This is a genomic window from Sulfurivirga caldicuralii (assembly GCF_900141795.1).
Classification (GTDB): domain Bacteria; phylum Pseudomonadota; class Gammaproteobacteria; order Thiomicrospirales; family Thiomicrospiraceae; genus Sulfurivirga; species Sulfurivirga caldicuralii.
Genome location: NZ_FSRE01000002.1, coordinates 225415 through 282148, shown reverse-complemented (window position 1 = coordinate 282148; position 56734 = coordinate 225415). Strand labels below are relative to the sequence as shown.

General features: G+C 59.7%; 53 protein-coding genes (2 of these 53 running past the window's edge). 21 read left to right on the top strand and 32 right to left on the bottom strand.

Annotated features, from left to right (window positions below; genetic code table 11):
• The 3 genes in view from BUQ81_RS04565 to BUQ81_RS04555 are tightly spaced (each overlapping or abutting the next) and all read left to right on the top strand, a layout consistent with a single transcriptional unit that may run on beyond the window.
• Positions 1-156 carry the final stretch of a peptidylprolyl isomerase gene (locus BUQ81_RS04565; RefSeq protein WP_074201202.1) on the top strand. Its footprint begins 366 nt before the window's first position, so only the last 156 of its 522 coding nucleotides appear in the window; the start codon falls outside the window, past its left edge; its stop codon occupies positions 154-156.
• Positions 153-983 carry a UDP-2,3-diacylglucosamine diphosphatase gene (locus BUQ81_RS04560; protein WP_084188234.1) on the top strand — a complete coding sequence of 277 codons (831 nt, stop codon included), beginning with the start codon at positions 153-155 and terminating at the stop codon, positions 981-983. Before BUQ81_RS04565 ends, BUQ81_RS04560 begins: the two co-directional genes overlap by 4 nt.
• Positions 967-1899, top strand: coding sequence for a histone deacetylase family protein (locus tag BUQ81_RS04555; RefSeq protein ID WP_074201201.1), 933 nt, complete (start codon positions 967-969; stop codon positions 1897-1899). The genes BUQ81_RS04560 and BUQ81_RS04555 overlap by 17 nt, the downstream gene beginning before the upstream one ends.
• Before the next feature lie 93 nt (positions 1900-1992).
• Here BUQ81_RS04555 and BUQ81_RS04550 read toward each other — a convergent pair whose 3' ends face one another.
• On the bottom strand, positions 1993-3432 hold the full coding sequence (locus BUQ81_RS04550; protein ID WP_084188233.1) for a DegQ family serine endoprotease: 1440 nt from the start codon (positions 3430-3432) through the stop codon (positions 1993-1995).
• Entirely contained in the window at positions 3429-3872 is a 444-nt protein-coding gene (locus tag BUQ81_RS04545; RefSeq protein WP_159432262.1) for a SoxR reducing system RseC family protein, read from the bottom strand. Before BUQ81_RS04545 ends, BUQ81_RS04550 begins: the two co-directional genes overlap by 4 nt.
• A gap of 66 nt (positions 3873-3938) precedes the next feature.
• Here BUQ81_RS04545 and nadB point away from each other — a divergent pair, with 66 nt between their 5' ends.
• Positions 3939-5522 (top strand): L-aspartate oxidase, encoded by a 1584-nt coding sequence (nadB, locus tag BUQ81_RS04540; RefSeq protein WP_074201199.1) that lies wholly within the window; start codon positions 3939-3941, stop codon positions 5520-5522.
• 64 nt (positions 5523-5586) lie between these two features.
• Here the strand turns inward: nadB and acs are convergent, their stop codons facing one another.
• Positions 5587-7542, bottom strand: coding sequence for an acetate--CoA ligase (gene acs / locus BUQ81_RS04535; RefSeq protein ID WP_074201198.1), 1956 nt, complete (start codon positions 7540-7542; stop codon positions 5587-5589).
• Between the two features lie 54 nt (positions 7543-7596).
• A complete protein-coding gene (gene dnaE / locus BUQ81_RS04530) occupies positions 7597-11085 on the bottom strand; it encodes a DNA polymerase III subunit alpha (RefSeq protein ID WP_074201426.1) in 3489 nt (1162 codons plus the stop codon).
• A 56-nt stretch (positions 11086-11141) separates the two neighbouring features.
• Between dnaE and aat the strand changes: the two genes are divergently transcribed.
• Positions 11142-11855 carry a leucyl/phenylalanyl-tRNA--protein transferase gene (aat, locus tag BUQ81_RS04525; protein WP_074201197.1) on the top strand — a complete coding sequence of 238 codons (714 nt, stop codon included), beginning with the start codon at positions 11142-11144 and terminating at the stop codon, positions 11853-11855.
• An 86-nt stretch (positions 11856-11941) separates the two neighbouring features.
• Positions 11942-12160, top strand: coding sequence for a translation initiation factor IF-1 (gene infA / locus BUQ81_RS04520; RefSeq protein WP_074201196.1), 219 nt, complete (start codon positions 11942-11944; stop codon positions 12158-12160).
• An 86-nt stretch (positions 12161-12246) separates the two neighbouring features.
• Here the strand turns inward: infA and clpA are convergent, their stop codons facing one another.
• Together clpA and clpS are read right to left on the bottom strand one after the other, a co-directional pair.
• Positions 12247-14538 (bottom strand): ATP-dependent Clp protease ATP-binding subunit ClpA, encoded by a 2292-nt coding sequence (clpA, locus tag BUQ81_RS04515; RefSeq protein ID WP_074201195.1) that lies wholly within the window; start codon positions 14536-14538, stop codon positions 12247-12249.
• Between the two features lie 6 nt (positions 14539-14544).
• A complete protein-coding gene (gene clpS, locus BUQ81_RS04510) occupies positions 14545-14862 on the bottom strand; it encodes an ATP-dependent Clp protease adapter ClpS (RefSeq protein WP_074201194.1) in 318 nt (105 codons plus the stop codon).
• 36 nt (positions 14863-14898) lie between these two features.
• Between clpS and BUQ81_RS04505 the strand changes: the two genes are divergently transcribed.
• Positions 14899-16785 (top strand): TIGR00341 family protein, encoded by a 1887-nt coding sequence (locus BUQ81_RS04505; protein ID WP_074201193.1) that lies wholly within the window; start codon positions 14899-14901, stop codon positions 16783-16785.
• A gap of 127 nt (positions 16786-16912) precedes the next feature.
• Here the strand turns inward: BUQ81_RS04505 and icd are convergent, their stop codons facing one another.
• Positions 16913-18175 carry an NADP-dependent isocitrate dehydrogenase gene (gene icd, locus BUQ81_RS04500; protein WP_074201192.1) on the bottom strand — a complete coding sequence of 421 codons (1263 nt, stop codon included), beginning with the start codon at positions 18173-18175 and terminating at the stop codon, positions 16913-16915.
• Between the two features lie 60 nt (positions 18176-18235).
• Here icd and BUQ81_RS04495 point away from each other — a divergent pair, with 60 nt between their 5' ends.
• The 5 genes from BUQ81_RS04495 to hflD are packed head-to-tail and all read left to right on the top strand — an operon-like array spanning position 18236 to position 21064.
• A complete protein-coding gene (locus tag BUQ81_RS04495; protein WP_074201191.1) occupies positions 18236-18775 on the top strand; it encodes a pseudouridine synthase in 540 nt (179 codons plus the stop codon).
• A 1-nt stretch (position 18776) separates the two neighbouring features.
• Positions 18777-18977, top strand: coding sequence for a hypothetical protein (locus BUQ81_RS04490; protein WP_074201190.1), 201 nt, complete (start codon positions 18777-18779; stop codon positions 18975-18977).
• The gene (locus BUQ81_RS08980; protein WP_407702704.1) at positions 18952-19311 is read left to right on the top strand and encodes a type II toxin-antitoxin system PemK/MazF family toxin; all 360 of its coding nucleotides are present in this window, start codon (positions 18952-18954) and stop codon (positions 19309-19311) included. The genes BUQ81_RS04490 and BUQ81_RS08980 overlap by 26 nt, the downstream gene beginning before the upstream one ends.
• The gene (gene mnmA, locus BUQ81_RS04480) at positions 19308-20414 is read left to right on the top strand and encodes a tRNA 2-thiouridine(34) synthase MnmA (protein WP_074201188.1); all 1107 of its coding nucleotides are present in this window, start codon (positions 19308-19310) and stop codon (positions 20412-20414) included. Before BUQ81_RS08980 ends, mnmA begins: the two co-directional genes overlap by 4 nt.
• Positions 20411-21064, top strand: a complete 654-nt coding sequence (hflD, locus tag BUQ81_RS04475) for a high frequency lysogenization protein HflD (protein ID WP_074201187.1) — start codon at positions 20411-20413, stop codon at positions 21062-21064. Before mnmA ends, hflD begins: the two co-directional genes overlap by 4 nt.
• A 147-nt stretch (positions 21065-21211) precedes the next feature.
• On the opposite strand, the gene hflX is transcribed toward hflD, so the two are convergent.
• From hflX to tsaE, 7 genes are all read right to left on the bottom strand, one after another.
• Complete coding sequence (hflX, locus tag BUQ81_RS04470) at positions 21212-22519, bottom strand: ribosome rescue GTPase HflX (protein ID WP_143598457.1); 1308 nt, start codon at positions 22517-22519, stop codon at positions 21212-21214.
• 9 nt (positions 22520-22528) lie between these two features.
• Positions 22529-22801, bottom strand: a complete 273-nt coding sequence (gene hfq, locus BUQ81_RS04465) for an RNA chaperone Hfq (RefSeq protein ID WP_074201186.1) — start codon at positions 22799-22801, stop codon at positions 22529-22531.
• Positions 22802-22934: 133 nt separating this feature from the next.
• Positions 22935-24569: a phosphoethanolamine transferase family protein gene (locus BUQ81_RS04460; RefSeq protein ID WP_074201185.1), complete on the bottom strand. Its 1635-nt coding sequence runs from the start codon at positions 24567-24569 to the stop codon at positions 22935-22937.
• Positions 24559-25509, bottom strand: coding sequence for a tRNA (adenosine(37)-N6)-dimethylallyltransferase MiaA (miaA, locus tag BUQ81_RS04455; protein ID WP_234947342.1), 951 nt, complete (start codon positions 25507-25509; stop codon positions 24559-24561). Before miaA ends, BUQ81_RS04460 begins: the two co-directional genes overlap by 11 nt.
• Positions 25510-27321, bottom strand: coding sequence for a DNA mismatch repair endonuclease MutL (mutL, locus tag BUQ81_RS04450; RefSeq protein ID WP_074201184.1), 1812 nt, complete (start codon positions 27319-27321; stop codon positions 25510-25512). It lies immediately after the preceding gene.
• Positions 27322-27353: 32 nt separating this feature from the next.
• Positions 27354-28925, bottom strand: coding sequence for an N-acetylmuramoyl-L-alanine amidase (locus tag BUQ81_RS04445; RefSeq protein WP_074201183.1), 1572 nt, complete (start codon positions 28923-28925; stop codon positions 27354-27356).
• Positions 28926-28985: 60 nt separating this feature from the next.
• A complete protein-coding gene (gene tsaE, locus BUQ81_RS04440; protein WP_074201182.1) occupies positions 28986-29456 on the bottom strand; it encodes a tRNA (adenosine(37)-N6)-threonylcarbamoyltransferase complex ATPase subunit type 1 TsaE in 471 nt (156 codons plus the stop codon).
• Here tsaE and queG point away from each other — a divergent pair.
• The gene (gene queG, locus BUQ81_RS04435; protein ID WP_074201181.1) at positions 29455-30609 is read left to right on the top strand and encodes a tRNA epoxyqueuosine(34) reductase QueG; all 1155 of its coding nucleotides are present in this window, start codon (positions 29455-29457) and stop codon (positions 30607-30609) included. The genes tsaE and queG overlap by 2 nt on opposite strands.
• A gap of 20 nt (positions 30610-30629) precedes the next feature.
• Here the strand turns inward: queG and BUQ81_RS04430 are convergent, their stop codons facing one another.
• Positions 30630-31979, bottom strand: a complete 1350-nt coding sequence (locus BUQ81_RS04430) for an anti-phage deoxyguanosine triphosphatase (RefSeq protein WP_074201180.1) — start codon at positions 31977-31979, stop codon at positions 30630-30632.
• Positions 31980-32030: 51 nt separating this feature from the next.
• On the opposite strand from BUQ81_RS04430, the gene BUQ81_RS04425 reads away from it, so the two are divergent.
• Positions 32031-33749 (top strand): proline--tRNA ligase, encoded by a 1719-nt coding sequence (locus BUQ81_RS04425; RefSeq protein ID WP_074201179.1) that lies wholly within the window; start codon positions 32031-32033, stop codon positions 33747-33749.
• Positions 33750-33803: 54 nt separating this feature from the next.
• Here the strand turns inward: BUQ81_RS04425 and BUQ81_RS04420 are convergent, their stop codons facing one another.
• The 8 genes from BUQ81_RS04420 to BUQ81_RS04385 are packed head-to-tail and all read right to left on the bottom strand — an operon-like array spanning position 33804 to position 39346.
• Complete coding sequence (locus BUQ81_RS04420; protein WP_084188231.1) at positions 33804-34514, bottom strand: ankyrin repeat domain-containing protein; 711 nt, start codon at positions 34512-34514, stop codon at positions 33804-33806.
• Complete coding sequence (locus BUQ81_RS04415) at positions 34511-34774, bottom strand: hypothetical protein (RefSeq protein ID WP_074201177.1); 264 nt, start codon at positions 34772-34774, stop codon at positions 34511-34513. The genes BUQ81_RS04420 and BUQ81_RS04415 overlap by 4 nt, the downstream gene beginning before the upstream one ends.
• Positions 34771-35271 (bottom strand): efflux RND transporter periplasmic adaptor subunit, encoded by a 501-nt coding sequence (locus BUQ81_RS04410; protein WP_074201176.1) that lies wholly within the window; start codon positions 35269-35271, stop codon positions 34771-34773. The genes BUQ81_RS04415 and BUQ81_RS04410 overlap by 4 nt, the downstream gene beginning before the upstream one ends.
• A complete protein-coding gene (locus BUQ81_RS04405; protein WP_074201175.1) occupies positions 35268-36542 on the bottom strand; it encodes a TolC family protein in 1275 nt (424 codons plus the stop codon). Before BUQ81_RS04405 ends, BUQ81_RS04410 begins: the two co-directional genes overlap by 4 nt.
• A complete protein-coding gene (locus BUQ81_RS04400; RefSeq protein WP_074201174.1) occupies positions 36539-37063 on the bottom strand; it encodes a thioredoxin family protein in 525 nt (174 codons plus the stop codon). Before BUQ81_RS04400 ends, BUQ81_RS04405 begins: the two co-directional genes overlap by 4 nt.
• A complete protein-coding gene (locus tag BUQ81_RS04395; protein WP_074201173.1) occupies positions 37060-37569 on the bottom strand; it encodes a TlpA family protein disulfide reductase in 510 nt (169 codons plus the stop codon). The genes BUQ81_RS04400 and BUQ81_RS04395 overlap by 4 nt, the downstream gene beginning before the upstream one ends.
• The gene (locus BUQ81_RS04390) at positions 37566-38291 is read right to left on the bottom strand and encodes an HdaA/DnaA family protein (RefSeq protein ID WP_074201172.1); all 726 of its coding nucleotides are present in this window, start codon (positions 38289-38291) and stop codon (positions 37566-37568) included. Before BUQ81_RS04390 ends, BUQ81_RS04395 begins: the two co-directional genes overlap by 4 nt.
• A complete protein-coding gene (locus tag BUQ81_RS04385; protein ID WP_234947340.1) occupies positions 38288-39346 on the bottom strand; it encodes a DUF2066 domain-containing protein in 1059 nt (352 codons plus the stop codon). The genes BUQ81_RS04390 and BUQ81_RS04385 overlap by 4 nt, the downstream gene beginning before the upstream one ends.
• Before the next feature lie 105 nt (positions 39347-39451).
• Here BUQ81_RS04385 and purM point away from each other — a divergent pair, with 105 nt between their 5' ends.
• From purM to BUQ81_RS04355, 6 genes are all read left to right on the top strand, one after another.
• Positions 39452-40498, top strand: a complete 1047-nt coding sequence (gene purM, locus BUQ81_RS04380; protein ID WP_074201170.1) for a phosphoribosylformylglycinamidine cyclo-ligase — start codon at positions 39452-39454, stop codon at positions 40496-40498.
• Positions 40495-41166 (top strand): phosphoribosylglycinamide formyltransferase, encoded by a 672-nt coding sequence (purN, locus tag BUQ81_RS04375; protein WP_074201169.1) that lies wholly within the window; start codon positions 40495-40497, stop codon positions 41164-41166. The genes purM and purN overlap by 4 nt, the downstream gene beginning before the upstream one ends.
• Positions 41141-41848 carry a DUF3108 domain-containing protein gene (locus BUQ81_RS04370; RefSeq protein WP_074201168.1) on the top strand — a complete coding sequence of 236 codons (708 nt, stop codon included), beginning with the start codon at positions 41141-41143 and terminating at the stop codon, positions 41846-41848. The genes purN and BUQ81_RS04370 overlap by 26 nt, the downstream gene beginning before the upstream one ends.
• Positions 41845-42456, top strand: a complete 612-nt coding sequence (gene dcd, locus BUQ81_RS04365; RefSeq protein ID WP_074201167.1) for a dCTP deaminase — start codon at positions 41845-41847, stop codon at positions 42454-42456. Before BUQ81_RS04370 ends, dcd begins: the two co-directional genes overlap by 4 nt.
• Before the next feature lie 251 nt (positions 42457-42707).
• Positions 42708-43292: a LexA family protein gene (locus tag BUQ81_RS04360; RefSeq protein ID WP_074201166.1), complete on the top strand. Its 585-nt coding sequence runs from the start codon at positions 42708-42710 to the stop codon at positions 43290-43292.
• A complete protein-coding gene (locus BUQ81_RS04355) occupies positions 43289-44551 on the top strand; it encodes a Y-family DNA polymerase (RefSeq protein ID WP_074201165.1) in 1263 nt (420 codons plus the stop codon). The genes BUQ81_RS04360 and BUQ81_RS04355 overlap by 4 nt, the downstream gene beginning before the upstream one ends.
• Before the next feature lie 3 nt (positions 44552-44554).
• Here the strand turns inward: BUQ81_RS04355 and BUQ81_RS04350 are convergent, their stop codons facing one another.
• From BUQ81_RS04350 to BUQ81_RS04320, 7 genes are all read right to left on the bottom strand, one after another.
• Positions 44555-46465 carry a SurA N-terminal domain-containing protein gene (locus BUQ81_RS04350; protein WP_074201164.1) on the bottom strand — a complete coding sequence of 637 codons (1911 nt, stop codon included), beginning with the start codon at positions 46463-46465 and terminating at the stop codon, positions 44555-44557.
• 15 nt (positions 46466-46480) lie between these two features.
• Positions 46481-47824: an adenylosuccinate synthase gene (locus BUQ81_RS04345; RefSeq protein WP_074201163.1), complete on the bottom strand. Its 1344-nt coding sequence runs from the start codon at positions 47822-47824 to the stop codon at positions 46481-46483.
• The gene (locus tag BUQ81_RS04340) at positions 47811-49001 is read right to left on the bottom strand and encodes an ATP phosphoribosyltransferase regulatory subunit (RefSeq protein WP_074201162.1); all 1191 of its coding nucleotides are present in this window, start codon (positions 48999-49001) and stop codon (positions 47811-47813) included. The genes BUQ81_RS04345 and BUQ81_RS04340 overlap by 14 nt, the downstream gene beginning before the upstream one ends.
• 4 nt (positions 49002-49005) lie before the next feature.
• Positions 49006-49203 carry a DUF2065 domain-containing protein gene (locus tag BUQ81_RS04335; RefSeq protein ID WP_074201161.1) on the bottom strand — a complete coding sequence of 66 codons (198 nt, stop codon included), beginning with the start codon at positions 49201-49203 and terminating at the stop codon, positions 49006-49008.
• The gene (gene hflC / locus BUQ81_RS04330; RefSeq protein ID WP_074201160.1) at positions 49203-50075 is read right to left on the bottom strand and encodes a protease modulator HflC; all 873 of its coding nucleotides are present in this window, start codon (positions 50073-50075) and stop codon (positions 49203-49205) included. Before hflC ends, BUQ81_RS04335 begins: the two co-directional genes overlap by 1 nt.
• Positions 50076-51272, bottom strand: coding sequence for an FtsH protease activity modulator HflK (gene hflK, locus BUQ81_RS04325; RefSeq protein WP_074201159.1), 1197 nt, complete (start codon positions 51270-51272; stop codon positions 50076-50078). It lies immediately after the preceding gene.
• Between the two features lie 85 nt (positions 51273-51357).
• A complete protein-coding gene (locus BUQ81_RS04320) occupies positions 51358-52821 on the bottom strand; it encodes a sodium-dependent transporter (RefSeq protein ID WP_074201423.1) in 1464 nt (487 codons plus the stop codon).
• Positions 52822-52872: 51 nt separating this feature from the next.
• On the opposite strand from BUQ81_RS04320, the gene murB reads away from it, so the two are divergent.
• Positions 52873-53901, top strand: a complete 1029-nt coding sequence (murB, locus tag BUQ81_RS04315; RefSeq protein ID WP_074201158.1) for a UDP-N-acetylmuramate dehydrogenase — start codon at positions 52873-52875, stop codon at positions 53899-53901.
• A gap of 77 nt (positions 53902-53978) precedes the next feature.
• Here murB and BUQ81_RS04310 read toward each other — a convergent pair whose 3' ends face one another.
• Both BUQ81_RS04310 and BUQ81_RS04305 read right to left on the bottom strand, forming a co-directional pair.
• Positions 53979-56186, bottom strand: a complete 2208-nt coding sequence (locus tag BUQ81_RS04310; protein WP_074201157.1) for a methyl-accepting chemotaxis protein — start codon at positions 56184-56186, stop codon at positions 53979-53981.
• A 53-nt stretch (positions 56187-56239) separates the two neighbouring features.
• Positions 56240-56734 carry the final stretch of a mechanosensitive ion channel family protein gene (locus BUQ81_RS04305; protein ID WP_074201156.1) on the bottom strand. Its footprint extends 654 nt past the window's final position, so the window shows 495 of its 1149 coding nt (coding positions 655-1149); the start codon falls outside the window, past its right edge — the gene reads right to left on this strand; it ends in the stop codon at positions 56240-56242.

Here is a 56734-nt window from a genome sequence, read left to right as displayed (position 1 = left end):
GGCTATGCAGTATTCGGCAAGGTCGTGGACGGCACCGACACGGTTGATGCCATCGCCAGGGTGCCCACGGGCAACTACGCCGGTCATCAGGACGTGCCGATGGAACCCATCATCATCGAATCCACCGACGTGATCGAAGGCGACATGGCGGAATGAGCGACAACGCCTGCCCCCCGCTCGTCGGGGGGGGTCCCCGACTTTTTACACGCACCGATTTTTCCCCTGCCGAAAAACCGGGCGAAAACGCGCCCTTTTCCTACGTTATCGCCGATATTCACCTGGAAACGGACGTTTCCCATCCCATCAACCGTCACTTTCTGCATTTTCTCGCCCACGAGGCGCCCGAGGCCGACACGCTCTACATTCTTGGCGACCTGTTTGAACGCTGGCTCGGAGACGATATCGGGCTGGAGGATTACGCACCTATCATCAATGCACTGCGCGCGCTGACCGACAGCGGCACCGCCGTCAAGCTGCTGTATGGCAATCGCGACTTTCTCATGCGCGAGGCGTTCTGGGATGCCACCGGCGTGCAGCCCATGCCGGAGGTGGTGCTCACGGACATTCATGGCCATTGCGTCATCCTCTGCCATGGCGATGAACTGTGCACGCTGGATACGGAATACCAGGCCGTGCGCCGCCGCCTGCGCAGCGCCTGGCTGCAGTGGCTGTTTCTGCACATGTCCAGGGCCCGCCGCCGTGCCGTGGGCGAACGCATGCGCCTGCGCTCACAGCAGGAAAGTGCGCACAAGCCGGATGCATGGATGGATGTGGATGAGGATACCGTGCGCAGCTGGTTTGACGCCTATGCGGACTATCCGCACCTTATTCACGGCCATACCCACCGCCCAGGCCACCATCTGTATCCCAATGGCCGACATCGCTGGGTATTGGGCGACTGGCGGCCGCAAGCGTGGGTGCTTAGAATTGATCCTTCCACCATTGCCTTTCACTGCCTGACGCCCGATGAACAGCCAGCCTGAACTGAGCATCTGGCATCATCCCGCCTGCCTGCTGCACGATCCCGGTCCACTGCACCCGGAGAACCGTCACCGCCTGGAAGCGTTTCTGGCGCGGCTTGATACGCCCGCGGCACCGCCCCATGTGCGCTTTGAACCCCCGGTTGCTGAAACAGAATGGCTGACACGCGTGCATCCCAAGGCTTATTTAAAAGCGTTGTGGGCGCACATTCCCGAGCAGGGTCATGCCCCACTCGACCCGGATACGGTGCTCAGCTCACACAGTCGTGAAGCCATCTTGCATGCTGCCGGCGCCGCCTGTGCGGCCGTGGAGTGGTCGCTGGCTCGACCGCAGCGGCGCGCCTTCTGCGCCATTCGCCCACCCGGGCACCATGCCAACCGTAGCCGTCCTGCCGGCTTCTGCTTTGTCAACAATGTGGCCGTGGCCGCCTACCATGCCCTGGCACAGCCCGGTATCGAGCGGGTGGCCATCGTGGATTTCGACGTGCATCATGGCGACGGCACCGAAGCCATCGTGGCCGGCGATGAGCGCATTCTTTTCTGCTCCAGCTTCCGCCATCCCTTCTATCCCGGCACAGGCATTCCGCCGCTGGCCGACAACTGCCATCCCATCCCGTTACCGGCAGGCTGCAATGGGCACCATTTCCGCGAGGCCGTGCAAGCGAGCGACTGGGCCGAATCGTTGCGGGCGTTTGCGCCGCAACTGCTGCTGCTCAGTGCCGGTTTCGATGCTCACGCGCGCGATCCGCTGGGCGGGCTGGCGCTGGAAGCGGAGGATTTCGCTTGGATTACACGCTGGGCACTTGCACTGACAACAGATTCGACCCAGGGTCGTGTTGTGAGCTGTCTGGAAGGCGGCTATGACCCTGAAGGCGTGGCCGACAGCGCCCTGGCGCACTGCCAGGCCCTGCTGGGCTAATTCCCCTTTTTACTGCCACCCCGTGCCCTCTGTATACAAAAAAGCCCGCACGAAGCGGGCCTGATACCTGATAGTTATTTGTAAGCAATCGTTTTATTCAAGCACCAGCGGCAGGAAGATGCTGCCTCCGCGGCGCAACACGCGCATGGGATACTTGCGTCCCTTGTGCAGCTTGCGCAACACCTTCTTCAGCTCGGCCACATTATGCACCGGATGGAAGTTGATACTGACGATAATGTCACCCGGGCGTAGACCGGACTTGGCAGCAGCGCCGTCGAAGACCTCCTCCACCAGTACACCACCGGGGATGCCAGGGGCTTCCTTGCGAAGTTCGGCCAGCTCTTCCGGCGTCAGATCACGCACTGCGGCGCCAAAGTGGCCGGCATTGGCTTTCGCCTTGCCCGTCGAAGCAGTCGCCTTGCCCTCATTTTTGGCTGTCACGGTTGCACTAACCGTCATGCGCTTGCCGTTGCGCAGCAGCACGATCTTCACACGCTCGCCCGGCGTGGTAATGCCCACCAGCGGCGGCAGGTCGGACGACTTGTTGATGGGCTGGCCGTTGTATTCGATGATAATGTCACCGGGACGGATACCTGCTTTTTCAGCCGGGGTGCCCTTGCCCACTTCGGCCACCAGCGCGCCGTACGGACGACTCATGCCGAAAGATTCGGCCAGGTCGGAAGACACTTCCTGAATGGTCACGCCCAGGAAACCGCGCTCCACTTTGCCCTTGGTCATCAGCTGGTTGGCCACATTCATGGCGATCTCGATGGGAATGGCGAATGACAGGCCCATGTAACCGCCGGTTTTGCTGAAAATCTGCGAGTTGATGCCCACCACTTCGCCGTTCATGTTGATCAGCGGACCGCCGGAGTTGCCCGGGTTAATGGGCACGTCGGTCTGAATGAAGGGCACATAGGACTCATTCGGCAGACTGCGCCCCTTGGCGCTGACAATACCGTGGGTCACGGTGTAGTCCAGACCAAACGGCTCGCCAATGGCAATCACCCACTGCCCCACCTTCAGCTTGCGGCTGGAGCCGATTTTCGCTGCAGGCAGGTTTTCGGCGTCGATCTTGAGCAATGCCACATCGGTGGCCTTGTCCCGACCTAGGACCTCGGCCTTGAACTCGCGGCGGTCGGACATGCGCACGATAATGTCATCAGCACCTTCCACCACATGGTTATTTGTAAGGATATAGCCGTTGGAGCGGATAATGAAGCCGGAGCCCAACGAGTGAATCTCTTCCTTTTGCGACGGCCGGTCTAACTGGCGCGGATCGATGCCAAAAAAGAACTTGAGAATTTCAGGCGGTACGCCCTGAAACTGCGGCGGAATCGCCTTGATGTATTTGGTGGTGGAGATATTGACCACCCACTTGCCCGTTTGCTCGGCCAGCTGGCTGAAATCGGGCAAGGCCACCTGCACCGGCTGCTGCACCGACTTCGACTTGTCCACGCCCCAGAATGCACCGGCACTCGCGCTACTGAGAATCAGCGCTGCGGCCAGTAGCCCGCTCGTCCATCGTTTCATAGTCTGACTCCTTTATAGACTTTCATGATATGTGGTTTCTGTATGGCTGCGAAGCGACGCGTCAGACCAAAACCGCCAGCCAACCCCAACATACTGCCGACAATGGCTCCCAATTCCGCATCCAATGCCTGCCCTGCCATGGCACCGACGATGAAACCGAGCAGCGGCACGCCATACGCCCACAGGCTCTGACGCAACAGGGCGCTTTCCGGCAGAGCAAGCTCGACCATATCACCTGTCTGAGCATTGTGCGTATTGGGAAGACGGATGGGCACGTGACGATTGGAAAACAGGGTTTCAAGCACGCTTGAGCCGCACACGCCTTTTGCGGCGCAACTGCTGCAACCGCTCTCCCGTTGGGTTTCCACCCATACCCACTGCGCATCTGCGCGCACCACGCGCCCGATACTGGTTTGCATGGCAGCGTCTATCGCGTCCATCTTCGCTTGTCTCTGTGGTGATGTAATACGTAGTAATATAACGCCTCTTTTCAAGCAGAACATGAAATGATTCAGACAGAACGCACCCGTACCGACGTGCTCGTCATTGGCAGCGGCATTGCCGGGCTCACTACAGCCCTGCATCTGGCCGACCACTGCCATGTCACCGTCATCGCCAAAAAGAACCTGGAAGAGGGCTCCACCTACTGGGCACAGGGCGGCATTGCCGCCGTGCTGGACCCCAGCGACTCGGTAGAGGCGCATGTGCGCGACACCCTCAACGCCGGGGCCGGTCTGTGCGATGAAAAGGTGGTGCGTTTTGTCTCCGAGAACAGCCGCGAAATGATCGACTGGCTGATCGAGCTGGGCGTGCCCTTTACGCCGGCGGAACCCGGTGCCCCCTTCCCGTTCCACCTCACCAAGGAGGGCGGCCACAGCCACCGTCGCGTCATTCATGCTGCCGACCATACCGGTCGCAGCGTAGAGACCATTCTGCTAGATCACGCCAAGGCGCACGAAAACATCTGCCTGCTTTCCCGCCACGAGGCCATCGACCTGATCCGCGACGGTGAGCGCGTCATTGGCGCCTATGTGCTGCACGAGCGCACCCATACCGTCAAGACCATTCAGGCGCAGGCGGTTGTGCTGGCCACGGGCGGTGCCTCCAAGGCATACCTTTACACCAGCAATCCGGATACCTCCACCGGCGATGGCATTGCCATGGCGTGGCGGGCAGGCTGCCCGGTGGCCAACATGGAATTCAACCAGTTTCACCCCACGTGTCTCTACCACCCCCGAGATCGCGCCTTCCTCATATCCGAGGCGGTGCGCGGCGAGGGCGGCATTCTGCGACTGCCGACCGGCGAGCGTTTCATGCATCAGTATGACCAACGGGGTGAATTGGCACCACGGGACATCGTGGCCCGCGCCATCGACAGCGAGCTCAAGAAGCACGGTTTCGATTACGTCCTGCTGGATATCACCCACCGCGGCAGCACCTTTATCAAGCAGCACTTCCCCACCATCTATCAGCGCCTGCTCAAGGTGGGCATTGACATGACGCGGGAGCCCATCCCCGTGGTGCCGGCAGCGCACTACACCTGCGGCGGCGTGGTTACCGATCTGCACGGCCGTACCACGCGCCCTGGGCTTTATGCCGTTGGGGAAGTGGCCTATACCGGCCTGCACGGCGCCAACCGCCTCGCCAGCAATTCGCTGCTGGAGGGTCTGGTCTTTGGCAGGGAAGCCGCCCACGACATTATCCGCACTCTGCCCATCCTGCCGCAGCAACCCAAAGCACCGTTGTGGGACAGCTCCAAGGTCGAGGATCCGCAGGAACAGGTGCTCATCAGCCACGACTGGGACGAGATCCGCCGCACCATGTGGGACTATGTGGGCATCGTCCGCTCCGACAAGCGGCTGAAACGGGCGGCAAAACGCCTGCGCATGATCCAGCATGAAGTGAACGAATACTACTGCCAGCACACCATCAACCCCAATCTGATCGAACTGCGCAACCTAGCGCTGGTAGCGGAGCTCATCGTGCTAAGCGCACGCAGGCGCAAGGAAAGCCGTGGCCTGCACTATAACAAGGATTACCCGAGAACCTTCAAGCGCGCTAGGCCAACGGTGCTGACGCCCAAATACTAACGCCAGCTCGATCAACAAAAAGCCCCGCAATTGCGGGGCTTTTGGTACCGGTCAGCAGCTTTGCTTACTTCTGCATGAACTGCTCCAGAATCTGCGGGTTCTCCAGCGTGGAGGTATCCTGGGTGATCTCCTCGCCACGGGCAATGGCGCGCAGCAGACGGCGCATGATCTTGCCGGAACGGGTCTTGGGCAGGTTGGAGCCGAAGCGGATGTCATCCGGCTTGGCGATGGGGCCGATCTCCTTGCTGACCCATTCGCGCAACTCCTTGATCAGCGCTTCACGCTCCGCGCCCTCCGGCACATCGCCACGGGGCACCACAAAGGCTACGATAGCCTCACCCTTCACCGGATCGGGGCGTCCGACCACAGCTGCTTCGGCCACGCGCTCGTGGGCAACGAGTGCGGATTCGATTTCCATGGTGCCGAGACGGTGACCAGACACATTAAGCACGTCATCCACGCGGCCCATGATCCAGAAATAGCCGTCTTCGTCGCGGCGAGCCGAGTCGCCGGCCACGTAGTAGCGGTTGTTAAACTGCGCCCAATAGGTATTCACGTAACGTTCGTCATCGCCCCATACGGTGCGCAGCATGGACGGCCACGGCTTGCGGATCACCAGATAGCCGCCGTTACCATGTGGAATCTCGTTGCCTTCCTCATCCACAACGGCCGCATCGATGCCGGGCAATGGGAAGGTGCAGGAACCGGGCTTCAGCGGCGTCACACCCGGCAGCGGCGCAATCATGTGCGCACCGGTTTCAGTCTGCCACCAAGTATCCACGATGGGGCAGCGTTCCTTGCCGATGACAGTGTAGTACCACATCCACGCTTCCGGGTTGATGGGTTCACCCACGGTGCCCAGAAGGCGCAGCTTGCTCAGATCGTACTCGCTGGGAATTTCGTCACCGAAACGCATCAGCGCGCGAATGGCCGTCGGCGCCGTGTAGAACACGGTAACCCCGTGGTTCTGGCACATTTCCCAGAAACGGCCGGCATGCGGATAGGTGGGCACGCCTTCGAACATGACGATGGTCTTGCCCAGCGCCAACGGGCCATAGGCCACATAGGTATGCCCGGTGATCCAGCCCACATCGGCGGTACACCAGAAGACATCGTCATCCTTCAGGTCAAACACCCACTCGTTGGTGACGATAGCGTTGAGCAGATAGCCACCTGAGCTGTGCTGCACTCCTTTCGGCTTGCCGGTGGAACCGGAGGTATAGAGCAGAAACAGCGGGTGCTCGGCATTCACGTTAACCGGCTCACAGTAATCTGGCATGCCGCGCTCGGCTTCGTGCCACCAGATATCGCGACCTGCGACCATCTCCACTTCTTCACCGGTGCGCTCGTAGACAATGACCTTTTCCACGCAGCCGCAGTGTTCTTCCAGCGCTTCATTCACGGCCGCCTTCAATGGCACCGTCTTGCCGCCACGGCGGCCGCCATCGGCAGTAATGACGATCTTGGCGCCGGCATCATCGATACGGTCGCGCAGCGCAACGGCTGAGAAACCACCGAACACCACCGAGTGAATCGCGCCGATACGGGCACAGGCCTGCATGGCGATCACCGCCTGCGGGATCATGGGCATGTAGATCACCACCCGGTCGCCCTCTTTCACACCCAGATTCTTGAGCGCGTTGGCGAAACGGCTGACTTCGTCGGTCAGTTCCTTGTAGGTGTAGCGGGTGACCTTGCCGTCGTCGGACTCGAAAATAATGGCAGTCTTGTCGCCCTTGGCGTCCAGATGGCGATCCAGACAGTTGTAGGAGACGTTCAGTTCGCCGTCAGTAAACCACTTGAAAAAGGGCGCGTTGCTGTCATCCAGCACCTGGGTAAAGGGCTTGGCCCAGGTAATCTTTTCCCGCGCCAGATCGGCCCAGAAGCCGACATGGTCCGCTTCGGCCTTGCGCTTCAGGGCTTCGTAATCTTCGGGCTTGATGTTCGCCTGGGCAGTGAATTCGGGGCTGGGCGGGAAAACGCGGTCTTCGTGCAGAATGGATTCGATAGTCTCAGACATGGCTTGACGCTCCTCTGGTAATTTCACTGACAAACTTGCGTAAATGCAGCCACTTTACGACTGCGGATAGGCAATTTCAAGACGGATTTTCTGGCCGTGGATCGCTTCCAGCAGGTCGTCATCCGGCAGCACATGGAAGCGTTCGCCCAGCTTAAGCTGACCGCGCGCACGGTCATTGCAGTATTCAATCACCACCGGCATGCCGTTTTTGCTGTGGTAGGTCTCCAGCAGAATGTTCAGCGCCATCAGCTTGTCCTGCGTGCTCTGTTCCGAATTGAGCCACAGCTTGAGGCCGCGCGCCTTTTCCACGCGTGCCTGAGCCAGCGGATAGATGTTCTTGGCGTCCATTTTTAGGCCGCCGTCGCCGTTGAAGGTGTCCTCGGACACCTCACCTTCCACCACCACCAGGGTATCGACGGCCAGAAAGTCCTTGCACTGCTCCAGCAGACTGGGGCCAACAATCACCTCCAGCCGCGCAGTCTTGTCGTCCAACGCGATAAATGCCATGGTATCACCGCGGCGGGTGCGCTTGCGCCGCAGCGCCACAATCAACCCGGCGGCGGTCTGCTGCTTGAATTTTTCCGCTCGCAGTTCGCGCAGCGGCTTGCCCACCAGACGATTCAGTTCGTCACGGTACAGTTCTATGGGGTGGCCGGTCATGTAGAGACCGAGGGTTTCCTTTTCGCCCTGCAGGCGCAGTTTCTGCGGCATTTCCGGCACATCCACCAGGTGATGCTGCTGATCGTCTTCCACCAGACCGCCGAACATGTCTAACTGTCCCGCCTCGCGATCCTTGTGAAACTGCTCTGCCACCGACAGCGCCTGCCCCAGGGAGGTGAGCATGGCCTGACGGTTGTCGTGTAGGCAATCCATGGCGCCAGCACGGATCAGCGCCTCGATCACGCGCCGGTTGACCTTGCGGTCCACCCGCTTGCAGAAGTCGAACAGATCACGATAGGGGCCGTTTTCCTCCCGTTCGCGGATAATGCCCTCCAGTGCGGCTTCTCCAACGCCCTTGATGGCGCCCAGGCCATACAGAATCCTGCCGCCGGGCTGCGGAGTAAAGCGGATGCCACACTGGTTGATATCCGGCTTGAGCACCTCCAGCCCCATGCTGAGGCACTCGTTGATCATGTGCACCACCTTGTCGGTGTTGTCCATGTCGGACGAGATCTGCGCTGCCATGAATTCGGCAGGGTAGTGCGTCTTCAGCCAGGCACTCTGATAGGACACAAGCGCATAGGCGGCCGAGTGGGACTTGTTGAAGCCGTAGCCAGCGAACTTCTCCACCAGGTCGAAGATCTTCATGGCCAGTTCGGGATCGACGCCCTGCTTTATGGCCCCCTCGCGGAACACTTCACGCTGCTTGGCCATCTCCTCCGGCTTTTTCTTGCCCATGGCGCGACGCAGCAGATCCGCACCGCCCAGCGTGTAGCCCGCCAGCACCTGGGCGATCTGCATCACCTGCTCCTGATAGAGAATGACGCCGTAGGTGGGCTCCAGAATGGGCCTAAGCCACTCGTGCTGATAGTTGGGATCAGGATAGGAGATCTTCTCGCGCCCGTGCTTGCGGGCGATGAAGTTATCCACCATACCCGATTCCAGCGGGCCGGGGCGAAACAGCGCCACCAGGGCGATGATGTCCTCGAAGCAGTCGGGTTGCAGGCGCCGGATCAGGTCCTGCATGCCGGCGGATTCCAGCTGAAAAACGCCCGTGGTGCGGCCGGTCTTGATCAATTCAAAGGTCTTGCGATCATCCAGCGGAATGCGCGCGATATCCACATAGCCCGCCTCCCCCGGCTGCTTGCCGGCATTGATGGACTGCAGCGCCCAGTCGATTATGGTGAGCGTGCGCAGACCGAGAAAGTCGAACTTTACCAGACCGATGCTTTCCACATCGTTCTTGTCCAGCTGCGTGACCACGCCCGTGCCATCCGGTTCCGACAGCAGTGGACAGAAGGTTTCCAGCGGACGCGGCCCGATGACCACGCCCCCGGCGTGCTTGCCGGTGTTGCGCACGGTGCCTTCCAGCTTCAGCGCAAGATCCAGCAGCTCGCGCACCTCCTCTTCATTGTCATAACGCGCCTTGAGATCCGGCTCCTGTTCCAGTGCCTTGGTGAGCGTCATGCCCAGATCCGGCGGGATGAGCTTGGCCACGCCGTCCACCATGCCGTAAGGATGCCCGAGCACGCGGCCCACGTCGCGCACCACCGCCTTTGCAGCCATGGTGCCGAAGGTGACAATCTGCGAGACGTGATCGCGGCCATAGTGGCGCGATACATAGTCGATTACCTCGTCGCGACGCTCCATGCAGAAGTCCACGTCGAAGTCGGGCATGGAGACCCGCTCCGGGTTGAGGAAGCGTTCGAACAGCAGGTCGTATTGGATGGGATCCAGATCGGTGATTTTGAGGGAATAGGCCACCAGTGAACCCGCGCCAGAGCCACGCCCTGGCCCCACGGGAATGCCGTGATCCTTGGCCCACTGGATAAAGTCGGCAACGATGAGGAAGTAGCCGGGAAACCCCATCTGAATGATGGTATCCAGCTCGAAATGCAGGCGTTCGTAATACTGCCTGCGCTTTTCCGCGAAGGCGTTTGCGTCCAGATGCCCAAACAGAAACTGCAACCGCGCATCCAGCCCCTGCTCACACACCTGCACAAAGTATTCGTCCATGCTCATCCCATCCGGGATGGGGAAGTCGGGCAGGAAGTATTCGCCCAGATGCAGCTGCACATTGCAGCGCCGTGCCAGCTCCACTGTATTTTCCAGCGCGCCGGGCAGGTCCGCAAACAGTTCGGCCATCTCCTCGCTGCTGCGGAAATACTGCTGCTCGCTATAGCGCTTGGGCCGGTTGTCGTCATCCAGCACATGGCCGGAGTGGATGCAGGTGCGCACCTCGTGGGCATCAAAGTCCTCGGCGCTGGCGAAACGCACGTCGTTACTCGCCACTGCCGGCCAGCCGTAGCGCTCGATCACCCGCGCGCTGTCGCTGATAAAGGCCTCCTCCCCCTCGCGGCCGGTGCGCACGAACTCCAGATAGATGCGGTCGTGGAAATGCGCCTCCCACCATTCGGCCAGCGCCGCCACCTGATTCAGGCGCCCAGCCGCCAGCGCGGCAGCGATCTCGCTCTGCGGCCCCAGCAGTGCCACCAGCCCCTCGCTGTGGCGCGCCAGCTCCTCCCGGCTCACCACGGGCACCATGTCGTGCTGCACCAGACGCTGCCCTTGCAGATAACTGTGGCTGATAAGGTGGGAAAGGTTGAGATAGCCCTGCTGATCCAGACACAGCAGCGTCACCCGCGTGGGCCCGCTGGCATCAGTCTCATTTTCCAGCCAAATGTCGGCACCGATAATGGGCTTTATGCCTTCCGCCAGCGCCGCCTTGTAGAACTTGACCAGTGCAAACAGGTTACCCTGATCGGTCAGTGCAACCGCCGGCTGCCCCTTTTCCTTGGCAAGCGCCACCAGCTCCTTCACCTTGAGGGTGCTGTCGACAATGGAGTACTCGCTGTGGGTATGAAGATGAACGAAGGGCTGCATGGACCGGTTCACATCGTAAAATAGAGGCACATTTTAACACTCCATTGCCTGCAACCATGACGCAAACCGGCCCCTTCTGGCTTCCCGAATCGCCCGCCCGCTTCCCGCCCACGCACTTGGCTGCGCGGGAGCCCAGCGGCCTGCTGGCAGTGGGCGGCGATCTCACTCCGGAATGGCTGCTGGAAGCCTATCGCCACGGCATCTTTCCGTGGTTCAACGCTGATGAACCGGTACTGTGGTGGACACCCGACCCCCGCTGCGTGCTGATGACCGATCAGGTCAGGATCCGCCGCTCACTGCGCAAAGTGATGAAAAAGCCCGGCTGGCGCGTCAGCTTCGATACGGCGTTTGACCGGGTGATCCGCGCCTGCGCAAAAACACCGCGCCCCGGACAGGAAGGCACCTGGCTAAGCGAGCGCATGATCCACGCCTACACCACGCTGCATTCCCTGGGGTATGCTCACAGTGTGGAAGTCTGGTGGGAGGATGAGCTAGTGGGGGGTCTGTATGGTGTCAGTCTGGGCAAGGTCTTCTTTGGCGAATCCATGTTCAGCTGGCGACCCGACGCCTCCAAGATTGCGCTGGTACGGCTGGCGCAACAGCTGCACGGGTGGGGCTTTCGCATGATCGACTGTCAGGTGCCCACCGATCACCTTATCTCCATGGGCGCCACGCTGCTGCCACGGGCGGAATTCGAGCGTCTGCTCAACGAAGATATCAACCAGATCTTCCCGGCACGCACGTGGCAAGACAGCACAACCCCTGTCTAAGCAGTTGTCAGCGCTTGTTTTTCCTTGCCTTGTGCCATGTTGCGGGTATAATTCGCGCAGGCAAATTTCAATCAATCGAGAGACTCATGGCAAAAGAAGACGTCATTGAAATGGAAGGCACCGTCAAGGACGTGCTGCCCAACACCATGTTCCGCGTAGAACTGGACAACGGCCACGAAATCCTCGCGCACATCTCTGGCCGCATGCGCAAGAACTACATCCGCATTCTCGAAGGCGACCGTGTCCGCGTCGAGCTGACCCCCTACGATCTGACCCGCGGACGCATCGTTTACCGTGAAAAATAAGCCGTTTCGGCCGTTTTTTTAATAAAAAAGCCGCTTCGGAACGAAGCGGCTTTTTTGTGGCCGTGAAAAAGTCGGGGACCCCCCTCTTACACGGCTTCCAGAACCTCGGGCTTGAGCTTGAGTTCGCCCTTCTCAACGCCAATGCGCAGCGTACCGCCCTCTTTCAACTCACCGAAGAGGAGCATTTCTGCCAACGGCTGCTTGAGCTTCTCGCGGATGAGCCGCTCCATGGGGCGTGCGCCCATCTGGGCATCGTAGCCGTGCTCTGCCAGCCACTGACGGGCAGCCGGGGTCACATCCAGTTTCACCTTGCGTTCGCTCAGCTGCACTTCCAGTTGCAGGATAAACTTGTCCACCACGCGGCGCATGGCCTCCGGTGCCAGCGGCGCGAACTGGATCACTGCATCCAGGCGGTTACGGAACTCTGGGGTAAACGCCTTTTTCAGCTCGGCGCCGAAATCACGAGTGTGATCCTGCTGCACAAAGCCCATGGTGCTGCGCGCCATCTGCTCGGCGCCCACGTTGGAGGTCATGATCAGCACCACGTTGCGGAAATCGGTCTTGCGACCATTGTTGTCCGTCAGCGTGCCGCTGTCCATCACCTGCAGCAGGATATTGAACACATCCGGATGCGCCTTTTCGATCTCGTCCAGCAGCACCACGCTGTGCGGGTGGCGGTTGACCGCCTCGGTCAGCTGGCCGCCTTCCTCGTAGCCCACATAGCCCGGCGGTGCCCCCACCAGGCGCGACACTGTGTGGCGCTCCATGTATTCGGACATGTCGAAACGGATCAACTCCACGCCCATGTGCTGCGCCAGCTGACGGGCCAGTTCGGTCTTGCCCACGCCGGTGGGCCCGGCAAAGAGGAAATTGGCGATGGGCCGGTCCGGATTCTTCAGGCCCGAACGCGCGAGCTTGATGGCAGACACCACCTGATCCACCGCGGCATCCTGCCCGAAAATGACCCGCTTCAGGTCCGGCTCCAGCGTGGCCAGCTTATCGCGCTCCTTCTGCGTAATCTGCGTCAACGGCACGCGTGCCATTTTTGCCACCACGCGCTGAATGTCCGCCACACCCACCTGTGAACGGCGGTTGGCCGCCTTCTGCAGCGCAAAACGGGCGCCGGCCTCATCGATCACGTCGATGGCCTTGTCGGGCAGATGCCGGTCCTGAATGTAGCGGGCCGACAACTCCACCGCGGCACGCAGCGCCGGCAGGGTGTATTTCACGTTATGATGCGCTTCAAACTTGTCCTTCAAGCCCTTGAGAATCTTGAAGGTATCGTCCAGCGATGGCTCCACTACGTCGATCTTCTGGAAGCGACGCGCCAGCGCACGATCCTTCTCAAAAATGGTGCGGAACTCTTCGTAGGTGGTCGCACCGATACAGCGCAGCTTGCCCGCCGCCAGCGCTGGTTTCATCAGGTTGGAGGCGTCCAACGCGCCACCCTGCACCGCCCCGGCCCCGACGATGGTGTGAATCTCGTCGATGAACAAAATGGCGTATTCCTTTTCCGCCAGTGCTTCCAGCAGCTGCTTGAAGCGCTGCTCGAAATCACCGCGGTAACGGGTACCGGCCATGAGGCTGCCCATATCAAGGCTATAGATGCGTGCGTTGCGCAGCCGCTCCGGCACTTCGCCGCGCACAATGCGCAGCGCCAGCCCTTCGGCAATGGCGGTCTTGCCCACACCCGGCTCGCCGACGAGAATCGGATTGTTCTTGCGGCGGCGGGAGAGGATCTCCAGCGTGCGCTCGATCTCCATGTCGCGGCCGATTACGGGATCGATACGCCCCTGCTCGGCTTCCAGATTGAGATCCCGCGCAAACTGGGTAAGGAAATCGGCTACGGCTTCTTCGCCTTCCGCCGGCTTGCCTTCACTCGCCTCACTCTGGCGCTTGCTGCCGCTTTCGCCCCAGAAGTCCTCCTCGCCCAGCATCTGCGCTTCAGTGGCGGTGACGCCGTGGGAAATGTAGCTGAGCACATCGGCGCGATGCACGCCGTGCTTCTCCAGGAAATAGACCGCGTAGGAATCCTGTTCGGAGAAAATGGAGGCGAGCAGATGCAACCCGTTCACTTCGGGATAGCCGTTGGTCTGCACGGTATAGATGGCGCGTTCGATCACGCGCTGCACCGCTAGCGTCGGCTGCAGCTCGAAGGATTCTTCGCCCTGTGTGCGCACCAGATCATTGGCCAGGTAGTGCTCCAGGCTCGCCTCCACATCCGCCACATCCACGCTGCAGGCGTAGATCACATCCTGCACATCGTCCAGCGACAGCAGCTCGAGCAGCACATGCTCGAGCGTGACAAACTCGTGCCCCATCTCGTGCGCGAGACTGAAGGCATTGGATAAAACTCGTTGGACGTCTTTACTTAACATACTCTTTTACTCATCGTGTAATTCGATCTGACACAGCAGCGGATGGCCGTTTTCACGGCTGAAGCGGTTAACCTGCATCATTTTGGTTTCGGCGATTTCCCGCGAGTAGATGCCGCAGACCCCCTTGCCCTGCGTATGCACCTGCCACATGATGCGGGTTGCTGCATCTTCATCATGCCCAAAAAAGCGCATCAGCACCAGCACAACGAAATCCATGGGGGTGTAATCATCGTTATAGAGAACAACCTTCCAGCGCCGCGGGGGCTTGACCCGCACCGGCACCTTTTCAAGGACGGTATCACTATCAAGGGTATAATTCGGCATGAATTCATTATAGCGAAGGCGTCAAGCCCCCTTTCCATGCAAGCGATCACGCTCGTTCTCAATGATGAGGCGGAAGCCACGTTTCGCACCCTTGGCGATATGCTGCCTGCCAAAACGCATATCCTCTCCTTTTCCCAGCTGGAAGACCCGCCCCCGACAGACACGCTGTTTATGGTGCTCAATGACGAAGAATTCAAGGAAGTCTGGCGCCGTTTTGCCGATCGGGAAATGGAGCTCGTCCCCCTCCCCTGGGATCAGAACCCGCTCACGCGCGAAGCCTTCTTTCTGCCGGACAAGGCTGAGGCGTATCTCCAACGGTTGCTGAATGATGAAGAACCCGGCACCGGAAAGCGCCAGCACCAGCTGACGGCCAACGGGCAACTGGTGCTCACCACCGCGCTGATCGGCCAGAAGCTGAGCCTGGGCGACACCTCGCTGTGGGCGCGCATGCGCCTGTTTTTCCAGGCGATGCGCTACATTCACCTGCGCCCTATGCAGCTGCAGACCGCCAATGAATCGAAAATCCGCTGCGCCTGCCTGCAGATCCGGGCGGCGGACGAGTCGCTGATGCAAAAACGTTATCCATCGCTTTGCGAACAGCAGCCCCTTACCGGGAAAATCGCGGCCCTGATCTATGCGCCGCAGAGTCTGGTCAATTTCAGCCACATTTTTCTGACGAAACTGGGTCTGCGCAAAAAATCGCGCATGCCGCCCGGCATCGGCCTGATCAAGACCCGGCGACTCAACATCAAGGCGGACTCGGGTCAATTGCCCATGGAAGTGGATGGCGAGCCCTACCTGTGCGACGATGTGACGCTGGAAATGACCGAAACCGCCTGTTGCGTCCGCACCGGCCTCCCGCTCAAGGTGGACAATACGGAAAAGGAAACCCTGCGCACCAACACCCTGCCCACCTCGCCGGAAGCCATCGAGTTTTTCAGCAAGCGGGCGCTGCCGCTGTTCCCGCTGGCCTCCGAGGAGGCCTACGCCGGACTGTTCCAGCAGGTGCGCGAAAGCGCCCGCTTCACCTCAATCTATGGCGTCATGCTGACTCTCAGCGTGCTCATGGCGGCGCTGGGACTGTTTCAAAACTCGAGCCCCGTCATTATCGGCGCCATGATTCTCGCCCCGCTGATGGCGCCGATCGTGTCGCTGTCGCTGGGCCTGGTGCGCCTCGACCGCAGCCTGCTGCGCGACAGCCTGCGCACGGTGGTACTGAGCATCCTGCTGTCGCTGGGCCTTGCAGCGGTATTCGCCTGGCTGATGCCGGTCGCCAACATGACCGAGCAGATGGCCAGCCGCATCCATCCCACCCTGCTGGATCTGGGAGTCGCCATCGTTTCCGGTCTGGCGGCGGCCTACGCCTACAGTCGTGAGGAAGTGGCCAAGAGCCTCGCCGGCGTTGCCATCGCCGTCGCACTGGTGCCGCCGCTGACCGTCTCCGGCATCGGCATCGGTTGGGGCGATCTGCACATGTTCTGGGGGGCGATGCTGCTGTTTCTAACCAACCTGGTGGGTATTCTCGCTGCCGCCGGTGTGCTGTTTTTCGTGCTGGGCTTTTCCTCCCTGCGCACAGCCAAAACAGCCTTTGTTTACAAGCTGCTGCTACTCACGCTTATTACCATTCCGTTGTGGTTCTCCACACATATCTACATTCAGGAACAACGCATCTACCAGCGTCTCGAAAACCTCGCGCATCTTGGATACCGCAGCTATCAGCTGCCGCTGCAAGTGGTGGATGTCAGCAGGATCAACGGAAGGCCGGTGGCCACGGTGCGGGTGACCATACCAGCCGAAGCGGATGAGAGCGCCCGGGAGAGGCTGGTCGAATTTCTGAAGAAACGTCTGGGCAATGATGTGCACCTGATTCTGGAATATCGCACCTTCTATCCCGCCAGCTCCGATGAAACGCAGAATCAATAGAAGGCAGCAAGCCTGCATAGAGGGACAGCGGCCGAATTGCGCCCTCTGACCCGTCGCGGCATTTTACCGCCCACAAACAAAAAGCCCCGCACGAGGCGGGGCCAGTCTTGATACGCTTTCTGCGAAATCAGTCATCCATGTGCCGGATCACTTCCTCGCCGAAACCGGAACAGGACACCTCCCGGGCACCCTCCATCAGACGGGCCAGATCGTAGGTGACGGTCTTGGCCTGAATGGCCCCTTCCATGCCCTTGATGATCAGGTCGGCCGCATCGTTCCAGCCCATGTGGCGCAGCATCATCTCGGCAGAAAGGATCAGTGAACCCGGGTTCACCTTGTCCTGACCGGCATACTTGGGCGCCGTACCGTGGGTCGCCTCGAACATGGCGACAGTGTCGGACAGGTTCGCGCCCGGTGCAATGCCGATACCGCCCACCTGCGCAGCCAGTGCGTCGGAAATATAGTCGCCGTTCAGGTTCAGGGTAGCGATCACGCTGTATTCCGCCGGGCGCAGCAGGATCTGCTGCAGGAAAGCGTCGGCGATGACATCCTTCACCACGATTTCCTTGCCGGTATTGGGGTTCTTGAAGCTGCACCACGGCCCGCCATCGATCTCTTTGGCGCCGAACTCTTCCCTGGCCAGCTCATAGCCCCACTCCTTGAAGGCGCCTTCGGTGAACTTCATGATGTTGCCCTTGTGCACGAGGGTCACGGAATCGCGATCCTGATCAATGGCATACAGGATGGCCTTACGCACCAGACGCTTGGTTCCCTCTTCGGACACCGGCTTGATGCCTATACCGGAGGTTTCCGGAAAGCGGATCTTGTCCACGCCCATATCATTCTGCAGGAAGTCGATCACCTTCTTCGCTTCCGGCGTGCCCGCTTTCCATTCGATGCCGGCGTAGATGTCTTCGGAATTTTCACGGAAAATCACCATGTCCACCAGCTCGGGGTGTTTCACCGGCGATGGCGTGCCATTGAAATAGCGCACCGGGCGCTGACACACATACAAGTCCAGATTCTGGCGCAGCGCCACGTTGAGGGAGCGAATGCCGCCACCGACCGGCGTGGTCAGTGGCCCCTTGATGGAGACTACGTAGTCCCTGACCGCTTCTAGCGTTTCCTCCGGCAGCCACACGTCCGGGCCATACACTTTGGTCGCCTTCTCGCCGGCATAGATTTCCATCCAGGCGATCTTGCGCTCGCCGCCACTGGCCTTTTCCACTGCAGCGTCCACCACGCGCTTCATCACCGGGGTAATGTCCACACCGATGCCATCGCCTTCGATGTAAGGGATGATCGGATTGCTGGGCACATTCAGGGAGTGGTCGGGATTAACGGTAATTTTTTCGCCTTCTGCAGGCACGACAATTTTTTCGAACGCCATGAAACGGCTCCTGTGAGTGTTAAAATTACGGCACATTTTAACATAGCGGGCCTCCCTCCCATGTCGCGCCTCATCCTGTTCAACAAGCCCTACGGCGTGCTCAGCCAGTTCACCGATGCCAACGGACGCCCCACGCTCAAGGACTACATTCCGGCAGAAGGCGTCTATCCGGCCGGACGCCTGGATCGGGACTCCGAAGGCCTGCTGCTGCTCACCGACGACGGCCGCCTGCAACAGCGCATCGCGCATCCACGCAACAAGCTGGAAAAGACCTATTGGGTGCAGGTGGAAGGCGCTCCGAGCGATGCAGATCTTGCGCCGCTGCACCGCGGGATTACACTCAAGGATGGGCCCACCCGGCCGGCGAAAGTCAAAATCATTGAACCGCCCGACCTGTGGCCGCGCAACCCGCCCGTGCGCTATCGCAAGCGCGTGCCCGATACCTGGCTTGAAATTCGCATCAGCGAGGGGCGCAACCGTCAGGTGCGCCGCATGACCGCCGCCATCGGCTTTCCGACGCTGCGGCTGGTGCGCGTTAAAATAGGCCGCTGGCGTTTGGGAAAGCTGCAGCCAGGAGAATGGCTGGAAATGGAGGTGTAGGATGCAGGTGATTGAAATTGAAGTAAAAGATGAATTGAAAGGAAAGGTCATCCACCTTCTCGAAGCCTTGCAAACCAATCTCATTGAGCACTTTACCCTGCTCGATGAGCAACATGAAAATAACCTGTATCTGGAAGGGGTAGAAAAAACGCTTCGAGAGTGGAATAGTCAAGAAAATGAGCAAGCCTATGCGGACCTATGAACCTTTTTCCACTGTAGTAGCCCTCTTTCCTTTTACTGATCGATCCGCTCACAAGAAGCGGTCCGCTGTCGTTCTGTCATCACGTACCTTTCAACAGGAAACCAATAGCTGCACCTGCGCAATGATTACTTCCGTCCCCTATGACTGGCCTGGTGATATACAACTATCAGATCCTGCCTGTGCGGGTCTATCTATACAAAGCAAGGTAAGATTAAAGTTTTTCACACTGGATCTGAACTTGACCCTCCGGCCGCTGGGTCACCTCTGCGAGGCAGACCGAAACAACCTGATTGCCAATCTTGCCACATACTGCTCACTGGAGCCTGCCTCATGAAAGTTATCGTTGGCCTGTCCGGCGGCGTGGATTCCGCTGTCAGTGCGCTGTTGCTCAAGCAGCAGGGCTATGAGGTGGAAGGCCTGTTCATGAAAAACTGGGAAGGCGACGACACCGACGACTACTGCCCGGCCCGCGAGGACCTGGAAGATGTCATGCGCGTGTGTGATCTGCTCGGCATCGAGCTGCACGTGCGCAATTTCGCGCAGGAATACTGGGAGCGGGTGTTTACCTACTTTCTGGACGAATACCGCGCCGGCCGCACCCCTAACCCCGACATCCTCTGCAACAAGGAGGTCAAGTTCAAGGCCTTTCTGGAGGAAGCGCTGCGGCTGGGTGCGGACAAAATCGCCATGGGCCACTACGCGCGCAATGCTGCCGACGACCACGGCCAGTGGCACCTGCTGAAAGGCGTGGACGCCAACAAGGATCAGACCTACTTTCTCTACACCCTGCAACAGCACCAGCTGGAAAAGAGCCTCTTTCCCATCGGTGCGCTGGAAAAGCCGCGCGTGCGCGAAATCGCCGCGGAACACAAGCTGCCCGTTGCCACCAAGAAGGATTCCACCGGCATCTGCTTCATCGGCGAGCGCAAGTTCCGCGACTTTCTGCAGCGCTATCTGCCTGCGCAGCCTGGCGAGATGGTCACCCCCGACGGGGAAGTGGTCGGCACCCATCAGGGGCTGATGTACTACACCTTCGGACAGCGCAAGGGGCTGGGCATCGGCGGCGGCCACGGCAGCGACAACCGCCCCTGGTTCGCTGCCGAAAAGGATCTGGAAAACAACCGCCTGATTGTCGTGCAGGGGGACGACCATCCTCTGCTGTATCATCAGGCCCTCACCGCCAGCCAGTTGCACTGGAGCGCGGGCGAGCGCCCGAAAATCTCGGATCTGAAGGCCAAGATCCGCTACCGGCAGACCGAGCAACCCTGCCGCATTGTGGGCGAAGACAATGACCGCATTGCCGTGGTCTTTGACGAACCGCAACGCGCCGTCACGCCCGGGCAGTCCATCGTCTTCTATGCAGGCGACGAGTGCCTCGGCGGCGGGATAATCGAACAGCGCTTTCAAACCGAACATGAACTGGAGCAACATCTGTGAGCCGCTATACCGATACCGACCGCACCCTCGCCTTTGCCGGCATCTATCAGGCAGCCAAGCTGGTTCACGACCTGGCCAGCACCGGGCAGTGCGATGAAAAGGCGTTGCAAAGCACGCTCGACAGCCTGTTCGTCACCCAGCCAGATAAGGTGCTCGATGTGTGGGGCGGCGAGCTGGAGAATCTGCGCATTGGCATCGAAACCCTTGTCAGCCAGATGATGGGCAGCAGTCGCAATCTCTACATTACGCAATACGTACTCGGGCTGGTAGTGCTGGCAGACAAGCTGCAGAAATCCCCCGAACACCTCAATGCCCTGAGCGACGTTATTGAAGAAGCACAACGGCAGAAGGAACGCTTTGGTGAAGACCATCCAACCGTAATTAATACGCTGGCCAAAGCCTATCAGGAACACGTGAGCCCGCTGGGGCCGCGCATTATGGTGAAAGGGCTGCCAGAACACCTCAACGCGTCCGGCATGGCCGAGAAAATCCGCGCACTGCTGCTGGCCGGCGTGCGTGCGGCCATTCTGTGGTACCAGACCGGCGGCAGCCGCTGGCAACTGCTGTGGAAACGCCGCAGCTACCTGCGCGAAGCACAACGCCTGCTACAGCAGCTGCCGCAGAAGCCCCTGTTCCGCGGTCAGGCCTGAAGACACGGCAAAACACTGCGCGGATATACTCTCCTTATTGACGCAGCCTGCCCATCTTTTCAGCCCGGGCCAAATCGGGAAATGCTTGCTTGAGAGGCTACGGCTCACCATTCAATCAGACAAGATCAAATGGCGCCCGCACACTGACTACTCGGCAGTCTCACCGAGCAAGTCGATATCCGCCAGCTGTTTGAGCTGCTGATACTGGGCATCCGTCAGGCGGATATCCAGAATCGGTGCGCCGGTTTGATCAAAGTGCTCGTCCAGCACCTCCCCCAGCTGATACAGCTGCGCACGCAGCTTGCCGGCGGTGACCGGCAGCCTGACCTGCACGCGGTGAAAGCGCCCCTTGAAATGGCTGGCCACCGCCTGCTGCAGCAGGTCAAGACCGGCACCGGTCCTGGCAGAAATCCATACCCGAGCTGCACACCCCTCTTCGTCCCAGTCGATATGCGCTTCGACGGGTGGCTGCAAGCGATCGATCTTGTTCATGACCAGCAGTTGCGGCACATCTTCCGCGCCAACTTCGGCAATCACCTGCTGCACGTCCGCCATCTTTTCCTCCCTCAGCGGATCGGAGGCATCCACCAGATGGATCAGCAGGTCCGCTTCGCGGGTCTCTTCCAACGTTGAGCGAAAGGCCGCCACCAGATCGTGGGGAATGTGGCGAATGAAGCCCACGGTGTCGGCAAAGATCACCGGCCCGGCCCCGGGTAGATGAACGCGACGCAAAGTAGCATCCAGCGTGGCGAACAGGCGGTCTTCCGCATACACCTCGGCGGTGGTCAGGGCGTTGAACAGGGTGGACTTGCCCGCATTGGTATAGCCCACGATGGTGATGGTGGGCAGGTCGGTTTTCTTGCGTGAACGCCGACCCAACTCTCGCTGGGCACGCGCCTTTTCGATGCGCTTTTCCAGCTGCTTGATGCGATCGCGCAGCAGGCGGCGGTCGGTTTCCAGCTGGGTTTCCCCCGGGCCGCGCAGACCGATGCCGCCCTTCTGCCGCTCCAGGTGACTCCAGCCGCGAACAAGGCGGGTAGACATGTGCTTGAGCTGGGCCAGCTCCACCTGCAGCTTGCCCTCGTGGGAGCGGGCCCGCTGCGCAAAGATGTCCAGTATCAGCCCGACGCGATCCAGCACCCGTGCCTGCACCAGCCGCTCCAGATTGCGCTCCTGCGCGGGGGACAAGGCATGGTTGACGATGACCACGTCGGCTTCGCAGGCGGCGACGGCATCGGCGATTTCCTGCGCCTTGCCACTGCCCACGAAGTACTTGGGATCGGGGCGGTCGCGGCGGGTGGTAATCAACGTGCACACGTCCGCGCCGGCGGAGTCCACCAGTTCGCGGAACTCCTCCAGCCCCTCCTGATCGTCCTGTTGGGAAAAATCGACATGCACCAAAACCGCCCGCTCCAGCTCGCGCTGCGGTTTGATGCGATCAAACAGATCGGTCATGGCGACCGATCAGCTTTCGTCAGGGAAGGGCTCGGCTTTTTCCGAGGCGGCGATCATTTCGCCCAGATTGAAGGACTGCGGGTCACGGCTGGGAACCACCGTGGAAATGGCGTGCTTGTAAACCATCTGGGTGACGTTGCTTTTCAGCACCACCACAAACTGATCGAAGGAATCCACCCGCCCCTGCAGCTTGACGCCGTTGACAAGGTAGATGGAAACCGGAATATGCTCCTTGCGCAGAGCATTCAGGTATGGATCCTGAATCGGCAGGGCCTTGGCCATTGTTTATCACTCCCAAAAACGAAAATGTGATTTATTTTATTATTTTTTACCCATGCAGGGCGTGTATCGCTAATCTTACTTGATCAAATCCGGCGGCGCAAAAATCGCGCTGCAAAAAAGTCGGGGACCCCCTTTATTTCTGGTTAAAACGCGCATCGATATCAAAGCCATAGGCCATGCGCTTGCGCGGCTGCCACGGCCGATCGAAGGCAAAGCGGCAGTCATCCACGCAGGCGCCCTGCAGATCCAGCCAGCGCCACCAGGTTTCATAGAGGCGGTCGGCCAGGTAGGGCCTGTCATGGTTCTGCGCCAGTCCACGCACCACATCAGACAGCGCCTGTTTCAGGCCATCGCTGTGCCAGAACAGCACCGGAATGGTAAACATGGGCAAGGTCGGGTTGTCGGGCGTATGTCCATTAAGGCGCGCGGTTTCATACACCTCCTCGCCGTGGTCGCTGAACAGCATCCAGCCCGCCAGCGTATCTGGTTCAACCCGTTGCTGCAGCTGATCCAGCATGCGCGTCACCACCCAGTCGGTATAGAGAATGCTGTTGTCGTATTCATTGACCTTGCGGATTTCCCACGGCAGAAGATCTGGACTCACCAATTGGGGCGGGGTGTCCTTGAAACGGTCAAATTCAGGCGGGTAGCGGTTGGCATACTGCAGGTGCGATCCCATCAGATGTACAAATATCAGCTTGTTGGGTGCCGGATCCTCCAGCGCCTGAACCACATCCTCCAGCAGCAGGCCGTCGTAGCGGTGTGCCGCCACGCCCGCCACCTTGCGGGTCATGAAGGCGGGGTGATCCACGGTATCGGCGATCAGCTGCGTGGGGATGCGAAACGGCTGCTGGTTGGACAGCCAGAACACCTTGTAACCGGCACGCCGCGCCTGATTGGCAATCGCCAGCGCATGTTGGTAATTGCGTTCTGGATGTTCCCAGCCTTGGGGAAACAGATCCGCCATCAATGCCGGACGCGTCTGCACAAAGGGGGCCGCCACATCGCGGAAGATGGTCAGCTGGGCCTTGCGCGCGTCCAGCTGCGGCGTCGTTGCCCGGGGATAGCCATACAGCGACATGTGGCTGCGCGTCATCGCCTCGCCAATGACGATCACATAGGTATGACGCTTTTCGGGATGCTTGAGTGCCACAGGCGTGGTGTCCCGTTGTGCCAGCGCACGGTATTCCGCCACAGCCTTGTCAAAGTTCTCCGCATTTATGGCATAGGTGGGCATGATGCCCAGCAGGCCCGGCACAATGTCGTAGAAACGGTGCTGCACCACCATCTGCTGCAGGGCAAACGCCAGCACCAGCACACCCAGTCCCGTCACCACCTTGTGGACGCGCGTCAACCGTTGCGGTAATTGCGCCTTGATGCCAAGCACAATGAATCCGCCCAGATAGACGAGTGCAATCAGCAACGAATCCCAGTGCAGATAGGCAGTGAACAGCTCGCTCGCCTCGCCGACATCCGTATTGAAGATGGCGTCCATGGTACTGGTGCTGAAAACGCCTCCGAAAAAGTAGGCGTAAAAAATGTCAGCCATTCCTGTGATCACAAACGGCAGCAGCAGCAGAAAACCGACCCAGCGGCGGCGCGTCAGCCACACCAGCGCGGTGATGGCCACGTACCATCCAAGGCGACTGTTCAGTTCCGACTCACGAATGAAATCGGAGTAAGCCACCTCGAACAGATAGGGCACAAACAGCACCCAAGCGGACCAAAAACAGATAGACAAAATAATAGACTGAAGTTTATTTTTCATGTAATGCATTATTCTTTGAGTAGTGTTCCATGACCCTTTTCACCTGCACATCCAGCGGCAGCGTATAGGGATCCAGCTGCATCAGATCGGCCTCCTTGCGCAGCCAGGTCAGCTGCCGCTTGGCCAGTTGACGCGTGGCGACTATGCCCTTCTGGCGCATGGTTTCCCAGTCGTACTCGCCCGCCAGATAACGCCACATCTGCCGATAGCCCACAGCTCGAATCGACGGCAACTCCGGGTGCAAATCGCCACGCTGGTACAGCGCCCGCACTTCATCATCAAAACCCTGCTGGAGCATGGCATCGAAACGCTGCTCGATCATGGCGTGCAGCCGGCCTCGATCCTCTGGAACAAGACCTATCTTGATCAGCTTGAGCACATGGTTTACCTGGGTCGTTTTCCGCTGCAGTTCACTCAAGGGGCGACCGGTCAGTTCATACACCTCCAGTGCACGGATCAAACGCTGAGGGTCGCTCGGACGAATACGCGCCGCCGCCTCGGGATCCACCTGCTGCAGTTGGCGATGCAGGCTCTCCGGTGCTGTCTCCCATTGCTGCTGCAGCCTTTGGCGCACACTCGCATCGGCTTCAGGAAGCGCTGCAAGACCTTTTTGCAAGGCATTGAAATACATCATGGTTCCGCCCACGAGAAGCGGCGTCCTTCCGCGTGAAATAATTTCGTTAACCAGTCGCGCCACATCATCCACAAAGCGGCTAGCGGAATAGACTTCGGCCGGGTCAAGGATATCGATCAGGTGATGCGGCACCCGCGCCCGTTCCTCAGGCGTGGGCTTGGCGGTGCCGATATCCATGCCCCGATAGATCAGCGCCGAATCGACACTGATGATTTCCACCGGCAGCTGCTCGGCCAGCGCCAGCGCCAGCCGGGTCTTGCCACTGGCGGTTGGCCCCATGATGGTCGGAACGTGAATGCGCGTCACCTACTGCCCCCGCATGAACAGCCGGTCCAGCTGCTGCATGTCCAGCTGCACCCACGTGGGGCGCCCGTGGTTGCACTGATCGGCACGCAGCGTGGCCTCCATGTCGCGCAGCAGCTGATTCATTTCATCCAGCGTCAAGCGACGGTTGGCACGCACGCTGCCATGACAGGCCATGCTGGAGAGAATGGCATGGATGCGCCGCTCCACCTCGCCACTGTTGCCTGCCGCGTGCAACTCGGCCAGCACGTCCCGCACCAGTGCCTCGGCCGGTGCCTTGCTCAGCAGTGCCGGCACGGCATTGATACGCAGCTGCTGCGGCCCCGCTGCCTCGATCTCGAAGCCCCAGCGGGTGAAATGAGCCTGATACGCTTCCCATGTATGCAGCTCCTGGACGGAGACAGGCATCATCACCGGCACCAGCAGCGGCTGGCTGATAATGCCCTGCTCGGCATACTGCTGCTTGAGCCGTTCATAGACGATCCTTTCGTGCGCGGCATGCATGTCCACCAGCACCATGCCCTGAGCATTTTCCGCCACAATAAACACGCCATGCAGCTGCGCTCTGGCGAACCCCAGCGGCGGCATGTCCGTTGCAGACTCGGTATCCGCAACCGCAGCCGCCTCATAACGCGGTGACGGCTCGCGTACACCTCCATCAGCCTGAGGCGCCTGAAACGCCAGCGCCGCCTGCCAACTGGCTGGATTTGCTGAGGCCTTTAGCAGCGGCTGTGGTTTCGTCCATGTGGTCTCTGCTGCGGCTTCACCAGTCGCTGGCATGTCATTCGTTGTTGGGCGCGATTCAATGGGGGTGGCGATGGCATCCTTCAGGCTGCGACGCACAAAGTCGTACACCCAGCGCGCCTCGGCAAAACGCACTTCAGACTTGGCCGGATGCACGTTCACATCCACCTGCTCGGGCGGTAGCTCCAGAAACAGCACATACGCCGGCTGACGGCCGTGATAGAGGGTGTCCGCGTAGGCTTGGCGCACTGCATGGACCAGCAGTTTGTCGCGCACCATGCGGCCATTGACGTAAAAATACTGCATGTCAGCCTGGGCGCGATTGAAGGTGGGACGCGCCATCCAGCCCCGCAGGCGCAGGGGGCCCGACTCGAATTCCACCGCCAGCGCCGCCTCCACGAAGCCCTTGCCCAGCAGCATCTCCAGCCTGCGCAACTGACCCGCCTCGTCCTGCACCGGTCGCAGCTGATGCACCGTCTTGCCGTTGTGCTGCAGGGTAAACTGCACACTCGGCCAAGCCAGCGCCATGCGCCGCACCAGCTCATCGATATGACCGAATTCGGTACGCGGCGCCTTGAGGAACTTCCGCCGCGCCGGCACGTTGAAAAACAGATCCTTAACCTCGATGCGCGTACCCACCGGTATGGCCACTGGTGCCGGCTCAGTCCAGTGCGTTGCCCCGTCACTGGCGATGCGCCAGCCCGTCGCCTCCTCTGCGGTGCGTGAGGCCAGCTCAAAGCGGGAAACGGCACTGATGCTGGCCAGCGCCTCGCCGCGAAAGCCCAGGGTATGAATGCGATGCAGATCCTCTGCCGTGACAATCTTGCTGGTGGCATGGCGGCATACGGCCAGCGGCAGCTCGTCCTTGGGGATGCCGTGCCCATTGTCATGCACCGCAATGCGACGGATGCCGCCCTCTTCCACGTGAATGTCGAGACGGTCGGCCCCGGCATCCAAGGCATTTTCGAGCAGTTCCTTGACGACAGAGGCGGGACGCTCCACCACCTCGCCCGCCGCAATCTGGCTGGCAAGCTGGTCCGGGAGCAGGTGGATGGCGGTTCGAGATGACATGGCCGCTATTATAGCGGCCTATAGGAACGGACTCAGTTGAGCGCGGCAACCACCTTGTCCTTGAGCGGCACGCGCAGGCGCATGCCAGCATAGAGACGGTCTGCCCGCTTGATGCGATTCAGGCGCTTGAGCGTGCGCACGTCGGTGCCGAAACGCTGGGCGATTTCAGAGAGAGTGTCGCCGGAACGCACTCTGTATTTCACGAACAGGGTTTCACCCCAGTGCGGCTGGTCAGCACGGTTGCGGGCATAGATGGCAATGCCCTGCGCCAATGCCGCGGCAAAGCGCTGCTGGAAGCGACGCGAACGCAGATTGGCGACATCATGCGGGTTGGAGATGAAAGCCGTTTCCACCAGAATGGAGGGCATGTCCAGCTGGCGCAACACCGCAAAGTTGGCAGACTGCACCGACAGCTTGTGCATGCGCACCTTGCGTGCCAGCTGCTTGAGTATGGTTTTCGCCAGACCACGGCTCGCCTGCAGGTTGGCCTTGCGGGTCAGATCACCCAGGATATAGGCCACCTTCTTGGGCGACTGCTGCGCATGCACAAACAGGCTGCCGTTTTCGCTGCGCTCCAGCGCCCGGTTCAGGGCAGTAGTGGCACCACGCTCGTTGAGCACGTAGATGGAGCCACCACGCACGCTGCGATCATCCGGAAAGGCATCGGCGTGCAGTGAGATGAACAGATCGGCATTCTTCTCCTTGGCGATACGCGGACGCTCGTTCAGGGAAATGAAGTAGTCTCCGTCGCGTATCAGTACGGCACGCATATTGGGCAGCTTGTCGATTTCCCGCTTCAGCTGACGCGCCAGCGCCAGAGTCAGATCTTTCTCTTTCACCCCGCCAACCCCTATAGCACCGGTATCCTTGCCGCCATGCCCGGCATCGATGGCCACAATCACCTTCCGGTCATCCAGCGGACGGCGCGTGTACTTGAGAATCTCTTCCTGCAGCTGTTTCTGCTCGGCGGTAAGCCTGGCAGGCTGCTTCTTGTTAACAGTGTACTTCTTCGCATTGTGCGCAACGGTTTTGGTCTTTTTCACCGGCTTGCGGACGAGCGGCGTTTTTTTATCAGCCCTGCTGACCGTTTTGGCAGGCTTATGGGAGGCCACCCTTTTCACCACTGGCTTTAAGGACGTGCGCTTGGCCAGCTTGCGTGCCGGTGCCCTGGCAGATGTTTTTCGCGCAACCGCCGCCGGTTCCACAATATCGACAACGAGACGCTGTGCCACACCGCGGCCCTTGGGGCCGAGCGCGAAATACTTGAAACGCTTGTCGCCCTTCAGGTCGAATACCACGATCAGGTCACGCTTGTTGCGGCCAATGCGAATACGCTTAATACGCTTGTCTTTCAATATCTGGCGTGTAAAGGGAAGATGACGACCTGCATTTTTAAGGCGGACAACAACACGATTGGGTTTATAAAGGGGAAAAACCTGAAAGTCGGTGCGCTCGCTCAAGTCCAGCACCACCCGTGTGGCTTCGGCAGAATGTCCCGTACGAACATCAATCAAGCGTGCATGGCTTTGTGTCACCCACAACGTCAGGGCAAGAATGAGCCACACCCTCCAGATGACGGCGTAAATAGTTTTTTCGCCTTTCATGGCATTTCGTCCCTTGTGTAATGTAACACCCAATCGGATTGGGTCGGTTTTCAAGAGACGTCAAACAAGTTCCATGCCAATTTGAACAGTAAACAGGCGACACTGCTCGCCGCACACCTGTCCTGACACGGTGATGTCTGCATCCGGCAGCACCCCGGCCCCCTTTTCCGGCCACTCCACAATGTGCAGGCACGGCGGCTGCAGCAGATCGCGCAGCCCCACATACTCCAGTTCTTCCGGCTCGCACAGGCGATAGAGATCCCAGTGGTAAACGGGGCCGTATGATGTGTCATAGCGTTCGAACAGCGTATAGGTAGGGCTCTTTACGCGCGCGTCGGGGAGCAAAGCCTGAATGAGCGCACGGGCAAAGAAGGTCTTGCCCGTGCCAAGATCGCCATACAGTGCCAGCACGGTGCCCTTTTCAAAGGCGCGATGTTCCACCAGGCAGTGCGCCAGCCGCTCGGCCAACGCGCGCGTGGCTGCTTCGTCTTCACAGCGCACCGGATGATTGAAGCTACAATGCTGACTCATGAACGACACCGCCCGCCTGAAGGAATCTATTCGTGCCGAAGCGCAACGCCTCGGCTTTGCTGACTGCGGTGTGACCCACACCGATCTGTCAGCCTATGAAGCATCCTATTTTAACTGGCTGGGACAGCACTTCCATGGCGAAATGGAATACATGGCACGCCACGGACTCAAGCGCACCCGCCCGAATCTGCTGGTGCCAGGCACACAGAGCATTATCAGCGTGCGCATGAACTACTACGACTGCGACAGTGAAAACCCGCTGGCGCAACTGCAGCGTGGCGACCATGCCTATATCTCTCGCTATGCGCTGGGACGCGACTACCACAAGCTGATTCGCAACCGCCTCAAGAATCTGGTCGCCTTTATCGAGAAAGCGGTGGGCCCCTTCAACTACCGCATCTTTACCGATTCGGCGCCGGTACTGGAGCGCCCCATCGCCCGCGAAGCCGGGCTCGGCTTCATCGGCAAGAACTCGCTGGTGATCCATCCCCGGGCCGGCAGCTGGTTCTTTCTCGGCGAAATCTACACGGATTTGCAGCTGCCGCCGGATCCCTGTTTCGAAAAGCAGGGCTGCGGTCCCTGCACCGCCTGCCTGGATGCCTGCCCCACGGGCGCCATTGTGGCAGACGGCGTGGTGGATGCGCGCCGCTGCATCTCCTACCTCACCATCGAACACCCAGGCGCCATTCCCGAAGATCTGCGCCCACTTATTGGCAACCGCATCTACGGCTGCGACGACTGCCAGCTGGTGTGCCCCTGGAACCGCTTCGCCGAACCCAACCGGGAAACCGATTTCAAGCCGCGCCACGCGCTGGATCGCGCCACCCTGCTGGAACTGTGGCAGTGGAGCGAGACAGACTTTCTGGAACGCTTCGCGGGCTCCCCCATCCGCCGTATCGGCTTTGAACGCTGGCAGCGCAATCTGGCCGTGGCGCTGGGCAATGCACCGGCATCAGACGCTGTAGTGGCCGCGCTGGGGGCAAAAAAACCGCAAATCAGCTCTAAAATGGTGCTGGAACACGTGCACTGGGCACTGGCGCAGCAGCGCGAAAAACGGCACCGCAAAAAAGTCGGGGACCCCCCTCTTCTGGTCGGTCGCAAGGCCTATTTACCCCGGCGCTGCAAAGAGAAGCTGGTCAAAAGGGAAGAGTGAACGGGTATGTCAGGATGTACTCAAAGCCGGTCAAAAATTGAACCGGCGTCGGCACTGAACAGCTTGTTGTAGAGCCGGGCGGCGTACACATTGCTCATGCCGGCGATGTAGTCGCACACCACGCGCCGTTTCGCCCGTTCGGTTTCCGCCTGCTCGAAACGCGCAAAGGTATTGCGCGGCAGCAGACGATCCGCATTGCCCCACAACGCCTTGAACAGATTCAGCACGATCAGCTGCCCCTTGTACTCCAGCCCCTTCACTTCCGGCAGGGTGATCACCCACTTGAACACAAAGCGTTTCAGCAGGTCCAGCACCGCGGCCGCCTCAGGACGCAGCCGCGCCTGATAGCGCAGCAGCGGATGCTCATAGTCCGGATTCTCCACCACCTCGACCGCCTCGATCATCATGCCCACCATCAGGCTGATGGCGCGCTTGCGCGGGCGGGAACGACCGGAGAAGAGCCAGTCGTCCATTTCCGGCGTCCACATGCCCGCCGCGCGAAAGGCATCGGTCTGTACCACCTCGTCTTCCCACGCCTCGCGGCTGATCATGTTCATGGCCAGCGCATCCTCCAGATCATGGATGCCATAGGCAATATCATCCGCCAGATCCATAATGGTGGTGTCAAACGCCTTGTCACGGGTGAACTGCTGTTCACTCACGCGCTCGATGCGGGTAAAGCGTTCTCGGTCCGACGGGCTGAACGGCGCCAGCACCCACTCGAACTCGGGCTTTTCATCCAGAAAGATGGATTTGGGCGGCTGGTAGTGGTTGGGGTTGAGCGTCAGGTAATCCTGCGCGTCCGGCTCCGCCATGGCGGTCTTGAAGGGTTCGTAACAGCAGACGATTTCGTCGTAGATGACCGGATACTTGAGCACCCCCAGGGTGGCACGGCGCGACAGATTGATGCCATTTTCCGCCGTGTATTCGCCCAGCTTGGTCAGAATGCGCAGGGTCTGCGCATTGCCCTCGAAACCGCCGTGCCTGCGCATCATGTAGTTGAGCGCCATCTCCCCGCCGTGACCGAACGGCGGGTGCCCAAGATCGTGGGCCAGACAAATGGCCTCAATCAGAAACAGGTTGGGCAGCCATTCATGCCACGGCTGCCCCTCACCGCTGATGGAGAGTTGCTCCACCAGACCCGAGCCGATCTGCGCCACCTCCATGGAGTGGGTCAGCCTCGTGCGGTAAAAATCGCTCTCGTGCAGCCCCAGCACCTGGGTTTTTGACTGCAGGCGCCGGAACGACGCAGAGTGAATGATGCGCGCACGGTCGCGCTGATACACCACACGGGCGGGCTTGGGCGGCTGACCGCTGAGAAAATCGGTATATCGCTCCGCCCACTCGGGCGCATCGGGGTGTGGCTGCATGCTAAAATTTCCGCAATTTCAATGTCACCGATTATAAGGAATCCCACGGTTATGAAAACCTCTCGTTTCCTGCTGGCCACCACCCGCGAAGTGCCCGCAGACGCTCAGGTCATCTCCCACCAGCTGATGCTGCGCGCCGGCATGATCCGCCGCCTCGCCTCCGGTCTCTACACCTGGCTGCCGCTGGGGCTGCGCGTATTGCGCAAGGTGGAGCGCATCATTCGCGAGGAAATGGACGCCTCCGGTGCCCAGGAAGTGCTCATGCCCGTGGTGCAGCCGGCCGAACTGTGGCAGGAGTCAGGTCGCTGGGACGACTATGGCCCGGAGCTGCTGCGCTTCAAGGACCGTCATCAGCGTGATTTCGTGCTGGGGCCCACCCACGAGGAGGTCATTACCGACCTGGTGCGCCGCGAAATCCGCAGCTACAAGCAGCTGCCGGCCAATTTCTATCAGATTCAGACCAAATTCCGTGACGAGATCCGCCCCCGCTTCGGCGTGATGCGTGCACGTGAGTTCCTGATGAAGGATGCCTACTCCTTCCATCTGGACCGCGACTCGCTGGCAGAGACCTATCAGGTGATGTACGACACTTACAGCCGCATCTTCAGCCGCATGGGGCTGGATTTCCGCCCCGTTCTGGCCGACACGGGCAGCATTGGCGGCGATGCCAGCCATGAATTCCACGTACTGGCCAACTCCGGCGAAGACGCCATCGCCTTCTCCACCGAAAGCGACTATGCCGCCAACGTGGAACTGGCGGAAGCCGTTGCGCCTGCGGTGGAACGCCCGGCGCCCTCAAAGCCGCTGGAAAAGGTGCATACGCCCGGCGTGTACAGCATCAAGGACGTGTGCGACTATCTGAAGGTGGCGCCCACCCAGGCGCTCAAGACCCTGATCGTCCATGGCGCCAGCGAGGACGCCCCCTTTGTGGCGCTATGCCTGCGCGGTGATCACGAACTCAACGAAATCAAGGCAGAAAAGCACCCTCTCGTCGCTGCACCGCTCACCTTCGCCAGCGAAGAGGAACTGCGCAAGGTGGCTGGTGCCGGCGCCGGCTCCATCGGCCCCGTGGGGCTGAAGATCCCCGTCATCATCGATCGCAGCGCCAATGTCATGGCCGATTTCGTCTGCGGCGCCAACGAAGATGACTACCACTATACTGGCACCAACTGGGAACGCGATGCGCAGATCAGCGATGTTGCCGACCTGCGCAATGTGGTAGAAGGCGACCCTTCCCCAGACGGAAAGGGCGTGCTGCAGATCCGCCGCGGCATCGAAGTAGGCCATATCTTCCAGCTGGGAGACAAGTACTCCAAGGCGCTCAACGCCACCGTGCTCAACGAACAGGGCAAGGCAACCGTACTGCAGATGGGTTGCTACGGCATCGGCGTGAGCCGGGTGGTGGCAGCCGCCATCGAACAGAACCACGACGAGCGCGGCATTGTCTGGCCCGAGGCCATCGCCCCCTTCCAGGTGGCACTGATCCCCATGCAGCTGCACAAGTCGCCCCGCGTGCGCGAAGCGGCTGAAAAGCTGTATGCAGACCTGCAGGCGGCGGGCATCGAAGTGCTGTTTGACGACCGTAACGAACGTCCAGGGGTCATGTTCAACGACATGGAGCTGATCGGCATCCCACACCGCCTCGTGGTGGGCGATCGCGGCCTGGACAAGGGCGTAGTGGAGTACAAGAACCGCCGCAGCGGTGAAGAGGCTGCCCTGCCGGTGGATGAAGTGGTGGAGCGCCTGCAGGCGCTGCTCGCCGAGAACTGATCAGGCGGCCCTATGGGGGCCGCCTCTTTTCTGCTCAAAAACCTGAAAGATCGGCTACTGAAGCCACTTCAGGCAGTCGCGCATCCCAAGGGATTTGGCCAGCTCATCCGGCCGAAAGGTCTGCCCTCCGATCTGCACCGGGGTGTTTTTGTCCGCGCCGGCTTTCAGCAGGCGCGGCAGTAATTGACAGTGCCCGCCGGCAACGGCCAGTGAAACCGTGGTCCAGCCACGGCGGGTCTCTCCGGTGACCGGCACCTGCTGTGCCAGCAGCCAATCAACCACGTCCAGCTGATCGTTGAACAGCGCCATATGCAGCGACGTCCAGCCCGTTCGATTATGGGCATCCAGCCGACCGCCATGCGCTGCCAGCCACTTCACAGCCTCCAGCTGACCTGACCAGGCTGCCTGCATCAGCGGGGTCTGGTCCTGATCATCCTGCACGCTCAACAACTTCGGCTCAAGTGCCTTGAGCCAGCCCAGTCGGCCGTATTCTGCAGCAGGCCAGGCGATGGTGCGCCCATAGGGCCCCACCACATCTACCGGCAGCAGTTTGCGCACTGCATCAAATGGCCAGTTGCGTTTTGCCGCCAGGGCCCACAGGGCGTACTGATCATCGGCATCCAGCAGGCTGCGATCCGCCTGTTGCAGTGCACTCAATCCCTGCTGCTGGCATGCCTGCAGCAGTGCCTTGCCCGCCGGCGTTTCCGCCCGAGCAGCGCCCAGCAATACCATGATCAACAAGCCCGTCCAGAAAAGTCGTCTCATCGCATCAGTCCCAGTGCTTCACACTCGTCGTGAGGGATCCAGCCGATGCAACTGCGCACCTTGAGCGACTGCACATTGCGCACGATGGGCATCACGGTAACGATGCCCCACAGGATCTGCCATGGCTGCCAGCCGATGGCCGACGGCTGAGCCACCCACCAGCGGTTGTTGACGCCAAAGTGGCGTGTCTTGAAGGTCAGGTGAATCAACAGCTTCCAGTATTTGCGTGCATAACGCAGCTTCAGTGCCCACCCATTCATGATGCAGGCTCCAGCAGCATTACCGGGGTATTTTCGCGGTAAACGGTGCTTCCGGCCGGCGTTTGTATTGCCTTCACCCGCGCCTTGAAGGGTGCGCGCACTTCGTAGTAGCGTTTCCATGCCTGATGCGCTTGCAATGCAGCTTGCGCGGCCTGCAGCTGTGCTTTGGCGATGGCGACTCTGGTCTGCGAGCGCTGCAGAGCCCGCGTAGCCAGAACGGTGCGATCATAAAGGTCCTGCTGCTCGGCCAGATCCCGCTGGGCATCCTCCAGCTGCGCTTTGCGCAGCGCCACTTGCGCCGCCAGCTCGGCACGGCGCGCCTTCCACATGGCCATGTCCACACGAAACAGCAGCGCACCGCGCTTGACCACATCCCCTGCCTTTACCGGCATGGCCTCGATCATGCCGGTGACCAGCGCACCGACCTTTACCGGCTCGGCAGCCAGCGTCATGGCAGCACTCAAAAGAAGTGCTGCGCCCAACAGTCCGCGTTTCATGGCTGTTTGCCTCCTATCAAATCGTCCAGTTCCTGCCAGAGCAGAGCATAGCGAAAACGCGCCTCGGCCATGCGATAGTCATATTCCGACTGCTCGATCATGGCATCCCCCAGATCGGTACGCTCTTCGTTTTCGTACAGACCCTGCTTGAGCATGTAGTTGAGGTCCACAAAGTTGCTGTAGGCCTTGAGAAACGCCAGCTCTCGGTTCATGCTGGCCAGTTGCCGCCACAGCTGCACGACGCGCTGCTGCACCGATCGCTGCGTTTGGCCCAGCTGCGCCCGCAGCTTAAGCCGCTCCGCCGCCACCTGTGCCAGGGCGGCATTCGTGGCACCGCCATCGTAGAGGGGAACATTCAGCTGTAATGCCACATTCCAGCGATCCTTGTCGATTTCGTTTTCATAATGGCGAATGCCGCCCTGTCCGACCGCCTCCAAGGTAATGGGGCTGCTCCGACGCGCCCATTGCGTCTTGTACTCAAGTGCGGCCAACTCGGTACGCAGCGCCTGCAGTGTCGCTGCCTGCTGCGTCGCCCGCGCCATCAACTTTTCCAGCGACGGCAGAGAACGTTTGAAAGGCGATAGTCTGGGTGGCTTGACGCTATCGATCAGGGCATCGGGGCGCCCCATGAGCACTGCCAGCAGCACACGCTTTTCCCGTTGACGCTTTTCCGCCTGATCCCGCTGCAGCAGCAGCTGCTGATAATCCTTTTCCTGCCGGGCCAGTTCCACATCGGAAATGGAGCCCAACGCGTGGCGATTACGCATGCGATCAAGGGTCACATAGACCACCGCCATCTTCTCATTCAGGCGGCGGTAGTCCAGATCGGCCAGAATGACGTCAAAAAAGGCGCGCATCAGTTGACGCCGGTAGCGTTGACGGGCGTCCGCTTCGCGCATTTCAACAGCCTTGCGCTGGGTTTCCAGTGCAGCATTCAGGGCACCGCTGCGATTCTGATCGTACAGCAACTGGGAGAGGTTGAGATAGAGCGTGTGATAGGCGTGGTCGTCGCCCTGAAATTCATGGCGACCCAGCGAGCCGGAGAGTGAAGCGCGCGGCGCCGTCGCCGTTTCATTGGCCTGCTGCTGGGCCGCCAGCATCGCGGAGCTGGCACGCAATAGCAAGACTTCCGGCGGCGTCTGATCGGCATGCTGCAGCACCGCCTCCAGCGTAAGCGGATCAGGCAGTGGCGGTGCTTTCGATGTCTCCGCTGCAAGTCCACTCAGACTGATCAGCCACAGCGGGAGCCACAGCAGCGGAAACCGTTTCATTTCAACTCACCCGCCTTCTTCATCCGTTTAAACCGTGCAAATTTCATTTTTTTATACCAGCCATCGCGCACGTATTCAATCATCCACAGGAACTCGTCTTTGGTGCGTGTGGGGCCGGTGTAGCGCAATACCGGCTGGCCGTTCAGATCGAAGAAGATCATCACCGGCGTGGCGCGCACACGGTATTTTTTCTCGGCCAGGGACTTCATGGTGCCTTCGGTACCATCAAAGTCCACCACCTCGGTATCGCCCTCGATATCCCAGCGAAAGGCAAGAAAGTCCTTCTTCATGGCTTCGATCACATCCGACTGGTTGAAGATGGTGATCTTCATGCGATGGCAGAAGGGACATTCGTCCATTTCAAAAAAAACGAAAACACCCTTTTTGCCTTCTTCCCGCGCCGTTTCCAGCTCTTCCTGAAAGTTGCCGAAGGTTTCATTAAAGAAGTCGGCGGCCTGCACAGGCGCGCTCAACAGCGCAATCCAAAGCAGGGCGTTCCATAGCGCCATGATTGGTTTCATCTGTTCCCTCCCCCCGCATGCAGCTTGCGGTATTGCGATATAAAGCCTTCAAGGGTTTTCTGATCCAGCGCACCGGTATAGCGAGCCACCACATTGCCCTGGGGATCCACCATGAACGTGGTTGGCAGCCCCACAAGCGGTCCAAACGGGGTCCAGCCGTCTCGGTATTCCCGCGGCAGGCGTACCACTGGATAGTTGATCATCTGATCTTCGGCAAAAATGCGGATTTTTTCAATGGACAGATCGTCGTCGTAGTTGACGCCAATTACCACCGCATCCCTGTCCTCATGCTCGGCATGAAACATGACCAGATCGGGAATCTCCACCAGACAGGGCGGGCACCAGGTGGCCCAGAAATTCACCACCACAAACTTGCCGCGATAGTCGGAGAGTTTGACAGGCTTGCCATCCAGATCGGTAAAGGTGACATCCACAGGCGCGGCCACCATCAAGGTAGCAAAACTCCAGAGCAACAGGCCTGCTATCCAGCGACGGTATCTCTTCATGGACTCTCCTTGTGGGTATGACCCAGCACCCGCTTTACAAACGGCAGGTCGATTTTATGTTTTTCTACCAGACTAGACTCTTCGATAATCTTAAGCACGGCCAGCAGTTCCTGCAAATCGCTACCGTAGGCTTTTTGCAGATAAGTGATAACAGTTTTGGGAATTTTCAGACCACGGACACGACCATGGCGCTGGATCGCCAGCGACAGCGTCTGCGGATCACGCAGCGGTTCCAGCCCCACGGGAATCACATTGGCCAGCGCCAGCGTCAGCCGCTCAGTGCGGATGGGCCACAGACTCATGGGCTGCAATCCGGCCATAATGACCACACGCCCCAGTGTCTGTGCCTGCAGGAGCACATCTGCCAGTGCCCCCTGCCAGTCTTCCCGCTCCAGCACCGCATCCACATTGTCGAGGCAGAGCACATCCACCTGCTCCATGCCCTTGAGCAGATCGGGATAGTCGCGCACGTCCGGATCATTGAGCGGGACATAGGCACAGCGACGCTCCCATGCAGCACTGAGCCGACAGGCAGCCTGCAAAAGATGCGTGCGACCGGTACCGCGCGGACCAAAGAAATACCAGCTGCCGCCGCGATTGCGGACGATGGCCATCTGAATCTGATGCAACGCAATGGCGACCGCCTCCTGCTCGGTCACATAGCTGTCGAAGCTGGCCTCCGGGCGCAGCTCGATATTGAGGGGCAATTGCTGAGCGCTCATGGTTGTGTCACCTGCTTCTGTTTCGCATCCATCTGTTTCGATAGTAGCTGCAGGGTGATCTCCTGCTTTACGGGATTATTGACTTCCACCCGGGCAGGCACGAGGTGTTGCAACGTTCGCAACAGAAACTGCCAGCTGCCGCGATAGACCAGATCATAGCCTGCCTCTCCCTTGCGCACTGTGGTCATGGTTCCCTCCACGATAAAAGGCGCTGCCTGCGGTAAAGCACGGTCAAAAGCGAGCAAACTTTCCGCATCATCCGCCAAAACCCTCAGCGTTGCGTGCCCTTCCACATCGGCGACTGCGTCAAACTGTTGCCGCCAGCGCGCCATGAGCGCAAGAAACGCCTGGCGCACGCCGTCCAGCGTATCGGGGGCCTTCAGGTGCCCCTTGGATTCATCAGGCCAGTCCGGCAGCAGGCTTTCCCAGTCCAGAGCGACCCGCTGCGGCCCGTCACGCAGGCTGTCACTGGCATATAGGCGCACGACACCGTCATGCCCGCTGGCGTACTGCTTCACCAGTTGTGTACTCAACACGGGACGGTGAAACAGGGGATGATTCACATCGCTGGGAACCCCATGTGGAATCCCAAGCTGATAGAGGAGCGGTTCAATGTTCAGGTCCGGGCGCACCTGCATGATCTCGGGCGTTACCGGCTGGGCCTGCCCCTGTACCGACCAGACCAGTGCCACCATCACACGGGGACGCATCGCCAGCGGCCAGTATTCAAGCCCCGCCTGCTCCATGGCCTTGAGCAGTGGCGCACGGGCAAAATGAACCTCCAGTTGCTGGCCGAGCGTCACCCCATCCTGCTGCCAGGGCACATAGGCCGTACGTGCCACAAACCGCTCAGGCGTCTGCAGCAGCGTCTGGGCCTCGCCTGGCAGGACGCCGACACCGCTGAGGCGGATCAGCTCGATGCCCAGCGCCTGCTTCAGCAACGCCTGCTGAGACGCACCTGGCGGTGCGGGAATACGCAGGGAAAACAGGTCCATGGCAGCCTGTACCGGCAGGGCTGCAACGAAAAAAACCAGCAATAAAAAGGGTCGCAACACGCTCATTCCTTTACTTGTTTGGGCTTGCGGCAGTTTTTGGCGTTAGCTTAAGCTGATCAGCTAAAATATGCTAAATTTTTTAGACAAGCCAGGACAATACCGTTCATGAGCCAGACATCCCTCACCTACAAGGATGCCGGTGTCGACATCGATGCCGGCAACGCCTTGGTCGATGCCATCAAGCCCATTGCCAAAGCCACCGCCCGCCCTGAAGTCATGGCCTCTCTGGGCGGTTTCGGCGCGCTGTTTCAACTGCCCGTCGAGCGCTATCGCCAACCCGTGCTAGTTTCCGGCACCGATGGTGTCGGCACCAAGCTGCGTCTTGCCATCGACTACGACAAGCACGATCAGGTGGGTATCGATCTGGTCGCCATGTGCGTCAATGATCTCGTCGTTCAGGGGGCTGAGCCCCTGTTTTTCCTCGACTACTACGCCACGGGCAAGCTGGACCTGTATGTGGCCCAGAGTGTCATCAGTGGCATTGGCGAAGGCTGCAAGCAGGCGGGCTGCGCCCTGATCGGCGGCGAAACGGCCGAAATGCCCGGCATGTACCCTGACGGGGATTACGATCTGGCCGGTTTCTGCGTGGGCATCGTGGAAAAAGACGAGATTATCGATGGTTCCAAAGTGCAGGCGGGCGATGTCATTCTCGGACTGGCCGCTTCCGGCCCCCACTCCAACGGCTACTCCCTCATCCGCAAGATTATCGAGGTGAGCGGTGTGGATCCGCGCAGCGAATTCAATGGTGCGCCGCTGATCGATCAGCTGATGGCGCCCACCCGCATCTATGTAAAATCGCTGTTGCAGATCTTCAATTCAGTGCCCGTGCACGCCCTGTCTCACATTACCGGTGGCGGCCTGCTGGAGAACATTCCGCGCGTCATGCCGCCCCATACCCAGGCGGTTATCAATGTTAAAAGCTGGCAGCGCCCTGCCATCTTCGACTGGCTACAGCAGGCCGGCAACATCGACCCCGTGGAAATGCACCGCACATTCAACTGTGGCATTGGCATGGCCGTTGTGGTGGCGGCCGAAAATGCCGAACGCGCCAGGGCAGAACTGACAGCGGCAGGCGAAACCGTTTACACCATCGGCCACATTGCCGAAAGCGACGAAGCCACACCCCACGTAGTGCTTGAAAACCTCGCATGAAACGCGTTGCCGTCCTCATTTCCGGCAGTGGCAGTAACCTGCAGGCCATTCTGGACTGGCAGACAGCACGAGGCGAGGCATGCGGTTATGAGGTGGTCGGTGTTCTCTCCAACCGGGCCGATGCCTACGGGCTCACCCGGGCTCGGCAGGCCGGTGTGGAGACCGCCGTGCTGGATCACACCCGGTTCGACAGCCGCGAAGCCTTCGATGCCGAACTGGTGCAGGCCGTGGATGCCTGGCAGCCGGATCTTGTCGTGCTCGCAGGCTTCATGCGCATTCTCACCCCCGTTTTCACCGATCACTATCTGGGCAAGGCGGTCAACATCCACCCGTCGCTGTTGCCCAAGTACCGTGGTCTGCACACGCACCGCCGCGCGCTGGAAGCCGGTGACAGCGAGCATGGCCTGAGCATTCACTTTGTTACCTCGGAACTGGACGGCGGACCACTGATCTTTCAGCAGGCGATTCCAATCCATGCCGACGATACGGAAACGTGCCTGCAACAGCGAGTGCACGCAGAAGAGCACAAGGCCTATCCGCGGGTTACGGAAGCGCTGGCACGGGAGCTGATCACCTATGAAAACGGCGCCGCCGTCTGCCATGCCACAAACTGCCGACTACCCCTTGATCTGGAGCATCTCAATGCGCTACTGGGCCTGGCTGAGTAGTCTTCTGTTCGCAGGCATTGTGCAGGCAGCAGCCCTGCCCAACTTCCACGCCGAATATGACGTGCATGCGCTGGGCATGGCGCTGGGCACCAGCACACAACAGTTTCATTGCCAGGCGGATGGTGTCTGCACCCTGACCGCCTGCACCGAACCCCAGGGACTGGCCCGTCTGTTTACCAGCGAACATTTCCTCGAACAGAGCGCATTGAAACAGACGCCACACAACCTTGTCTGGGAACGCTACCGAAAACAGAAATTCGATGGTGATCGCCTGGTCAAGACGGTCACGCTTCTGCGTCAACCGGATGGCAGCGTGCTTTACACCGAGAAGAAGCGCACCTATCCCCAACGCGACCACCTATTTGACATGCTCACCCTGCCGCTCTACCTGGCCTGGCTACATCAGAATAATCAGCCTTTGCCCATGGAGCTGTATCTGCAGGACAACAACTGGCAGGACCGCATACAGTGGCAGGTGCGGGCCGTGCCCGATACCGTCGTCCTGTCTGACGACGACCGTGAAGTGAAGGCCCTGCGCTACGAGGGCGACCTACTCCATGCCCGCATCACCCTGTGGCTGGTGCCCACCTTCCACCACCTGCCCGGTCGCGTCGAGGTGGTCAACAAAGAAAAACAGAAAACCATCGTGCTGCAACTACGCAAGGAACCCCAAACGCCATGAGACTGAGCGATTCCGACATTCTCCGCTATCTGAAAGCCGGCAAGATTCAGATGGATCCGCTGCCGTCGCAGGAAAAGATCAAGGGCGTTACGGTAGATCTGCGTCTGGACAACCGCTTCCGCGTCTTCAACGACCACAAGGCGCCCTACATCGATCTGGGCGGCCCGCGGGATCAGTTGCAGCAGCAGCTGGACGCAATCATGAGTCAGGAGATCGTTATCGAAGACGGTGACTCCTTCTTTCTGCACCCTGGCGAACTGGCCCTGGCCTCGACGCTGGAAACCATTACCCTGCCCGACGACCTGGTGGGCTGGCTGGACGGGCGCTCCAGCCTGGCCCGCCTCGGCCTGATGGTGCATGTCACCGCGCACCGCATCGATCCGGGCTGGCACGGCCAGATCGTGCTGGAAATCTTCAACAGCGGCAAGCTGCCGCTGGCGCTGCGCCCCGGCATGGACATCTGCGCCATTAACTTCGAGACCCTCTCCAGCCCGGTCCAGAATCCCTACAACAAGCGCAAGGACGCCAAGTACCGCAATCAGCGCGGTCCTGTCTCCAGCCGCATCGACACCGACCAGCTGGACCTGCTTGCCGACGGCGATAGCTGAGGGTGCTTCTTCCTGACAGGTTATTAGACACCTGTCTCAACAAAGCGTCTGCGTCACCCTAAGGGTCAGGCGACGAACCAGATGCAACTTTGTCCTCTTCACCAGCTGTTACGAACCCCCTGCTGAAAGGGGGGTCCCCGACTTTTTTACAGGCGCATTTTTTGCCAACCCTGAAATGCCTGCCTCCAGCGCTTCTGCGGCCAATCCTGTCCGCTTTTATCCCATTTTGTTTTCTGTTACACTTTTTAAATATGAAAAATGTAACGAAAAACAAAAAAGGCGGTGCGCGGCCCGGTGCCGGGCGTCCCAGAGGCAGCGGCCGCTATGGCGAGCCCACCACGGTGATGCGCGTGCCGCAGTCGCAGGTGGAAGCCGTGCGGCGCTTTTTGCAGGCCGGCACCCATGGCAATATCGCCGAAATTCAGGCAGCCACTGCCACACCAACGGCCTTGCCGCGACCGCTCTTTTCCAGCCGCGTGCCGGCCGGTTTTCCCAGCCCCGCCGAAGACTATCAGGAACCGGCGCTGGACCTGAACAGCCATCTGATTCAGCACCGCGAAGCCACCTTTTTCATGCGCGTACAGGGTCACTCCATGACGGGAGCCGGCATTCACGATGGCGACCTGCTGGTGGTGGACCGCGCGCTGGCGCCCAAGGACGGCGACATTGTCATCGCCGTGCTGGACGGCGAGCTGACGGTCAAGCGGCTGCGCCTGCACGGCGACACAGTCACCCTGCAGGCGGAAAATCCGGACTATGACAACATCGTGCTCTCCGACCTGCAGGAACTGCAGGTATGGGGCGTGGTGACCTCCGTGATTCACAGCTTCCGATGAAAATCGCCCTGGTCGATGGCAACAACTTTTACGCCAGCTGCGAAATGGTGTTCGAGCCGCGGCTGGCGGAGCATCCGTTGGTGGTGCTCTCCAACAATGACGGCATCGTCGTGGCCGCCAACGAACCGGCCAAGCAGCTGGGGCTGAAATGGCGGCCCTTCTTTCGGATTCGCGACACCCTGCAGCGCCACGGCGGCGTGGCCCGCTCCTCCAACTATGAACTCTACGCCGACATGAGCCAGCGCATGCACGCCCTGCTGGCACAGGAAGCCACGGCTCAGGAGGTCTATTCCATCGATGAAAGCTTTTTGCATGTGCCAGCCGGCTGTGATGCGGACTGGGGGCATGGCGTGCGCGAACGCATCCGCCGTCAGCTGGGGCTGCCCATTGCGGTAGGACTGGGCCATACCAAGGTGCAGGCGAAGCTGGCCAACCGTTGGGCCAAGGATCATGCGCTGTTCAAGCACGCCTGCGACTGGACCACATTGCCCGATACGGTGCGGCGCACCCTGCTGGAGACCACACCCGTGTCCGCCCTGTGGGGGGTTGGCAAGCGTCTCACGGCCAGACTGCAGCAGCAAGGCGTGCACAGTGCAGCAGACTTCATGGCGCTGACATCCGACCAGGCCCGGCGCATAGGCCACAAGCCCCTGTGGCAACTCCATCGCGAACTGCACGGCGAACGGCACTTCGAGCTGGACATGAGCCCGGCGCCCCGCCAGCAGATCATCAGCTCACGCTCCTTTCCCACGGGCATTCAGTCTCTGTCACTGCTGGAACAGGCGGTGAGCAACTTTACCGTGACCGCTGCGGGAAAATTGCGACAGCAGCGCTCGCTGGCCGCAGAAGTGGGGGTTTTCATGACCACGGATCGCTTCAAGCCGCCGGTGGTGCGGCACTGGGCGTTCAAAACGCTTGCCGTGCCCACGGACGATACCATCGAGCTGGTGAAGGTGGCCAAAGCCCTGCTGCGACAGCATTGGCAGCCGGGCGCGGCCTACAGGAAGGTGCTGGTGATGCTGACGGATCTGCGCCCGCAGCAGCCACGTCAGGCAGTGCTGGCAGACACTGAAGCATGCAGCGCCACCGCAGAGGTGGCGGCATTGATGGAACAGATCAACAGCCGTTACGGTGAAGCGGTGGTCCGCCTTGCGGCACAGGGCACCGCACCAAAGCCACGCTGGCAGATTCGCCGTGCGCTGCAGCGGCGCAGCTACACCACCCGCTGGCAGGATCTGCCGGTTGCGCGGGCGATCTGACGCTTACTTCAGCGTCAGATAGGCGTCGTTGATCTCGATATCCGCCTGCTTCTTCAGCTGGGCGATACGATAGGCCACCTCGCTTTCACCATACAGACCGCGCAGCGCCAGCTTCAGCTGCTTGAGAATGATCTCGGGCACCTTGTCGGTGGCGCCACGCACGGCTTCGATCACGAGGATAACGGGGGCCCCATTGGGCAGCGCAATCAGCTGCAGACTCGGCTTGCCATCGTGGGGCTTGGGCGCCTTGAAAATGGCTGCCTGAATGGCAGCAGGTGCCACGGGACGCTCACGGCCAACCCATTTCGGTGCATACCAGGTCATGCCGGGCTGGACCACCGATTCAGGCTCGGCACCCTGGCGCAGGGCTTCGAGCACCTTCTCGGCATCGGCGCGTGCCTGTGCGACAGCCTGCTCCTGCGTAAGCCGGGTACGGATACGCGCCTTGACCTCATCCAGTGTCAGCTGGCGACGGGGGATGAGCTTGTTCAGACGCACGACCATGGCACGATCATTGCCCAGCTCCACCACGGGACTATTGAGGTGCTGGTTATAGACGTCATCGCTGAACACCGCCTCGTTCACCTTCGGATTGGCAAACAGACCGGTACCCTGCCCCTTCGCAAACGGCTTGGAGGTTTCCACCTTGCCGCCGATGGCCTCGGCTGCAGGCTCAAGGCTGTCGGGCTGTTCATAGGCGATGGAGTTCAGTTTTTCCAGCAGGTCGTAATACTGCTTGTCCGCCTGCTGCTGACGATAGGCCTGCAGCACACGCTCCTTCACCTTGTCATAGGGCAGAACACGCCGTGGCTTGATGCCCTCCAGCAGAATCAGGTGATAGCCGAAATCGGTCTGCACCGGCTCGGAGATTTCACCCTTTTGCATGCTGAAGACTTTCTTGTCGAATTCGGGCGCCATCATGCCCTGCTCGAAGTAACCCAGATCACCACCCACTTCGGCGGAACCCGGGTCCTGCGAATGCTGCCTGGCCAGCTCGGCAAAGGGCTTGCCCTGCTTCAGCTCGCCCCGAATCTGCTTGATCTTCGCCAGCGCCGCCTGTTCGGACGCCTTATCGCCGCGCTGGGCGCGAATGAGGATATGGCGCACGCGGCGCTCTTCAGGTTCCGCGTACAAATCCCGGTTTTCTTCGTAGAACTGCTTCAGCGTCGCTTCATCCGGGTTGATGGATTTGGCCAGGCGCTGCTTGTCTAGCAGCACATAGTCCACCACCACCTTCTCGGGCTCGACGAACTCATCCTTGTGCGCGGCATAGTAGTCGGCAATCTGTTGATCAGTGATCTTGATGCGCGCCAGATAGGGCTTCAGGTCAAACTCGATCCAACCGGCCTTGCGCTGCTGTTGCTGCAGCGCCACCAGCTGATCAACCTCCATCGGCGTGGCCAGGCTGGAGGCCAGCGTCAGATTAAGATACTGCTGTTCCAGTAGGAACTGGCGCTGAAGCTGTTCAAACTGCGCAATCGTCAGGCCGTTATTGGCCAGCAGCTGCTCATATTTCTTGTGATCGAACTGCCCCTCGTCATCAAGAAAAATGGGCGCAGACTGAATCACCGCCGCCAGCTGCGCATCGCTGATGGCCATGTGATGATCCTGCGTCCACTGCTGAATCAGTTTGGCCTCGATCAGCTGAGCAAGAATCTGCTTGCGCAGTTGCTCGTCGTTCACCTTCTCATCGAAGGCATCGCCCAGTTGCTGCTGCAACTGCTGCCGTTCGCGCTGATAGGCACGGACAAACTCCACCGCCGGAATCTTTTCGCCGTTCACTTCGGCGACAACAATCCCCTTGTCCCCGGTGAAGTAGTTGTTGATGCCCCACAGTGCAAAGGGCACGGCGATCAGAATGATGATGGCCCAGGCAATCATGCCCTTGGCTTTTTCGCGAATAAACTCCAGCATGGTATATCCTGTTTTTCAGTTGCAGTGACGCGGTGCCTGCGGATCGAAGGGATCCTGCATCACCAGGGTTTCATAACGGTCGGGACCGGTGGAGAGAATCGCCACCGGAACACCCACCTGCGCTTCAATAAAGCGGATATACTCCTGCGCGGCCGTGGGCAGCTTGTCCCATGCATCGATGCCGACGGTGCTTTCCTTCCAGCCCGGCAGGGTTTCATAGATGGGGGTACAGCGCGCGTATTCGTCGGCGCTGTACGGCGGCAGTTCGCGACGCTCACCGTCAAAATCGTAAGCGACACAAACCTTCACCTCTTCCAGCCCGTCCAGCACATCCAGCTTGGTCAGGCACATGCCAGACAGACCATTGACCTGGGCTGAACGACGCAGCGCCACGGCATCGAACCAGCCGCAACGACGCTGCCGCCCGGTGGTCGCTCCAAATTCGTGGCCCCGTGTGCCGAGCCACTTGCCGATGGGGTCTCCCTCGTCCTTCTCCACGTCATAAGGCAACTCGGTGGGAAAGGGTCCGCCACCAACGCGCGTGGCATAGGCCTTGGTGATGCCCAGTACATAATCCAGTCGGCACGGACCCACGCCGCTGCCGGATGCTGCACCGCCAGCGGTGGTATTGGAGGAGGTGACATAGGGATAGGTGCCCTGATCGATATCCAGCAGCGTGCCCTGTGCACCTTCAAAGAGAATGTTCTTGCCTGCCGCATTGAGCGCATGAATGCGATCCGGAATGTCGGCCAGCATGGGCAGAACAAGCTCACGGTAAGCGAGACACTTGTCCCACAGCGCTTGGAACGAAACCGCCTCTTCGTTGTAATAGTGCGTCAGCATGAAATTGTGGTAGTCGAGGGTCTCGCGCAGCACAGCTTCGAAATGACGCATGTCCTTGAAGTCGCCGGCACGCAGACCGCGACGTGCCACCTTGTCCTCGTAGGCCGGGCCGATGCCGCGGCCGGTGGTGCCAATCGCCTTGGCGCCCCGGCGGCGCTCCCGCGCCTGGTCGATGGCCACGTGGTAATCAAGAATCAATGGGCAGGCCTCGCTCACCAGCAGGCGTTCACGCACCTTGAGTCCCTGCGCCTCGAGCGTTTCCACCTCTTTCTGCAGGGCATCCGGTGCCAGCACAACGCCATTGCCGATCATGCACTCCACCTCTTCGCGCAGAATGCCGGACGGAATCAGGTGCAGAATGGTCTGATGGCCATCGATCACCAGCGTATGGCCTGCATTGTGACCACCTTGAAAACGCACGACCGCACTGACTCGATCGGTCAGCAGGTCTACAATCTTGCCCTTGCCTTCATCGCCCCACTGGGTGCCGACTACGACTACATTACGCTTCGTCATTCTCTATCGTCCACAAGCCATTAATTTTGGAAAGTTTGCATACGGCGCCGTCCGGTGTTGCTTCGCACCACACCACCTCATACCCTTCGCTGCGCAGGTCGCGCACCTTCTCATGCAGCTGCGGATCGGCTTCCATGGGCGCCCAGACACGTTGACCAGTGCGTTCCACCGGTGCCAGCAGATCGAGCACCGCACGCAAATCCAGACTGAAACCGGTTGCAGACATGGGGTTGTCGAAGGCTTCGGCAATGCCGTCATAGCGCCCACCGCGAGCCACCACCAGAGCTCGATCATGTTCATCCACTACATAGGTACTGAACATCAGCCCCGTATGGTAGTAATAACCTCGAATTTCGGCGAGATCGGCAAAGATGCGCACATGGGGCGCGGCTGCCTTGAGCAGCGCCAGAAGATCCAGCATGCCATCTAGCTCGGCCACCATTTCAGGATAGGCGCTCAGCAGCGACTTGGTCTGATCAATGACCGTTTCAGCCTCACCCGACAATTCAAACCAGTCGGTAAACAGTGCCTGCAGGTCATAGGGGATGTAATGCAGATTGGCATTCAGCCAGGCCTGATACTCGGGATACCGCTTGCGGTTGAGCAGCGTCAACAGAACCCCAGCCTCCGACTCGGGCAGTGAGCACTCGGAGAGAACGCGCTTGATCAGTCCGGCATGACCGAGGCTCAAGGTAATGGGGGCCAGGCCCAGCGCATCCATGCTTTCGAGCAGAAGCAACAGGATTTCCGCATCACCTGCTTTGCCCGGCACATTGAATAGTTCCACGCCGGTCTGGTAGGGGTTGCGCGTACCGCGGGCACGATTGTAGCGTGCCTTGAGGGTATCGCCGGCATAGCACAGACGCAGCGGCGCCCCTTCACGGGCCCTGAGGCGCGAAGCGGCGATGCGCGCCACCTGCGGCGTGGTATCGGCGCGGACGCCCATGGTACGCCCGCTTTCCTGATCCACAAAGGTGCAGGTTTCCCTCGACAAGTCCTGCCCTGAGCCGGTCAGCAGGGAATCAAAGAACTCTGCAATGGGTGGTTTGATCAGCTCGTAGCCCGAGGCGGCAAACAGGTCCAGCAGTTCGCGGCGGTAGAATTCCAGCTTTTCCGCCTGAGGCGGCAGCAGATCCTCAATACCTTCGGGTGTAAACCAGATGTGGGTGGTGGTCATAACATTATCCAAGCAACAAAATTATCAATGTGCCGATCAGCAGGCTGGTGAGCCCCATCATGCGCAGGCCATTTTCCGGAAGCTGCAGGGCTTCCAGCATCATGCGCCGCCATAACCGGGGGTAAACGAACGGCAGCACGCCCTCGAGGATGAACACGAGGCTGACCGCCGTCCAGAAAATGGTCCAGCCGTTCTCGCCCATTACTTCGTTGCGGACACGCCATCCTTGCGCATCAGGTAACGGAAGTATTCAGAACGGGGGTCGAGCACCAGAATGTCCTTCTTGCTGTCGAACGCTGCCTGGTAGGACTGCAGGCTCTTGAAGAAGGCAAAGAAGTCCGGATCCTGAGAATAGGCCTTCGCGTAGATTTCAGAGGCCTTCCCATCTCCTTCACCGCGAATGGTTTCCGCCTTGCGATAGGCTTCCGCCAGCAGCACGACACGCTGACGATCGGCATCTGCACGGATCTTTTCGGCCGCCTCGGCCCCTTCGGAGCGCAGCTCGTTGGCCACACGCTTACGCTCGGCTTCCATGCGGCGATACACCGATTCGGAAACATCCCGCGGCAGATCCACGCGCTTGATGCGTACATCCACCACCTCGATACCAAACGCCTGCGCATCACGACGCGCCTTTTTGGTGATGGCTGCGATGATGGCATCACGCTGGCTGGCGATCACTTCCTTGACCGTGCGGCTGCCGAACTCAGCGCGCAGACCATCCTTGAGGATCTGCGACAGACGCATGTTGGTCAGGCGAATGTCGCCGCCCATGGTGGTATAGAACTTGGCACTGTCGGCAATGCGCCACTTGGCAAAGGAATCGACGATCAGGTTTTTCTTTTCCACCGTCAGGTAGCGCTCCGGTGGCGCATCCAGCGTCTGCAGGCGCGCATCGAAGGTGCGCACATTGTTGACGAACGGGGTTTTTACGTGCAGACCCGGCTTCAGGTCGGCCTTGACGATTTCCCCCAGGCGGAACACGATACCCGTTTCACCCTCGTTGATCACGAAGAAGGCATTGGCCGCGATAAACAGTACGGCAGCCAGAAGGAATCCGAGAATATTTTTCATTTAACGCAACTCCCTTGATCTGAGCAGTTCGCGCAGGCGGCTGCCTTTCTCGCCCGAAGACGTGGTGCCGCGCTGATTCAGTGTCGATGACGTATTGCGTGCCGGTGCCAGCACCTTGGGCGCCTGCACTACCGGCTCCGGTGCGCCTGCAGCCCCCTGCTGCAGGCGATCCAGCGGCAGATAGACCAGCTTGCCTTCGCTGTCGGTCATGAACACCTTGCTGGTTTTGGTGAGCACATTGGTGACGGCATCCTTGTACATGCGCTCGCGAGTGACCTCAGGTGCCTTGCGGTAGGCGGTGAGGATATTCACAAAGCGACTGGTTTCACCCAGTGCCTGCTCCACCACGCGCTGACGATAGGCTTCCGCCTCAGCCAGTTCACGGGCAGCCAGGCCACGCGCCTTCGGAATAATGTCGTTGGCATACGCCTGGGCTTCGTTGATCAGACGCTCGCGGTCCTCACGGGCCTTGACCACGTCGGCAAAGGCGGCCTGCACCTGCTCGGGCGGCTGGGCATCCTGCAGGTTGACACTGGTGATCAGCAGACCCGACTCATAATTGTCGAGAATCTCCTGCGCCAGACGCTTCACCTTGGAAACCACCTCGTCGCGCCCCTGGGTGAGCACGAAGTCCATCTTGTTCTTGCCCACTACAGAACGCAGCGCGCTTTCCACCGCAAGACGCAGGGTCACATCCGGATCGGCCACATTGAACAGATAGTGGCGCGCACTGCTGATCTTGTACTGAATGGCGATCTTGATATCGACGATGTTTTCGTCTTCGGTCAGCATCAGCGCTTCGGAGGGCACCACCACCGCATTTTGTCCAGCGCTGGAGCGATAGCCGATCTCGGCATGGCGGATGCGATCCACGTTAATGATGGTGACCTTCTCGACAGGCCATGGAATATGCCAGTGCGGGCCCGGTCCGGTTTCGCCCACATAAGCGCCAAACCGCTGTACCGCGCCGCGTTCGGCCGGATCGACGATATAGATGCCGGAGAGCAGCCAGACGACGATGATGACAAGTGCCACCACCCCCATACCGACGCTACCAAACGGGTTTTTATTGCCCAGAGACTGTTTCAGTTTTTCAACCAGCTCGTCCACATCTGGCCCCTGCCCGGATCCCTTGGGAGGCTTGTCGCCCGATCCCCAAGGATCCTGGCTCGGCTTGCCCGGCTCATTCCACGCCATACATTCTCCAGTTCAAGAAGTCACACAAACGAACAACATTGTAGAGATAAACAATGCTTATGTCATCGAAATTCCATTTTGGGCGCTAGCGAAGCCCCTGCTCCGACAGCATCAGGTTAAAGCGGCTGCGGTTATAGGCATAGAGCGCATACAACGCCAGCGCCACCGCCACAGCGATCATCTGCCGGTAGGGATCACTCACCAGGTTAGAAGCGAATACGATCAGCACGCCCACCGGCGCGATGGCGCGCAGATCAAACCTGAAGGCGCCATCCAGTGCCGGCGGCAGGCGGAATTCGGCCTGACGTGCCTTGTCGCTGACCACCCACGCCATGAAAATGGCCATCAACATACCGCCCAGCGGCAGCATGATATTGGCGGTAATGAAGTCCAGGCTGTCGAAGAAGGTCTTGCCGGGCAGGAAATGGACATGCTTCCACGCGTTGAACGACAACACGGTGCCAATGCCCAGCAGCCACACCAGAAAACCCAGCAACCAGGTGGCCGTGCTGCGCTTCATGCGCCAGTTCTGCTCCACCCAGCTCACCGCCGGCTCGATGAGAGAAATAGCCGAACTCAGCGCCGCCAGCACCACCAGAAAGAAGAACAGCGTGCCCCAGAACCAGCCACCGCTCATCTGCCCAAAGGCCACCGGCAGCGTCTGGAACAGCAGCCCCGGGCCGGCACCCGGCTCAAGTCCGTTACCAAATACCACGGTAAAGATAATGATCCCGGCCAGCAAGGCCACCGCAGTATCCGCGAACACGATCCATACCGCCGCCTTGGGAATGGAATGGCGCTCCGGCAGGTAGGATCCGTACACCATCATGGCACCCATGCCGATGGAAAGCGTAAAGAACGCATGCCCCATGGCAATCAGCACCGCCTCCCAGGTCAACTTACTGAAGTCCGGCGCAAACAGAAAACGCAGACTTTCCCCGAAACTCTGCTGCGACGCCGACCAGCCCAGCAGCACCAGCAGAATGAAAAACAGCAGCGGCATCATGAAATTGACCGCCTTTTCAAGGCCGCCCTTCACGCCCTTGGCGACGATACCTACCGTCATCAGCACAATCACCGTATGCCAGAACAGCAGCGCCCACGGATTGGCCAGCAGATCGGAAAAGTGCTTGCCGATGGCGTCGGCCTGAATGCCGCGGAAATGGCCCACGGCACTTTCCACAAAGTAGTCAATAGCCCAGCCGGCAATCACCGTGTAGAAGGACAGAATCAATACACCGGCCAGCACACCGCTGAGCCCCACCAGCGACCACAACGGACTGGCGCGAAACTCCGCCGCCAGGTTGGCCATCGCCTGCGGCGAATTAGCCTTGCCCATGCGCCCGAGGCCGATTTCCGCCATGAGGACCGGCAGGCCGATCAGGGCCACGCAGAGCAGATAGACCAGCACGAAGGCACCGCCGCCATTTTCGCCCGCGATATATGGGAACTTCCAGATATTGCCGAGACCGACGGCCGACCCGACCGCCGCCAGAATAAAGACTTTCTGCGATGACCACTGCGGCTTGCTCAATTCGATTGCACTCACGGTGCGCTCCTCTTTTAAAATAGTTTTTTCACACATTATATTGAAGCACCCATGCACATTCAGGCCCACTTCCCCCTGCACGACTACAACACCTTCCATATCGATGCCTGTGCCCGCTATTTCGTGGAAATCGACAAGCAGAGCGACATCCGCGCCCTGCGCAGCGATCCCGTGCTGTCGGCGCTGCCCTGGTATGTACTCGGGGAAGGCAGCAATATTCTGCTAACCCGCGATCTGGAAGGCGTGGTGGTGCGCAACCGCTTTCGTCAGCTGCGCGTCATGAAGGAAGACGATGAGTCCCTGTGGGTGAGCGTCGGCGGCGGCATGCACTGGCACGATCTGGTCACCTGGTCGGTGGACAACAACTTATGGGGACTGGAAAACCTGGCGCTGATTCCGGGCACGGTGGGTGCTGCGCCGGCGCAGAACATCGGTGCCTATGGTACCGAAGTGCAGGATCTCATCACCCGCGTGCAGGCGCTGGATCTGTTTAGCGGTGAGCGCCACGAATTCCGCAATGCCGATTGCGAATTCAGCTACCGCAGCAGTATCTTCAAGCGGGAATACCGCAACCAGATGCTCATCCATCGCGCCACCTTCCGCCTTCGCAAGCTTGAAGCCGGTCAGGCCAACCTGGTCTACGATCCGCTGCGTGAAGCCCTTGCGGATATCCCGGAAAACAATCTTACGCCCCGCCATGTCTATGAAACGGTCATCCGTATGCGCAGGGAAAAACTGCCCGACCCGGAAAAGGAAGGCAATGCCGGCAGTTTCTTCAAGAACCCGGTGGTGGACGAGGCGTACTTTGCTGTCCTGCAGGAAAAATGGCCCGACCTGCCCCACCACCACCTGCCGGGTGGTGGCATCAAGATTCCGGCGGCCTGGCTTATCGAGCAGTGCGGCTGGAAGGGTCGCTGCCTCGAAGGCACCGATGCCTGCGTCTCCAGCAAGCATGCGTTGGTGCTGGTCAACCGCGGTCATGCCACCGGCGAACAGATTCTGGCCCTCTCCAGGGCGATTCAGACCGATGTGATGCACACCTTTGGCATCCATCTGGAGCCGGAAGTCATCATCCTGTAGGGGGGGTCCCCGACTTTTTCATGGGCACAAAAAAGGCCCCGTTGCCGGAGCCTTGAAAAAGGGGGTTGAAAAGGCGTTCAGATCGGCTTTTTGCCTTCCTGCTCGCTGTCGGCGGCATTCTGCGCCTGTTCGCGACTTTCCAGATAGCGCTTGGCGTCATTGACGATCTCGTTGAGCACCCGGAACATTTCCTGACTAGCCTGTTCGGCGCCGTCGAACTGCTGCTTGACCCAGTCATCCCGCTCGACACAGTCCTGCCTGTCCACACACTGCAGGGCAGCCAGGATGCGCTCATGCACCTTGGCATGGGGTGCCTCCAGCTTGGTGTAGGTGGGCACGTGGGACAGGTGTTTCTTGCCTTCACCTTCCTCATACCACTTGCCGAGACGACAGCTGTGATGGTCGCCAAATTCAGCCACACGCTTCTCGGCAAAGACCGACGCATAGCCGTTGCCCTTGAACATGATGTGATCCAGTTTGGCCAGATTGGCGAACATTTCGTAGGCAATTACTTTGTTTTCCGTCTTGATATAGCGCGCATTGCTCACCAGCTGCTGCAGCACTGTCTGGAAGTGGTTCAGCTTCTCCATGGAGTCTTCTGCATGGTCGACGGTCTTGCGACCGTTTTCCAGCATCTGCACGCTGCTGGACTTGAGCTTCTGGATATTGGCTTCCACTTCCTCTGCAGCCTTCTGGGTGCGGTTGGCCAGATCGCGCACCTCATCCGCCACCACGGCAAAGCCACGTCCATGTTCGCCGGCCCGTGCCGCTTCGATGGCGGCATTCAGCGCCAGCAAGTTGGTCTGCTCGGAAATATCCTTGATCAGCCCCATCACCTCGCCGATCTCGCTGACCGCGCCATCCAGCTCCTCGGCCTGTTTCTCACCCTGTTCGGCCAGCGTCTTCATCTGATCCAGCACCCGCTTGACCGCTTCGGTATTGCGGGTGACATCGGAAATGACGCCCGCTGTCTTATCATTCAGCGCGTTCACCTCATTGATGGTGTCGATATTGCGCGCCATGGACTCCTGCACGTCCTTGGCATTATGAATCAGGCCATTCACCAGCTTCTGCGCCAGTTCCACCAGCAGGTTGCTCTTGCGCATGTTCTGGAGGGCTTCCGCGTTGGCGCGGCGGGCAGCTTCCGCCTCTTCCTGCGCCTGTTTTGCCAGCCCTTCAACCCGCTCGATGAAGCGGTTGAAGCTCTGGGCAGCCTTGCCCAGTTCGTCATTGGAAATGATCGGCATGCGACGCCCGAATACGGCATCGCCACTGGCCAGCTCGGCTGCCAGCTTGTCCATTTCGCGGACCGGCTTGATAATGCCTGCATGCACAATCCACAGCAGCATCAGCAGCAGGAAAATATCCACCGCACCCATGAGAATCAGCTGTGTATGAAGGCCGGATTTCAGCTCATCCACAACGGCCATCACATGGTCGTGATTCTCGGCCACCAGCAGATAGCCCACTTCATGCCCCTGAAAATCCTTGAGCGGAAGAATAGTGCCGACAAAGTGCTCGGTATCGATGCGACCACCTTGTAGGTCTTCCATGCGCTTGAGCTCACTCAGAAGCTGCGGATTGACCTGTTTCTCGTCCATCGCCAGTACATAGTTGCCGAAACGAGGATTATCGGCCAGCTCGGTGGCGATATTGAGGAGGTCCGCCCTCATCAGCACCACCATGTCATAGTGACGCTCTTCTGCAGCCTTTTTCACCAGCGGTTCGATGCCCTGCAACACCTCCACTGAGCCCAGATAGCGGTTGTCATCATCCAGCACGGGGGCCAGGCCGCGCAGACTCAGCCCGATCCGCCCCACTTCGATGGCCGCAAAGGGCTTGCGCACCTGCTTCAGGTGTACCAGCGTCTTGCGGAAACTGCTCAGATCATCACCGAACTTCTGCGGTTTCCACGCGCGCACAAAACTATGCAAATCGGCTGTATGCACATGCACCTTGATGCCCTTGAACGGCGTGTGAGTATGCAGCTGCTGCTGCAATTGCTGCAGCCCCTTCAGGGTGTAGGCTCGGTTACCCGTAAGCAGCCCCTGCACCACATAGTGATCCTGCCTCACGGTGATGGCATTGGTCAGGCTCACCGCCTCCAGCGTTTTCAACTCAGCTTCTACAAAATGCTGCTGCGCTTGCACCGCTTCTTCAAAGACTTGGCGCTCTATCTCCGCAACGGAATTGAAGAAACTGACAAGGATGATCACGAATCCCACCGCCAGGGACAGGATCAGCGGAATATGAATCTTCTGACCGATCGACAGATTGCGAAACATGTTGCTCTCTCCAATTTAAGGATGGTTTATACCCAGCGAAATATAAGCATTTTTCATGCCATCCTGTTATCCAGCTGCAGGGGCGTTTCGAAATAGACGCTCTGGCTCGGGAAGGCCATCTCGGCACCGTGCGCCACCACGATATCCGCGATCTGCAGTAGCACCGCTTCCTTCACCTGATGGTATTCCACCCATACCGTCGTACGGGTAAAGCAATAGACAAAGCACTCCAGCGATGAGTCGGCAAAGGTATTGAAGTTGACGATGATCGTCTGCGTCTGATCGATGTCCGGATGGTTCTGCAGCATTTGGCGGATGTCGGCGGTAATTTTTGCCACCTTGTCCTGATCCCCATAGCGCACGCCAAACTTTTCATAGATGCGGCGATGGCTCATGCGGCTGGGGTTTTCCACTACGATATTGGTAAACAGGCCATTGGGCACATACAGCGGATTTTTGTTGAAACGGCGAATCACCGTGCGGCGCCAGCCGATATGCTCCACCGTCCCCTCGATATCCTTGTCCGGCGAGCGGATCCAGTCGCCCAC

What these genes read in the sequence shown, in the direction of transcription:
- BUQ81_RS04415 (WP_074201177.1), bottom strand. Translation starts at nt 34,774, where the DNA reads ATGAATGGGTGGGCACTGAAGCTGCGTTATGCACGCAAATACTGGAAG.
- BUQ81_RS08980 (WP_407702704.1), top strand. Translation starts at nt 18,952, where the DNA reads ATGAGCAAGCCTATGCGGACCTATGAACCTTTTTCCACTGTAGTAGCC.
- BUQ81_RS04460 (WP_074201185.1), bottom strand. Translation starts at nt 24,569, where the DNA reads ATGAAAAATAAACTTCAGTCTATTATTTTGTCTATCTGTTTTTGGTCC.
- BUQ81_RS04405 (WP_074201175.1), bottom strand. Translation starts at nt 36,542, where the DNA reads ATGAAACGGTTTCCGCTGCTGTGGCTCCCGCTGTGGCTGATCAGTCTG.
- BUQ81_RS04395 (WP_074201173.1), bottom strand. Translation starts at nt 37,569, where the DNA reads ATGAAGAGATACCGTCGCTGGATAGCAGGCCTGTTGCTCTGGAGTTTT.
- BUQ81_RS04410 (WP_074201176.1), bottom strand. Translation starts at nt 35,271, where the DNA reads ATGAAACGCGGACTGTTGGGCGCAGCACTTCTTTTGAGTGCTGCCATG.
- BUQ81_RS04350 (WP_074201164.1), bottom strand. Translation starts at nt 46,465, where the DNA reads ATGCTGGAGTTTATTCGCGAAAAAGCCAAGGGCATGATTGCCTGGGCC.
- infA (WP_074201196.1), top strand. Translation starts at nt 11,942, where the DNA reads ATGGCAAAAGAAGACGTCATTGAAATGGAAGGCACCGTCAAGGACGTG.
- clpA (WP_074201195.1), bottom strand. Translation starts at nt 14,538, where the DNA reads ATGTTAAGTAAAGACGTCCAACGAGTTTTATCCAATGCCTTCAGTCTC.
- BUQ81_RS04310 (WP_074201157.1), bottom strand. Translation starts at nt 56,186, where the DNA reads ATGTTTCGCAATCTGTCGATCGGTCAGAAGATTCATATTCCGCTGATC.
- BUQ81_RS04390 (WP_074201172.1), bottom strand. Translation starts at nt 38,291, where the DNA reads ATGAGCGCTCAGCAATTGCCCCTCAATATCGAGCTGCGCCCGGAGGCC.
- BUQ81_RS04420 (WP_084188231.1), bottom strand. Translation starts at nt 34,514, where the DNA reads ATGAGACGACTTTTCTGGACGGGCTTGTTGATCATGGTATTGCTGGGC.
- dcd (WP_074201167.1), top strand. Translation starts at nt 41,845, where the DNA reads ATGAGACTGAGCGATTCCGACATTCTCCGCTATCTGAAAGCCGGCAAG.
- BUQ81_RS04495 (WP_074201191.1), top strand. Translation starts at nt 18,236, where the DNA reads ATGTCGCGCCTCATCCTGTTCAACAAGCCCTACGGCGTGCTCAGCCAG.
- BUQ81_RS04545 (WP_159432262.1), bottom strand. Translation starts at nt 3,872, where the DNA reads ATGGACGCGATAGACGCTGCCATGCAAACCAGTATCGGGCGCGTGGTG.
- purM (WP_074201170.1), top strand. Translation starts at nt 39,452, where the DNA reads ATGAGCCAGACATCCCTCACCTACAAGGATGCCGGTGTCGACATCGAT.
- tsaE (WP_074201182.1), bottom strand. Translation starts at nt 29,456, where the DNA reads ATGAGTCAGCATTGTAGCTTCAATCATCCGGTGCGCTGTGAAGACGAA.
- BUQ81_RS04340 (WP_074201162.1), bottom strand. Translation starts at nt 49,001, where the DNA reads ATGACCACCACCCACATCTGGTTTACACCCGAAGGTATTGAGGATCTG.
- purN (WP_074201169.1), top strand. Translation starts at nt 40,495, where the DNA reads ATGAAACGCGTTGCCGTCCTCATTTCCGGCAGTGGCAGTAACCTGCAG.
- BUQ81_RS04370 (WP_074201168.1), top strand. Translation starts at nt 41,141, where the DNA reads ATGCGCTACTGGGCCTGGCTGAGTAGTCTTCTGTTCGCAGGCATTGTG.
- BUQ81_RS04560 (WP_084188234.1), top strand. Translation starts at nt 153, where the DNA reads ATGAGCGACAACGCCTGCCCCCCGCTCGTCGGGGGGGGTCCCCGACTT.
- BUQ81_RS04400 (WP_074201174.1), bottom strand. Translation starts at nt 37,063, where the DNA reads ATGAAACCAATCATGGCGCTATGGAACGCCCTGCTTTGGATTGCGCTG.
- BUQ81_RS04550 (WP_084188233.1), bottom strand. Translation starts at nt 3,432, where the DNA reads ATGAAACGATGGACGAGCGGGCTACTGGCCGCAGCGCTGATTCTCAGT.
- hfq (WP_074201186.1), bottom strand. Translation starts at nt 22,801, where the DNA reads ATGGCCAAGGCCCTGCCGATTCAGGATCCATACCTGAATGCTCTGCGC.
- dnaE (WP_074201426.1), bottom strand. Translation starts at nt 11,085, where the DNA reads ATGCAGCCCTTCGTTCATCTTCATACCCACAGCGAGTACTCCATTGTC.
- BUQ81_RS04555 (WP_074201201.1), top strand. Translation starts at nt 967, where the DNA reads ATGAACAGCCAGCCTGAACTGAGCATCTGGCATCATCCCGCCTGCCTG.
- BUQ81_RS04425 (WP_074201179.1), top strand. Translation starts at nt 32,031, where the DNA reads ATGAAAACCTCTCGTTTCCTGCTGGCCACCACCCGCGAAGTGCCCGCA.
- BUQ81_RS04345 (WP_074201163.1), bottom strand. Translation starts at nt 47,824, where the DNA reads ATGACGAAGCGTAATGTAGTCGTAGTCGGCACCCAGTGGGGCGATGAA.
- BUQ81_RS04505 (WP_074201193.1), top strand. Translation starts at nt 14,899, where the DNA reads ATGCAAGCGATCACGCTCGTTCTCAATGATGAGGCGGAAGCCACGTTT.
- aat (WP_074201197.1), top strand. Translation starts at nt 11,142, where the DNA reads ATGACGCAAACCGGCCCCTTCTGGCTTCCCGAATCGCCCGCCCGCTTC.
- nadB (WP_074201199.1), top strand. Translation starts at nt 3,939, where the DNA reads ATGATTCAGACAGAACGCACCCGTACCGACGTGCTCGTCATTGGCAGC.
- hflK (WP_074201159.1), bottom strand. Translation starts at nt 51,272, where the DNA reads ATGGCGTGGAATGAGCCGGGCAAGCCGAGCCAGGATCCTTGGGGATCG.
- mutL (WP_074201184.1), bottom strand. Translation starts at nt 27,321, where the DNA reads ATGTCATCTCGAACCGCCATCCACCTGCTCCCGGACCAGCTTGCCAGC.
- BUQ81_RS04490 (WP_074201190.1), top strand. Translation starts at nt 18,777, where the DNA reads ATGCAGGTGATTGAAATTGAAGTAAAAGATGAATTGAAAGGAAAGGTC.
- icd (WP_074201192.1), bottom strand. Translation starts at nt 18,175, where the DNA reads ATGGCGTTCGAAAAAATTGTCGTGCCTGCAGAAGGCGAAAAAATTACC.
- clpS (WP_074201194.1), bottom strand. Translation starts at nt 14,862, where the DNA reads ATGCCGAATTATACCCTTGATAGTGATACCGTCCTTGAAAAGGTGCCG.
- BUQ81_RS04430 (WP_074201180.1), bottom strand. Translation starts at nt 31,979, where the DNA reads ATGCAGCCACACCCCGATGCGCCCGAGTGGGCGGAGCGATATACCGAT.
- BUQ81_RS04445 (WP_074201183.1), bottom strand. Translation starts at nt 28,925, where the DNA reads ATGAAAGGCGAAAAAACTATTTACGCCGTCATCTGGAGGGTGTGGCTC.
- mnmA (WP_074201188.1), top strand. Translation starts at nt 19,308, where the DNA reads ATGAAAGTTATCGTTGGCCTGTCCGGCGGCGTGGATTCCGCTGTCAGT.
- BUQ81_RS04355 (WP_074201165.1), top strand. Translation starts at nt 43,289, where the DNA reads ATGAAAATCGCCCTGGTCGATGGCAACAACTTTTACGCCAGCTGCGAA.
- hflX (WP_143598457.1), bottom strand. Translation starts at nt 22,519, where the DNA reads ATGACCGATCTGTTTGATCGCATCAAACCGCAGCGCGAGCTGGAGCGG.
- murB (WP_074201158.1), top strand. Translation starts at nt 52,873, where the DNA reads ATGCACATTCAGGCCCACTTCCCCCTGCACGACTACAACACCTTCCAT.
- acs (WP_074201198.1), bottom strand. Translation starts at nt 7,542, where the DNA reads ATGTCTGAGACTATCGAATCCATTCTGCACGAAGACCGCGTTTTCCCG.
- BUQ81_RS04360 (WP_074201166.1), top strand. Translation starts at nt 42,708, where the DNA reads ATGAAAAATGTAACGAAAAACAAAAAAGGCGGTGCGCGGCCCGGTGCC.
- queG (WP_074201181.1), top strand. Translation starts at nt 29,455, where the DNA reads ATGAACGACACCGCCCGCCTGAAGGAATCTATTCGTGCCGAAGCGCAA.
- hflC (WP_074201160.1), bottom strand. Translation starts at nt 50,075, where the DNA reads ATGAAAAATATTCTCGGATTCCTTCTGGCTGCCGTACTGTTTATCGCG.
- BUQ81_RS04335 (WP_074201161.1), bottom strand. Translation starts at nt 49,203, where the DNA reads ATGGGCGAGAACGGCTGGACCATTTTCTGGACGGCGGTCAGCCTCGTG.